This window comes from Streptomyces sp. NPDC104106, assembly GCF_055584345.1.
Window position 1 is genome coordinate 56353 of record NZ_JBVJMF010000010.1, and the last position, 55071, is coordinate 111423.

Here is a 55071-nt window from a genome sequence, read left to right on the forward strand (position 1 = left end):
GGCCCGCGGCCTGCAGGCCTGGTTCGCGCGCAGCGGCTCGGAGGAGATCGTCCACACGGACTGGCCGCTGCGGCCGGAGCTGCCGGCGGCTGCCTGAACACGTGAAAGACCGGCCCGCGTACGGACCGGTCTTCTCCGGGTGGGCGATACTGGGTTCGAACCAGTGACCTCTTCGGTGTGAACGAAGCGCTCTCCCACTGAGCTAATCGCCCGGGAACGCACTGAACAATACAGGCCCGGACGCCGACCTTTCAAACCGCTGCGAGACGCCTGACCAGTCCCCGCCGCCCGGCGGCCATCATCAGCCGGTGGTTGGCGCGGAAGACCGGCCGTCCCGGCACGGCCAGCCACCGCAGCAGGGGCTTGTTCACGCGCACCACCTGCTCGTACCGGGCGAGGGTGCCGGAGCCGCTGGCGGTGACCGTCCAGCGGGCCCAGCCGTCGATGTCGCCCGACATGGTGATCTGCAGGACCCCGGCGGCCGGGTCGCGGCACGTCTCGCGTGCGGTGAACGTCATGGCGTACGGCAGCGCGGACCGGACGGTGATGACGCCGGTGCGGTCGTCGAGCCGGGTCACCGCGCGCACCTGCGGCCACCAGCGCGGATAGTCCTCGGGCTGCTCCAGCACGGCGTAGACGGCCGCCGGCGGGGCGGGCAGGGACCACAGGCTGCAAAAGCGGTAGCGACGCCAGTCCATGGCAGGAGTCTGCCCGCCCGGGCGCCGCGGTCTTGAGTACGCGTACTCATGCGCCGTGCCGCACGGCGGGACAGACTCGTGAGGCGAGCGCCGCCGCCCGTGCGACGGCGCTCCCCCGGACCGGCTAGGGCATCCTGTCCCCGAGCAGTGCCAGGTTCTCGATCGCCGCGAGGCCGTAGAGCGCGGTGTCGTTGCTGGACACCCAGGCCGCCTCGCTGCCCGCGACCAGCGTGAGGGGTCCGGTCAGCTGCTCGGTCTTCCACGGCGAGGACTCGGTGTAGCCGTCGGAGCCGTAGAACTTGCTCCAGGCGCGCTTGGCGAGCGTCGCGTCACCTGTCTGTACGGCGGCGTAGGCGTCGAGGCGCGAGTGGCCCTGGAAGAGCAGCAGGGTGCCGAAGTCGGAGCCGTAGCGGGCCTTCTGTTCCGCCTTGGTGGCGTTGAAGTACCGGCAGTAGTCCAGGTAGGCCTCCTTGAACTTGGGCATGTCGACCAGGTGGATCAGCTCGGCGCACAGTTCGTTCAGGCCGAAGACGGCGGAGAGGTGGGACACCGAGACGACCGGCTTGTCGGCGACGGCGAACTTCCCCGTGTCGAGGTCGTACAGCCCGCTGCCCTGGACGAAGCCGTTGGGCTGGGCGGCGATGCCCTCCATCGTGGACAGCACGCGGGCCTTGGCCTTCTCCCACTTCGGGCCCTTGCGCTCCCACTCGGTCAGCCAGGCCGAGACCAGGCCGCTCCAGTCCGTGCCGAAGCCGATGGACAGGGCGTGCCGGTCGGGCGTGTAGGGACCGGTGCGGACCTTGCGCTGCGGGTCGAGGACGAGGAAGGTCTCGTCGGAGTCGACGTTGGCGTGCATGAGGTCGCCGACGCGTTCGTCGCCGGTGAGGAAGTAGTAGAAGCGGCGGTAGGTGGTGTTGGCGATGCGCTGCTGCTTGGCGCTGTCGCCGAAGTGCTGCACGCCGTGCCGGGTGCCGAGGCCGGCCCACTTGCCGAGGTGGTAGACGTCGACCTCGCCGGTGTGCCGGGTGAGCGCCTCGGCGAACCGGAAGAGGTCGGAGCGGCCGCTGCGCAGGTAGGCGTACCAGAGCCACAGGTCGGGTGACAGCTCGGAGTTGTCCCAGGCGTAGCCGCCGACGTCGTAGCGCCACTGGTGGCGCACGGTGTCGTAGGTGTGCATGAAGTCGCCGTAGTCCCAGAAGCCGTACCAACGGCGTTGCTCCACCTGGTCCTTGTAGTAGGCGAACAGGAAGTCGAGGTGGTCCTCGATCTTCGCCTTGGCGACGGTGGAGCGGTCCGGCTCGCAGAACAGGCCGCGGCCGAAGACCTCGGCCCTGACCAGCTGCCTGGGCGGGGCCGCGAGCTGCGGCAGCACCCGTACGGCCTGGACCTGCCCGGCGAGGGTGTCGGCGTCGGGCGTGGAGTCGTGGGCCCAGAAGAGGAGTTCCGAGGTCCGGGCGATGCCGTAGGGGGTGCCGAACTCGGGCTCGTAGTCCTCGTAGGTGATGTTGAGGCCTTCGAGCTGCTTGGCGTACGTGTCCTGGCCCATGCCGTCGTGGTAGAAGCGCAGGTCCATGGGCTGGGCCTCGGGCGACCAGAGCCAGAGGGTGACGGTGGCCTCGTCGGTGTGGGCGTCGCGGATGTCCAGCTGGGCGGGGAACTTCTCCCAGAAGTCCCTGAGGCCGAAGGAGAGTCCGCCGCTCACACCGCCGACGTAGCCGAAGCCGGAGGCCCGCTTGCCGCCGCCGGCGGCGATCCAGCCGTAGCCCTTGCGGGTGCGCTTGCGCAGGGTGAAGCCGTCGGCGGAGAGCTGGGCGAGGGTGTAGTCGCCCCAGTGCGGGATGTACTGCAGGCGGGTCGTCACCCGCTGGTCCCAGGTGGCGGGGTCGGGCAGCTTCCGGCCCGCGTACTGGGCGGCCTGCACGGCGGCGCCGGGGTCGCGGCGCAGCCCGGTGACGCCCTGGACGGCCTCGCGGAGCAGGCCGGTGCCCTCGCCGCCGAGGCGGATGTGCCGGTCGTACGCCGCGTCGCGCATCGGTACGGAGAAGCGCACGCCGAGGCCGCGGACGAAGTCGCCGGAGGCCTTGCCGGGCTCCTGGGTGCCGTCGTAGGTGATGGTGTGCACCATGCGGAAGGAGTCGGCGCCGGCGTAGAAGTACAGGCGGACGGAGAACGGCAGCCAACCTCGGCCGCCCTTGCGGTGTTTGCCGTCGATGCGGACCACCGCGCGGACCGGGCCGTCCTGTTCGACGGTCACCGCGTCGATGGCGCCGTCGAACCGCTCGGTCTTCACCGTGCCCTGGTCCTCGTCCTCGACCTCGGGCTGCCGGATGAGGACGAGCCGGCCGTTCCGGGCGATCTCGGTGGAGCCGCGGGTGACGGACTTGATCAGGGTGGCGCCGTCCTTGCCGATCTTCGCGGTGAGGACGCCGGTGGAGACGTCGATGGTGCCGCCGCTCTTGTCGACGGTGACCTTCCGGCCGGGGGCCGCGGGCGTGCCGGCGGTGAGCGTGAGCTTGCCGCTGCCTGAACTCACCGCGTGGGCGGTCCACTTGAGGGAGCCGTCGGGCCAGTAGGCGAGCGGCCAGGTCTGGACGGGGACGTCCTTGCCGCCTTGGTCGGTGAGCGCGAAGGTCTGGTCCTCCTGGTAGGCGCCCATGGGCCAGGGCACGCCGACGGTGGAGCCGGGCGCGGCGCCGAGACCGCCGTCCTCCAGCCAGTCGAGGGTGACGGGGTCGGCGCCCCCGGCTCTCGGCGCGGCCTCGGCGTCCTTGGCCCCGAGCGCCCAGCTGAACTGGGCGGCGGCTCCGGCGACGGCGGCCGCCCTGAGCAGGGACCTGCGGGGAATGGGAGACATGGTCTTCCTTCCAGAGTGACTAGTCAGGGGCATGACAGAGGACGCCGCGGCGCCCGGGGCACCGGCCCTGGCGCGGGTCAGCGGCCCCGGTACCGCTCCTCCACGGCGACGGCCGCCGCCGCGACGGCGCCCAGCACGGGGACCGCCAGGGGGGCGATGAGCAGGGCGGAGCAGCAGACGAGCACCGCTCCGCCGACGAGCAGGAAGGATCCGGCGGGATCGAGCACCGTACGGCGTCCGGCCGCGGCGAGCAGCGCCCGCCAGCTCTCCCCCGGCGCCCAGACGGCCGCCGCGCGCAGCCCGGCCACGGCGAGCCCCAGGAGCGCGAACAGTCCCACGGCACCGACCGGCGGCCCGCCGGGCAGCCCGGCCCGTACGGCCTGCACCTGGAGCCAGGCCAGGGCCGCCACGGCCCAGCCGGCCAGGCCGACCGCCCAGCCGCCGCGCAGCGCGGCCCGGAAGTCGGCGGCGAACTCCCGCCCGCCACCCGCCCGATGACCGGTACGGCGGCGCAGGTGCCGGGCGCCGGCGGCGAAGGCGGCCGGATAGGTGACGATCCCCAGCGAGGCCACCGCGATCCACACGCCGGTGAGCAGACACTCGGCGAACACGGCGAACCTCTCCGCGAAGACCGACTCCCCGCGCGGCTTCACCCGGGCCTGGGCCATGGCCCGCCTCACCCCTTCAGTCCGGAGGTCGCCATGCCGTCGACCAGATGGCGCTGGAAGGCCAGGAAGAACAGCAGCACGGGCAGCAGCGCGACCAGGGACATCGCGATCATCCCGCCGTAGTTGGCGGCGACGCCGTCGGAGTCGCGGAACATCATCAGGCCCAGCGAGACGGTGTACTTGCCGGGCTCGTTGAGGTAGATCAGCGGGCCCATGAAGTCGTTCCAGGCGTTGATGAAGGTGAAGATCGCGCTGGTGATGAGCGCGGGCCGGGACAGCGGCAGCACGATCGACCAGTAGATGCGCAGGTGCCCGCAGCCGTCGAGCCGGGCGGCCTCGTCCAGCTCCGGCGGCAGGTTCCGCATGAACTGCACCATGAGGAAGACGAAGAAGGCCTCCGTGGCGAGGTACTTGCCGATCAGCAGGGGGATGTAGGTGTTGACCCAGCCCAGCTTCTGGAACATCACGTACTGCGGGATCAGCAGCACGTGGTACGGCAGCAGCAGTGTGCCGATCATCAGCGAGAACAGCAGGTTGCGCCCGGCGAACCGGATGCGCGCGAAGGCGTACGCGGTCAGCGAGCAGGAGACGAGCACGCCGACGACGGCACCACCGGCGTAGAAGAGGGAGTTCTCGAAGAACGTCCAGATCCGCACGTCCGCGATGCCGTCGGAGAGGCCCTTGAAGTTGCTCAGGATCGGGTGGGACGGGAACAGCGTGAGGCTGTTGATGATGTCCTTGCCGGGCTTGAAGGAGGCACCGATCACCCAGATCACCGGGTAGAGGATCACGGCGAGGATCAGCAGGGCGCCGACGTGCCAGGCGAACGAGCCGGTACGGCGGCGGCTCAGCAGGGGCTGCTTGGTCGCGGTGTCGGTGGTCGCACTCATCGGGCGCCCTCCTCGTAGTGCACCCACTTCTTCTGGGACCAGGACAGGACGGCCGTCACCAGGGCCACGGCCAGCAGCAGCATCCAGGCCATGGCGGAGGCGAAGCCCATCTGGGCGTTCTTGAAGCCCTGCTGGTACAGGTAACAGGTGTAGACGAGCGTGGCGTCGGCCGGACCGCAGTAGGTGTTGGAGACGACGTAGGCCGAGCCGAAGATCTGGAAGGAGTGGATGGTCTCCAGCAGCACGTTGAAGAACAGGACCGGGGAGATCATCGGCAGGGTGATGTTCCAGAACTTGCGGAACGTCCCGGCGCCGTCCATCTCGGCGGCCTCGTACAGCTCCCTGGGTACCTGCTTGAGCCCGGCCAGGAAGATGACCATGGGCGCGCCGAACTGCCAGACCGTGAGGGCGACCAGGCAGTACAGCACCCAGTCGGCGTTGCCGACCCAGCCGCCGACGTGCCAGCCGAAGAAGGACTGGGTACGGTCCACGATCGCGCCGTCCGAGAACAGCGACCGCCAGACGAAGCCGACGGAGACGCTCGCGCCGATGAGCGAGGGGGCGTAGAAGGCGGCCCGGTAGAAGGCCTGGCCGCGCCTGCTCTGGGCGAGCAGGAGGGCCACGCCGAGGGCGAGCAGCAGCTTCAGCGGGGTGCCGATGATCACGTACTTCGCCGTGACCTCCACCGACTTCTGCCAGCGGGGGTCGTGGAACATCTCGGTGAAGTTGTCGAGCCCCACCCACTTCGGTGCGTTGAAGAGGTTGTAGTCGGTGAACGCGAAGTACAGCGAGGCGACCGTCGGGCCCGCGGTCAGCAGCAGGAAGCCCGCGATCCACGGGGACATGAAGAGGTAGCCGGCGAGGTTCTCCCGCCGGCGGCCGGGCCGCCCCGCGGGGGCGGAGGCGGCCGAACGCCCCTGGCGGGCGGCGGGCACGGAGTCCCTGACGAGCGTCACGGCACGTCCCGTCAGGCCTGGAACGCGGCGTCGGACTCGGTGAAGAACTGCTTCACCGCGTCGGAGACCTTCGTCTTGCCCTGGCCGAGGTCACCGCCGATGCGCAGGAAGGACGCCTCGACGGTGTCGGCCCCGGACGGGTGCGGGGTGATCGTGCCGAGGACACCGGCCTTGGCGGTGTCGACCTCGTACTGCGCGATCTCCTTGTTGGCCGGATCGGCCGGCTTGTACGCGCCGTACTGCTCGGTGCTCGCGAGGATGCCGCGGTCGTAGCCCATGATCGTGCCGACTTCCGGGTCGTGGCACATGAAGTCGATGAACTGGGCGACCTCCTTCGGATGGGAGGTGTGGGAGGACGCGCTGAGCATCAGGGAGGCGAGGTACTGGCCGGTGTGGCTGCCGTCCGTGGTCGGGATCGGGGCGAGGCCGTAGGTGCTGTTGCCCTCCGAGGAGTAGCGGACGGTGAAGTTGTCCCAGGTGAACTCGGAGGCGCCGTGGCCGGCGGAGAGGGAGGACTTGGGCTGGTCCTGGGCGACGACCTTCGGGTCGGTGACGATGCCGGCCTTGACGCGGCTGTAGCCGTCGGTCCACCACTCCGTCAGATCGGCCTGGTCGAACCCGAGTCCGTCCTTGGTGAAGAACGCCTTGCCGTTCTGGCGGAGGTAGAGGTCGTACAGGTACATGATGGTGAAGTAGCCGGTGTCGCCCGGGACCTTCGTCCGGTCGTGGACGGTCTTCAGGGCCTTGAAGTAGTCGTCCCAGGTCCATCCCGCGTGCGGCTCGACGCCCGCCTTCTGGAAGACCTTCTTGTCGATGACGAGCGCCATGGTGTTGGAGCCGACGGGAATTCCGAGCTGCTTTCCGTCGACCTCGCCGACCTTCGTGACGCCGTCGCGGAAGTGATCCAGGCTCAGGTTGCCTGCCTTCACCTGGGAGTTGAGGTCGAGCAGAATTCCACGCTTGTCGTACTTCCGGAGAAAACCGACGGCGTTCTGGAAAACATCCGGAGGATTTCCGCCGGCGGCCTGCGTCTGGAACTTCTCCCAGAAGGACGCGTATGTCTGGAAGTCGGTCTTGACCTTGATCTTCGGGTACTTCTTCTCGAAGAGCGCGATGGTCTGGTTGATCTTCTTCGCCCGCTCCTCGGCGCCCCACCAGGAGTAACGGATCGTCACCGCACCGCCCCCGGAACCGCTTCCGCCGCCACAGCCGGTCGTGGCGGCGAGCCCGAGCGCGGCCGCCGACGCCCCGGCCGCCTTCAGGATCGTACGCCTCTCAAGATTCCTGCTGGTTCCCACAGTCGGGCCCTCCCCGCAGCGTCGTTGCCGCCGTCATGAATCGTTTCAAGTAAGCGCTTGCTGGCACAAGGTACGGAGAGGCCAGGGGTGCGTCAATGATTCGGACAGGATTTCTTGCGGGCCGACACACGCACGACGACGGCCCACCGACGGTCGCCGCAGGTGGGGGCGGCGTGGTCGGCGGGCCGAACGAGAGCGGCGGGACGGGGCCGGCGGGTGTACGCGATCGGGCCGGTTCAGGCGGGGAGGGCGGCGAGCCAGTCGAGCAGGACGCGGTTCGTCTCCTCGGGGCGCTCCTGCTGGACGAAGTGGCCGCAGCCGTCGAGGATGTGCGAGCCGAGCAGGCCGGGCAGGGTCTTGGGGTACGCCTCGACCGCGTCCGCCAGCCAGGCGAGCGAGGCGTCCAGGGCGCCGCCGACGAACAGCGACGGCTGGGTGATCGGGGCGCCCGCCCAGCCGGCCAGGTCCTCCCAGTCCCGGTCCATGTTCCGGTAGCGGTTCAGCGCCCCGGTCAGCCCCGTCCGCTCGAACTCGCCGGCCAGGACGTCGAGGTCCCGCTCGTCGAGCCAGGCCGGCGGCGGACCGGCGGGGAAACGTTCACGCAGAGTGCCGCCAGGGCCGACGAAGTGGGGATCGGGGGCGCCGGGTGCGGGCATGGTCCCGGCGGACAGGGCCGCGTAGAAGCCCGCGAGCCAGCCGCGCACATCGGGCTCGATCTCGGACTCGGCCCGGCCGGGCCGCTGGAAGTACGAGACGTAGAACTCCCCCGGCGCCGCGGACTCCGCGCCGCGTCCGCTCCTCGTACGGCTGCCGTCTCCTTCGCTCCGCACACGGTGGCCGCCCCCGCCGGCTGGCTGGTTGCCGATGACGTCCCCGGCGCCGCTGCCACTGCCACCCCGGGCCTCATCCTCCGCGCGAGCGCCGCTGCCACTGCCACCCCAGGCCTCATCCTCCGCGCGAGCGCCGCTGTCGCCGCCGGCGCTGCCGGCGCCGCTCATGCGCGCGAAGACGTCGCTGGGGCGCGGGCCACCGGGCGGGGTGTACGGCACGCCCAGCATGGCCACGGCATGGAAGACATCAGGCCTGGTCAGGGCGGAGGTGGCGGCGATCGCCGCGCCCCAGTCGTGCCCGACGACCACCGCGGACTCCTCCCCCAGGGCCTCCACCACGGCGACGTTGTCGGCGACCAGGTCGAGCATCCGGTACGCGTCGACGGCCGCGGGCCTGGAGGAGCGGCCGTAGCCCCGGACGTCGACGGCCACGGCGCGGTAGCCGGCGGCGGCCAGCGCCGGCAACTGGTGACGCCAGGAGTACCAGGACTCCGGGAACCCGTGCACCAGCAGGACCAGCGGACCGTGCCCCTGCTCCACGAGATGGACGCGGCCGGCCGGCGAGGGCACCAGGCGGTGGGTCGGGGCGGAGCGGGGGAGCTGGGTCACGGCGGCTCCAGGAGGCTCGGAGTGGGCGGGTGAGGGCGAAACCCTTCACGACGTCTCGTCCGATCGTCCTGTGGACGGCCCGCCCCGCACGAGGTTGGTTGCCGGTTCGGCAACACGCGCCCGCCCGGCCGCCCGGCGCCTCGCCCCGCGCGCCGCCACGGCACCGGACGCGTGCGCAGACGACGACGGCCCACCTGCTGTTTCGCAGATGGGCCGTCGGTCCGGGTGGGCGATACTGGGTTCGAACCAGTGACCTCTTCGGTGTGAACGAAGCGCTCTCCCACTGAGCTAATCGCCCGGGCGCAGGAAGAACATTACCCCATGTCAGGGGGTGCGTCCGACCAAAGGGAGGGACAGCGGGCGCCGGGGCGGCTCACTCCGCGCCGATCTTCCAGGGCACGACGAGGCCGAACCTGCCCAGGTAGATCCCGGCCAGCGCGACGACGATCGACAGCCCGACAGCGGTCAGCGTGATGTTGCGGCAGCGCACCTTGGGGTCGAGGGCCCGCTGAGCGGCCTCGGTGACCTTGCGTTTCATCCAGCGGAGCACGAGCTGGGCCCAGACGAACTCGGTCGCCCAGATCGCCATGCCGCCGAAGATCACCACCCAGCCGGGTCCCGGCAGCGGGAGCATGACGATGCCGGTGACGACGACCGCGAGGCCGACCACGAAGACGCCGACCTGCCAGCCCACATGCAGGAGCCGGCGGGCCTTGACGAATTCGGGCGCGCGGGAGCCGAGGCCCGCTCCGGCCCCTCGGCCCGCCTCCTGCCAGCCGGCCCGCGTCCCGTCCGCCGCCGCGGCCTCGTCCCGCCCGTCACTCCCCGTATTCATACAGACAAACCCTACCGGAGTGAATCCCGTCACTGAAATGGTCGTAGGTCTGGTACGAGTTCTCGGCCGGAAGAGTTACGTAAAGACACGCAAAACCCTCAGAGGGGTTTACAACGGCACCGTAGGTGGCATGTCGATTTCGCCGACGTGCGAATCCCCGAGCGCACACTGAGCGAAAGGCCCTGGCGCTTATGAACACCACGGTCAGCTGCGAGCTGCACCTGCGCCTCGTTGTGTCGAGCGAGTCATCCCTGCCTGTCCCCGCAGGCCTGCGGTACGACACGGCCGACCCCTACGCCGTGCACGCCACCTTCCACACCGGAGCCGAGGAGACCGTCGAGTGGGTGTTCGCCCGCGACCTCCTCGCCGAGGGGCTTCATCGGCCCACCGGGACCGGCGACGTCCGCGTCTGGCCATCGCGCAGTCATGGCCAGGGCGTCGTCTGCATCGCCCTCAGCTCGCCGGAGGGAGAGGCCCTGCTCGAGGCCCCGGCGCGGGCCCTGGAGTCCTTCCTGAAGCGAACCGACGCCGCCGTGCCGCCCGGCACGGAACACCGGCACTTCGACCTGGATCAGGAGCTGTCGCACATCCTGGCGGAAAGCTAGGCCGCGGCCCCTTCGAGAGCAGCCCGGCGCCGTCCACTCGGGGAGACGGCTCGGGCCAGGACAACCGCATACGGCACAGCCCGGCGCCGTCACCGTGAGCGTTCACGGGGCGGCGTCGGCCTGTATCGGCCGCGCCGGGGCCGCGGGAGGGCGGGTGGTACGGGAACCCCGTGGGGCGCCGAGGCGTTGTCCCGGCAGTCCGAGTCGGGCGGAGCACGGTGCACGGGGCCCGGATGTCGCTACGATCGGCCAGCATCGGCGGGCGTCGCCCGACCCCCCAGGCCAGGGAGCGAAACGTGCTGATCACCCACGACACCCGGTGCGCCCTCGACACCGTGGTCGATCTGGTGAACACCGCGCCGGAGGACGACGCGGCGGAGGAGGGACTGCCCGACGTCCCGGCTCTTGCTGATTTCGTTCGAAAGCACCAAATCAGCGACGTCGGTGTGCTGTCGGAGTTCGATCTTCCGGCGGTGCGACGGGTGCGGGCGCGCTTCGCGGCCATCTTCGCCGCTCCGGACCCCCGGTCCGCCGCCGGGCTCATCAACGAACTGGTCGCCGCGGCCGGCACGACGCCGCGGCTGACGGACCACGACGGCTACGACTGGCATGTGCACTACTTCGCGCCCGGTGCCTCCGTGGCCGATCATCTCGCCGCGGACTGCGGGATGGCGCTCGCCTTCTTCGTGGTGGCCGGGGAGCAGGAGCGGCTTCGGCGCTGCGAGGCTCCGGACTGCCGGCGGGCCTTCGTCGATCTGTCCCGCAACCGCTCGCGCCGCTACTGCGACAGCCGCACCTGCGGAAACCGGCTGCACGTGGCCGCCTACCGCGCGCGGCGCAAGGAGGCGACGGGCTGAGGGGCCCGCCCGGCGCCGGGGCACTCACGCCAGGTGAGACGCTCGGCGGGGCCCGGCCGACGTCGGTCCCGGCGGGTGGCGCCGGGACGGACGCGTACGGCTCACAGCAACAGCAGGTCGTGCAGCGCAGCCATGAGGAGCAGACACCCGATCACCGCAAGGAAGATCATCAGCGGTGGCTGGGAGAGGGCGAAGAGGCACCCGCGCGGCTCGTCCTTCGGCGGCGCGGCCTCGCTCTGTTTCGTGTCCAGCATCTCGCGGCAGATCATGGCGCAGAAGAGACCCTGCGCGCGACGAAGATGCCACCTGTATGCGGGAGTTGCCGCATTCCGCACCGTCTCGTCCGACTTGCTTCCCTTCGTGAACGGATCGGGGCGCGATCATGACGCACTGTGCCATTCCGGCCGGACGGGCCGACGTGCCCTTATGCCGCCGGGGCCGTCATGCGGCCGTCATATGCCGTGCTTCTTCAGGATGGCCTCGATGTCGCTGAAGTCGTCGGCGGAGCCGGTGGCGCGGGGAGCGTCGGCGGAACGGGTCGCGCGCCGGTTCCCGGGGCCGAGGGAGGGCGCGGAGGCCGTAGGAGCCACGGCGTCCGTCCCGCTGCCGCGGGCCGCTCTGCGCTCGGCCCGGGTGGCGCCACCGCGCCGGCGCTCGACGGCGCGCGTGCCCGCGAAGAGCAGCCAGGCCGCGCCCAGCACCCCGAAGCCCGCCCAGGCGACGGGACTGAAGGCGGTGTCGGCGAGCCAGCCGACGACTCCGGTCATCACCAGGCCGACGGGCACCAGGGAGTAGGCCGCGATGCGGGCCGCCGCCAGGAAACGCTTGCGGTAGGCCGTGACCACCGCGATGCCCAGGCCCGCCGCGGACACGGCGGAGCAGACGGTCTCGGCAATCATCCGGTCCTCCTGGCGGGCTCGGTCGGGTGGGGCGGGACACCGCAGCGCGGTGCGACGCGGGCACACGGCGCGCCGGTCCGGCACGCTTCGTCCCCTCCATCCTGCACCGCCCCGTCCCCGCGAGGCCATGCCCCCGGCGGACATCAGGGACATCTCCGGGTCGTCTCCTCCTGGAGTGCCGTACCCGATGAACGGCCTCCGGGGCGTCGCGGTCCCGATTGGGTCGGCCGGGCCCGGCCTGGAAGACTGGCGGCATGAGCGACTCCTCCCCCGCACGCGCCGACGCCCTCGTTCTCGACGTCTGGTGCGAGCTTCAGTGCCCCGACTGCCGCACCGCCCTGGACGACGTCCGCGCCCTGCGCGCCCGCTACGGCGACCGGCTGGAGCTGCGGCTGCGGCACTTCCCGCTGGAGAAGCACAAGCACTCCTTCGCCGCCGCCCAGGCCGCCGAGGAGGCGCTGGCCCAGGATCAGGGCTGGCCCTACGTGGAGGCCGTGCTGGGCCGGGTCGAGGAGCTGGACCGTGAGGGAGAACCCTTCCTGGTCGACGTGGCCCGTGAACTCGGGCTGGACGCCGAGGAGTTCGACACCGCGCTGATCGACGGCCGGCACATCCTGATCGTGGACGCCGACCAGGCCGAGGGCAAGGCGATCGGGGTGACCGGCACTCCGACGTACGTCATCGGCGGCGAGCGCCTCGACGGCGGCAAGAGCCAGGAGGGCCTGCGCGAGCGCATCGAGGAGATCGCCGACCGGCTGCTGGGCGGCGAGCAGGCGTAGGCCAGCGCCCCGGCCTGTCCCCCGGCGGGATCCTCCGGCCCTCCGGCACGGTCCGCCCGTCCTACAGCAGCGTCTTGACGAGGGAGCGGGACGTCGTCACGTAGCCCAGCGACTCGTACAGCCGCTCCGCCGGGGTGTTGCCCGCGAACACGTTGAGGCCGAGGACCGGCCGGCCGGCCTCGATCGCCTGGCGCTCCGCCAGCAGCATGAGCGTACGGCCGTGCCCCCGGCCGCGGTGGGCGGCGTCGGCCTCGACGTCGTAGACGAACGCCTCGTCGTCGGTGAGCGCCAGCCACAGCGTGCCCACGCGGACCCCTTCGTGCTCCAGGACGCTGAAGAGCACGCCGTCGGTGGCGAACCCGTGCGGCAGCAGCCGCTCGTGGTCGCGGCGCGCCTTGGCGCGGGCCACCGATTCGGGGACCCCGCGCTCACGCCACGTGCGCGCGTACCGCTCGCTCTCATGCTCCCGCCAGGCCGCGAAGTCGGCCTCCGTCATGGGCCGCGCGGTGCTGCCCGCCGGCAGCTCGGGCGCAACGGTGCCGAGCGGCTTCGCCATGCGGCGGTTGCGCAGCGTGTAGCCGAGGGTGCCGAACAGGCGCAGGGCGATGTCCGCCGAGGCGGGGACGATGGTCTCGATCTGGGTGCAACCCCAGCCGCGTACCACCTCCTCCGCGGCCAGCGCGGCCACCGTGGCCCGGCCGCGCCGCCGGTCGGGCTCGGCGATCCACAGCTCATGGACGCTCGCCACCGAGTCGCCGAGGGTCGGCGAGGTACCGAGGTGGATCTCGCCGACGGGACGGCTGTTCACGCACACCTGGTAGCGGCGCGAGCGGGTGCCGTCGGGGTGCTGCTGGAGCGGCTCGATCGGCCGCAGGGTCGTCGTCATCACGGCTGTTCTACCCGCGCCCGACCGCCGAGTCAGCCGGTTTTCCGACGCTGCGGGCAAGGCGCCCCGGCTCAGGGGTCCAGGTCCTTCCCGGCCCGCTCCTCGAAGATCCGCATCGCCTCGGCGGTCACCGGACCGGGGGCGGCGGGCAGGGCGCGGTCGTCGACGCGGTGCACGGCCTGGATGTCGCGCAGGGTGGAGGTCAGGAAGATCTCGTCGGCACGCCGGAGGACGTCCAGCGGAAGGTCGGTCTCCTTCGCGCCCGTCCACTCGACCGCCAGGGCGCGTGTGATGCCGGGGAGGCAGCCGGAGGCGACCGGCGGGGTGTGGATCTCGCCGTCCAGGACCACGAAGACATTGGAGCCGGTGCCCTCGCAGAGCTGTCCGACCGTGTTGCCGAACAGCGCCTCGGAGGCGCCCTGTTCGTGGGCGCGGGCGAGCGCGACGACGTTCTCGGCGTACGAGGTGGTCTTCAGGCCGGCCAGGGCGCCGCGCTCATTGCGGGTCCAGGGGACCGTGACCACGGCGGTGGTGTCCGGGCGGCGGGTGGTCGGTCCGAGGGCGACCACGAGGGTCGGGCCGTGCTCGCCGCGGTCGGAGCCGAGCGGACCGTGGCCGCCGGTGTAGGTGATCCGCAGCCGGCCGAGCGGCATCGCATTGGCCTCCAGCACGGCCGCGCAGGCCGCGCGGATCTCGTCGTGGTCGGGGTCGGGCAGACCGAGGCCCCGGGCCGAGCGGGTCAGCCGGTCGAGGTGACGGGTGAGCGCGAAGGGCTTGCCGTCGGCCGCCTTCAGCGTCTCGAAGATACCGTCGCCGACGGTCAGTCCGTGGTCGAAGACGGAGACGCGGGCCGACTCCAGGTCCCGCAGCCCGCCGTCCAGCCAGATCCTCATGCGCGCACCCCTCCGCTCGCCTCGTACGTCCCCGACGCTACCGCGAGCAGCCGGGACGCCTTCAGTTCGGTCTCCCGCCACTCCGCCTCGGGGTCGGATCCCCAGGTGATGCCGGCGCCGGTGCCGAAACGCAAGCGCGCCGCCGCGCCGCCCGGTCGGTCGATCCAGAAGGTGCGGATGCCGACGGCCAGCTCGCCCGTGCCCCGGTCGGCGTCGACCCAGCCGATGCCGCCGCAGTACGGCCCGCGCGGGGCCGTCTCCAGGGCCTCGATGATCCGCAGGGCGCTCGACTTCGGCGCGCCGGTCACCGAGCCGGGCGGGAAGGCGGCGGCGAGGAGGTCCGGCCAGCCGGTGCCGTCGCGCAGCTCGCCGCGGACCGTGGAGACCAGGTGGACCAGCCCGGGATGCTTCTCGACGGCGCAGAGATCGGGGACGGTCACGCTGCCGGTCGCGCAGACGCGCCCGATGTCGTTGCGCACGAGGTCCACGATCATCACGTTCTCCGCGTAGTCCTTCTCCAGGAGGTCCGCCTCCGTGCGCCCGGTGCCCTTGATCGGCCCGGACTCCACGACCCGGCCGCGGCGGCGCAGGAACAGCTCGGGCGAGGCGGTGGCGATCTCCACGCCGTGCTCCGGCAGCCGGATCGTCCCGGCGTACGGCGCGGGGTTGCCGCGGGCCAGCACGGCGGTCAGGGCGTCCACGTCGGCGTCGGGGGCCACGGGCGCGCTGAGCACCCGGCAGAGGTTGGCCTGGTAGACCTCGCCGGCCGCGATGTGCTCGCGGATGCGGCGTACGCCGGCCGTGTAGGCCCCGTGGTCCAGGGAGGAGGTCCACTCGTGCGCGGCCGGGCCCCGCCAGCCGCCCGGCACCGGGGCGGGCACCGGCTCTTCGCGGACGTCCGCGAAGCGAGCGCAGGTCAGCCGGCCCTCGAAGTCCGCGCAGACAGCCCAGAAACCGCCGGAGTCCAGGGCGGACGGATCGCTGGTGACGTCCAGGAGGCCGGTGGCGACGCGGTCGCCGAAGCGGGCCAGAGCGGGGAGGCCGAGAGGGTGGTGAGGCACGTGATCGAGTCTAGGTCGGGTGTCCGACAGGTGGCTCCGGGATGTCCCCGAGGGGGCCCTGACCTCGTGCTCCAGGGGGTGCACCGCAGCACGCTGCGCAAACGCGTTTTTGTGCTGGCCCGGGAATCCGCTAGAGTTCAACACGTCGCCGGGACGTGGAAGCGGACCGAAACGACAAGCGGACGTAGCTCAGTTGGTAGAGCGCAACCTTGCCAAGGTTGAGGTCGCGAGTTCGAGCCTCGTCGTCCGCTCGAAGGAAGAAGGGGTCATCCCGATCCCCTACACTCCTGGTGGAGTGGCCGAGAGGCGAGGCAACGGCCTGCAAAGCCGTCTACACGGGTTCAAATCCCGTCTCCACCTCCAAGGACGATTAGCTCAGCGGGAGAGCGCTTCCCTGACACGGAAGAGGTCACTGGTTCAATCCCAGTATCGTCCACTGGATCTCCTCGGAGATCTTGCGGATCTTCTCGAAGATCCTCCCCGCGCGATTAGCTCAGCGGGAGAGCGCTTCCCTGACACGGAAGAGGTCACTGGTTCAATCCCAGTATCGCGCACTGACTGTGACTGCCTTGTCACAGCCCGCGGACGATTAGCTCAGCGGGAGAGCGCTTCCCTGACACGGAAGAGGTCACTGGTTCAATCCCAGTATCGTCCACACATCGAAAAGCCCCCGGCCGTCTCGTACGGCCGGGGGCTTCTTCGTGATCGCGACCGCACCGAGGCGGGCGGGTGGCAGGGGCGCATCGGCGCATGGCGTTTCGGACCATGCAGGGTTCGGCCCGACTCCTCGCCGGTCGGTCCTGCTTGGTCTTTCCGCGGGAGAGACTCCGTGTGGCCGCGGGCGGTTACGGCGCGGTTCGACGGTCAGGGCGCCAACTGATGCAGAGCATGCAGACATATGCGTTGATCAGCGCCTTCTCGACATCCTCCAGCGGACGGCATCTCCTGAGCGCTTTGACGGCCATCTGCGCGGTGAGCGCGCGGGCGGGACGTACAAGGGCGGTCCAGGGGTCGCCGGACGCGGGCACGGCCGGTCCGCGGGCGCGCCGGTAGGGGGCGAGGAAGCGAGCCCACGTCTCGGGCGGGAGAGGACCGCAGGCGTACCAGGCGGCCGACCGCGCGGGCGGCCCGGGCATCGATGCCGCCCCGCGCGCCCAGGCGGGAGGGGCGGCCCAGGCGGCCGGAACGGGAACGGCGGCTCGGTGGGGTACGGCGTGGGGAGCTGGGGGTTCGGGGGCTCAGCCCGCTCGGACAGCGGCATCGGAGGCCTGGGATTCCCGGCGGCTTCGGCGGGCGTGGGCTGGGGCGGTACGGCCTGGGACGCCGGGGGCGGGCTTTCCCGCCGGGCGCGGGCACCGGGGAGGCGGCTTCGAGGTCGCCAGTCCCTTGAGGGGCCGCGCGTGGAGGCAGGCCATGGGGGCGGGGCATGCGCGGTGCAGGCGAGCGAGGGGGGGTGGCGGCGGCTTCCCTGGGGGCCGCGTCGGGGTCCCCGGGGGTGCCGCAAGTCGGGGCCGGGGGCGTGCGCCTGCGCGCCAGTGGCGTGGTGGCCGTACGACGGTGGCGTCGGGGCGGTCGGCGAGCGGCGTGGGCGCAGCGGGGCAGGCACAGTCGGCCCCGCCCGGGTGCGCGCAGGCGACGGCCGCGAAGGATGGTCAAGGGGGCCTTGGGGATCGGGTATGCGGGTGTACGTACGGCGGATTCGGGGCGCGTCGCCCGCCCCCGCGGGCGGGGGTCACCGCCCGCCCTGGGCGCGTGCCCCCGCTCGAAGAGGTTCGGCGGGAGGTACGACTGCCCGCGGCCGCGCTCGGCGTACGACGGCTCGCGCGCTCGTGGACGCGCACACGGTGGCCCCGGAAAACGGCGCAATGCCGGCGCAGCTCCCCAGCTGCGCCGGCATTCGTGCCGTCCGCCGCACCCCCGTCCCCACGGGGTTTCCTGGATGGATGTCCCTGCCCGGACCGCTCTTCCGGGCCTGGGGTCGCCGCTCAGCGCCCCAGCATCGCACCCACGGACGACGCCTGTGTGGCCACCGTCTCCCAGCCGTCGAACACGAGCAGGAGCAGGGCCGCCAGGGGAAGGGCCATGAGCGTCGCCACCAGGGGGTGGCGGCGGCCCGTGCGGCGGGGAGCGAACGCGGTGCGTCGCGGTGCCGTGTGGGCCATGGTCCCTCTCCTGACCGTCTCGGTCGTCTCGGAGCGGCGGGTGTCTGACCTCGGGGGACGAGTGCTGCACCCGCCGCTTGTCCTCAAATCTAGGCGCGCGGCCCCCACCCGGCGTCATGCCCTCGTACCGATTGCCGGGCCTCCCGGAGGATGAGCCGTCACCGGGGGAGTACTCCCCAGGTTGGAGACGATGGTGGAGGTCTCGGGGTCTTCCCGGAGGGGACGTCCGCCGTATCCCCTCATTTCCGGAGCACCCGGCGGCGAATGGAGTGACTTCGATCACTCTGGTGACGGCCGGGAGAGCTGTCGCGTCCGGCCCGCCGGGCATCCGGCCGGTGATCTTCCGGCCGGCCCCCGGGGTCCGTACGACGGCCTCGCGGACCTGCTCCACCTGGCCTCTTGTTCCACCAACATCCCTGCCACCGAGCCTGGTTGGGGGCACCGACTGCCCAAGGGCACCGCGGTGCGTGGGGTGGTGACTCCTTTTCACCTGCGGGGTGCGGTCCACGCAATCCGTTCGGGCCCGAGGGCGCGGCCTCTGCGCGCCGACGGCCGTGGAAACGTAAGCTGTGCCACGTCACAGGGACCGGGCAGCGGGGATGAACATGGCGATGATGCGCCTGAGGCGCGAGGACCCGCGCGTCGTCGGCTCGTTCAGGCTTCACCGACGGCTCGGCGCGGGCGGGATGGGCGTGGTCTACCTCGGCTCCGACAAGAAGGGACAGCGGGTCGCGCTGAAGGTGATCCGGCCCGACCTCGCGGAGGACCAGGAGTTCCGGTCGCGGTTCGCCCGGGAGGTCTCGGCGGCCCGGCGCATCCGGGGCGGCTGTACGGCCCGGCTGGTCGCCGCCGATCTGGAGGCGGAGCGGCCCTGGTTCGCCACCCAGTACGTACCCGGCCCCTCACTGCACGACAAGGTCAACGACGAGGGCCCGCTCGGCGCGGCCGACGCCGCCGCGATCGGCGCGGCGCTGTCCGAGGGCCTGGTCGCGGTGCACGAGGCCGGGGTCGTCCACCGGGACCTGAAGCCCTCCAACATCCTGCTGTCCCCCAAGGGCCCGCGGATCATCGACTTCGGCATCGCCTGGGCCACCGGCGCCTCCACCCTCACCCACGTCGGCACGGCCGTCGGCTCCCCCGGCTTCCTCGCGCCCGAGCAGGTGCGCGGCGCGGCCGTCACCCCGGCGACCGACGTCTTCTCCCTGGGCGCGACCCTCGCCTACGCCTCCACCGGTGACTCGCCCTTCGGACACGGAAGTTCCGAGGTGATGCTGTACCGGGTGGTGCACGAGGAGCCGCAGCTGTACGGCGTACCCGACGCGCTCGCCCCGCTGGTGCGGGCCTGTCTGGCGAAGGACCCCGAGGAGCGGCCCAGCACCCTGCAGCTGTCGCTGCGGCTGAAGGAGATCGCCGCCCGTGAGGCACAGGGTCTGGACGTCGGCGTACGGCCGCCTGCCCCGCGCGCCGCGGAGGCGGACCGGCCCACGGGACGGCTCGTCGACACCTATCCCGAGCAGCAGCGCACCCAGCGGCGCCCCGCCCCCGGCACCCCGCTGCCGCGCGGCGGGGTCGCCTCGCGGAGCGCCGGCGTGCCGTCGCGGGGCGGGATTCCGCAGCGGAGCGGCAACGGCGGGCGCGCGGCGGGCGCCGGATCACGGCCCGGTACGGCCCGTGCGACACCGGCTCCGCGCGGTGGCGGTCCGCGTTCCAGCGGTGGCCGGCCCACTCCGCGCACCGGGCGGCCGGGGCAGCGTACGACGGGGACCGGACTGCGACCGGCCAATCCGCGGCTGCTGCGGCAGCGGCTGTTCGTGTTCGTCGTGGTGACGCTGCTCGTGGCGCTCGGGATCGCTCTGGCACAGGGATGCCAGGGCCCGGCGCGCGGGCTCGGCGGCACCGGCGTGCACCAGCAGCACGCCCAACAGCAACCGCAGCGACAGTAGCCTCCGCTACGGAGACGGCCGTCAGGACCGGGGGCGGCCGGTCGCCACGGCGTAGAAGGCCACCGCGGCGGCCGCGCCCACGTTGAGCGAGTCGACTCCGTGGGACATCGGGATGCGAACCCATTCGTCGGCGGCGACCAGAGCCTGGGTGGACAGCCCGTCGCCCTCGGCGCCCAGCATCAGGGCGACCCGGTCCATCGTGTGCGGAGCGGCCTCGTCGAGGGAGCGGGCCTTGTCGTCCGGGGTGAGCGCGAGCAGCGTGAAGCCGGCCTCGCGGACCGACTCCAGCCCCTTGGGCCAGGTCTCCAGCCGGGCGTACGGCACCGAGAAGACCGCGCCCATCGAGACCTTGACGCTCCGCCGGTACAACGGGTCGGCGCAGTCCGGCGACAGCAGGACGGCGTCCATGCCGAGCGCGGCCGCCGAGCGGAAGATGGCACCGATGTTGGTGTGGTCGTTGACCGACTCCATGACCACGACCCGGCGGGCGGAGCGCAGCAGTTCGCCGGCCGTGGGCAGCGGCTTGCGCTGCATGGAGGCGAGGGCGCCGCGGTGCACGTGGTAGCCGGTGACCTGTTCGGCGAGTTCGGGGCTCACGGCGTAGACCGGGGCGGGCAGTTCGTCGATGACATCGCGCATGACGTCGATCCACTTGGCCGAGAGCAGCATGGAGCGCATCTCGTAGCCGGCTTCCTTGGCCCGGCGGATGACCTTCTCGCCCTCGGCGATGAACAGGCCTTCGGCGGGCTCGCGCTTGCGGCGCAGTTCGACGTCGGTCAGCCCGGTGTAGTCGGCCAGACGCGGGTCGTCGGGGTCCTCGACGGTGATGAGATCGGCCACAGGGTGATACTGCCTTGTCCTGGGTGTGCTGCCAACGGCTGGGACGGTACGGGTTACCCCGGGTTACGCGTGATCAAGCCATGGGTCACGCGGTATCGAGCCATGGGGCGTGCCCGAGCGGGCCATGCGTCACGCGATCGGCTCCGGGCCGACCCGCACGACCTCGCCGACGACGATGACCGCCGGGGGCTTGACGTCCTCGGCGCGGACGGCCTCGGCGACCGTGGCGAGGGTGGCGTCGACGCGGCGCTGCGCGGCCGTCGTGCCCTCCTGGACCAGGGCCACGGGCGTGTCGGGGGACTTGCCGTGCGCGACGAGCGTCTCGGCGATCCTGCCGATCTTGTCGACGCCCATCAGGATCACGAGCGTGCCGGTGAGCTTGGCCAGCGAGGGCCAGTCGGCCAGGGAGCGCTCGTCGTCCGGGGCCACATGCCCGCTGACGACCGTGAACTCATGGGCGACGCCCCGGTGGGTGACCGGGATGCCTGCCGCGCCGGGCACCGAGATGGAGCTGGAGATGCCGGGGACGACCGTGCACGGGATGCCGGCCTCGGCGAGCGCCTGGACCTCCTCCATGCCCCGGCCGAAGACGTACGGGTCGCCGCCCTTGAGCCGGACGACCGACTTGCCCCGCTTGGCGTGCTCGATGAGCGCGTTGTTGATGGCCTCCTGGGCCATGAAGCGGCCGTACGGGATCTTCGCCGCGTCGATGACCTCGACGTGCGGCGGGAGTTCGGCGAGCAGGTCGCGCGGGCCGAGCCGGTCGGCGATCACGACGTCCGCCGCGGCGAGCAGGCGGCGCCCGCGGACCGTGATCAGGTCGGGGTCGCCGGGGCCGCCGCCGACGAGGGCGACGCCGGGGGTGCGGGTGCGGTGGTGGGGTGCCACCAGGGTGCCGTCGCGCAGCCCCTCGACCACCGCGTCGCGGATGGCGGCGGTGTGCCGGGGGTCGCGGCCGCGCGCGTCCGTGGTGAGGACGGCGACGGTGACGCCCTCGCTGTGCCCCGTCGCCGGGGTCCAGGCGGTGGCCTGGTCGGCGTCGTCGGAGCGGACGCACCAGACGCGGTTGCGCTCCGCTTCGGCGGACGCCCGCGCGTTGGCCTCGGAGTCGCTGGTGGCGATGAGGGCGTACCAGGCCCCGGCGAGGTCGCCGTCCTGGTACGGGCGCCGGATCCAGGTGATCTCACCCGTGTCCGCCATGGCCTCGACCGAGGGGGTCGCCCCGGGTGATACGACGACGACGTCCGCGCCGGCCGCGATGAGGGCCGGGAGGCGGCGCTGGGCCACCGTGCCGGCGCCGAGGACGACCACGCGGCGGCCGGAGAGACGGAGGCCTACGGGGTAGGCGGGGTGTTCGGCCATGGCGGTGGCTCCTCCGGTGGCTCGCGGTGGCGCTGACGTGCGGATTTTACGTGGGGGGCGGTGAAGGACGGCTGCGGTGTCCGAGGGCTGGGCAGTGCCGCCCGGCGCGGGCGCGTGCCACGAGGGGCCCGGCACCTCGGTCCCGGGCCCCTCGTGGTCGCCGCTACTTCTCGGTCACTCCCGCCGAGTCGAACGTCGCCACCTCGTGCATCGCCCGTGCCGTGCTCTGGACCAGCGGGAGGGCCAGCAGCGCGCCCGTGCCCTCGCCGAGGCGCAGGTCGAGGTCGACCAGCGGGCGCAGGCCCAGCTTGTTGAGCGCCGCCACATGGCCGGGCTCCGCGCTGCGGTGGCCGGCGATGCAGGCCGCGAGCACCTCGGGGGCGATGGCGCGGGCGACCAGGGCCGCGGCGCCGGCGCTGACGCCGTCCAGGATCACGGGCGTACGCAGCGAGGCGCCGCCGAGCAGGAGGCCGACCATGGCCGCGTGCTCGAAGCCGCCGACGGCCGCGAGGACCCCGAGCGGGTCGGCCGGGTCCGGCTGGTGGAGTTCCAGGGCGCGGCGGACGACCTCGGTCTTGCGGGCCAGCGTCTCGTCGTTGATGCCCGTGCCCCGGCCGGTGACCTCGGCCGGGTCGGCGCCGGTGAAGACGGAGATCAGCGCGGCGGACGCGGTGGTGTTGGCGATGCCCATCTCGCCCGTGAGCAGCGCCTTGTTGCCGGCCGCGACCAGGTCGCGGGCGGTCTCGATGCCCACCTCGATGGCCGCCCGGGCCTCCTCGCGGGTCATCGCGGGGCCGGTGGTCATGTCCGACGTACCGCCGCGGATCTTCCGGGGCAGCAGGCCGGGCGTCGCCGGCAGGTCGGCGGCGACGCCGACGTCCACGACGCACACCTCGGCACCCACCTGGGCGGCGAAGGCGTTGCAGACCGCTCCCCCGCCGAGGAAGTTGGCCACCATCTGGGCGGTGACCTCCTGCGGCCAGGGGGTGACGCCCTGGGCGTGCACGCCGTGGTCGCCCGCGAAGATGGCGACGGCGGCGGGCTCCGGGATCGGCGGCGGGCACTGCCGGGACAGCCCGGACAGCTGCGCGGAGATGATCTCCAGCATGCCGAGCGCGCCGGCCGGCTTGGTCATGCGCTTCTGGCGCTCCCAGGCCTCACCGAGGGCCTTGGCGTCGAGCGGGCGGATCTGTGCGACGGTCTCGGCAAGCAGGTCGTGGGGTTCCTCTCCGGGCAGGGCGCGGCGGCCGTACGTCTCCTCGTGCACCACCCAGGACAGGGGGCGTCGCTTGGACCAGCCGGCCTGCATCAGCTCGGGCTCGTCCGGGAACTCGTCGACGTACCCGACACACAGGTACGCGACGACCTCCAGGTGCTCGGGCAGGCCGAGCGCGCGGACCATCTCCCGCTCGTCGAAGAAGCTGACCCAGCCGACGCCGAGGCCTTCGGCGCGGGCGGCGAGCCAGAGGTTCTCCACCGCGAGCGCCGAGGAGTAGGGCGCCATCTGCGGTTGTGTGTGACGGCCGAGGGTGTGCCGGCCGCCGCGGGTGGGGTCGGCGGTGACGACGATGTTGACCGGCGTGTCGAGGATGGCCTCGATCTTCAGTTCCTTGAACTGCTTGGCCCGGCCCTTCGGCAGCGACTTGGCGTACGCCTCGCGCTGTCGCATCGCCAGTTCGTGCATCGTCCGCCGGGTCTCGGCGGAGCGGATGACGACGAAGTCCCAGGGCTGCGAGTGGCCCACGGAGGGCGCCGTGTGGGCGGCCTCCAGGACGCGCAGCAGCACCTCGTGCGGGATGGGGTCGCCGCGGAAGCCGTTGCGGATGTCGCGGCGCTCGCGCATCACCTTCAGGACGGCCTCGCGCTCGGCGTCGTCGTAGCCGGGCGCCGCCGGGCCGGTGGAACGTCGTTCTTCCGCCACTGCGGCCGTGCTCTCTTCATCCTGGTCGGCGGCCCTGGTCTGCAGGTCCTCGGCGTGCTGTACGACATCGGGGGCCGGCACGGCCGCGGGCTCGCCCTCGCGGGGGGCGGGCACCGTGGCCACCGGCTCCTGCGTGGCCTCCGTGGGGAGGATCAGGGGCTGCGGCGGGGTCGGCGCCAGGTGCGGGGTGGTGGGCACCTGGCCCTCGACCGGCACGAACTGCCCCAGCGGCTGCTCCGGATGCGGCTCCAGCGGCACCTGGGAGGGCAGCGGGTCGGCCTGCTCGGCGGCGGTGACCTGCTCCTCGACCGCTTCAGAGGGTGCGGTGGCGGCACCGGCGGGGCCGGTCGCGTCGGCAGGGGCGGCGGCCGGTGCCGGGACGGCGGACTGCGTCTGCGGGCCCGCGGGCGCGCCGGGATCGGTCACGGGAGCCCCTTCGGGAGCGGCGGGCTGCTGGACGGCGTCCTGGGCGGTCGGCTCGGACGGCGTCTGCGACGCGGCGGCGGCCTGGGCCTCCGGCGCGCTCGGCAGCGCTTCGGCGGCGGGCGCGGCAGGCGCGAGGGGCTCGGCCAGCTGGGGGCCCTGGGCCGGGGTGGCGGGGGCCTCGACGGCGGCGTCCTGCGCCGGGGTGGCCGCGAGGACGTCGGTCCCGGCCGTCTCCGCGGCGGCAGCCGGGGCAGCGGACTCGGGCGGGGCCGTCGCCTCGGGGGCGGGTACGGCTTCGGCGGCGGGCGTGAGCTTAGAGGCGCCGATCTGAGCGTCGGCGGGTTGAGGAGCGGCGCAGTGGACCTCGGCGGGCTGGACCTCGCCGGGCTGGACCTCGCCGGGCTGGACCTCGCCGGGCTGGACCTCGCCGGGCTGCGCAACGGCGGGAGCCCCCGCCGCGGGCACCTGCGGCTCCGCCACGCCGGGCTGGGCCTCCACGCCGTCGCCCTGAGGGGCGACGGGGATGGGCGCGGCCTGGTCGGTCACGGCGGCAGCCGGATCGGTCGTGACCGCGGCCGGACCGCCGTCGGCGGTGGCCGGATCGGCGGCGGCGGCAGCCGGGTCGGTGACAGGAGCGGACACATCGGCCACAGGGGCCGCCTGGTCGGCCACGGCGGCAGCCGGACCGGTGCCCGCGGCCGGAGTGGCCACGGGGACGGCCTGGTCGGTGACCGGGGCGGCCGGGTCCGGATGCTGCGCCGGGGTGGCCGGCTCCGCCTGGGCCGTGGCCGTCTGCGCGGCGGCCTCGGCGGAGGCGGCTCCCGGAGCGGCCTGGGCGGCGGCTTGCGACGCCCCCGGTGCGGATCCACCGTCGACGGCCTGGACCGCGCCTTCCACGCCGCCGACGTCCTGGGCGGCCAGCGCGACCGGCACTGCCTGCGCCTGGGCCTGGGCCGACGGCTCGCCCTCGCCCGGCTCGGCCGCGTCGGACGGCTGGACGGACTCGACGGGCCGCGCCGGTCCGGACGGCGGGGCGACGGTGCCGTCCGCGCCCGGTTCCGCCTGCGGTGCCTCGGACGGCGCGGCCGCGTCCGGCATCACAGGCGCCTGCGGCTCCTCGACGGCGACGGCGACCTGCTCGGCGGGGCCCACCGGAGTCTCGTCGGTCTCGTCCGGCTCCTCGGAGAGGGCGGGCGCGGCCTGCGTCACCGGGTGCCCCTCGGCCGCGGCCGCGTCGCCGCCGGGCATGGCCTGGCCGGCGGTCCCGGAGACAGGCTGGGTGGCGTTCTCCGCGCCCTGCTCAGGGGCGAGCGGTGCGACACCTTCCGGGGACGCCTCGGCGGGAGCCGCGTACACCCCGTCGTGGCCGTGCGCGGGCTGCACGCCGTCGTGGCCGTGCACCACCTGGACGGTGTCCGGCGCCGGCGCGGCCGCCTGGGCGGCGGTCTCCGGCGCGGCGGTCTCCGGGGTGCCGACGGCCTCCACCGGGGCCGCGGCGTCCGCCGCGGTCATGACCGGGTCAACCGTTTCGGCAACCGGGGCCTGTGCGTCGGCCCCGGCCGCGGGGCCGGGCACCGGCGCCGCGCCCCAGGGGGCGGCGCTCTGCGGGGCCATGTCACCCAGCGGCTGGGCGTCGAGGTACTCGGGGCCCGGCGCCGGGACCGGGGCGGGCTGGCGCACCGGCGCTCCGGCCGGACCGCGGTCGGCGAGGGAGCGGACCGGGCTGGCGGAGGCGTCGGGGATCGGCGGGCCGAGGTGCAGCGGGCGGCGCGGCGGCTGCGCGGCCTGCTGGTCCTGCGGCGCGGTGAGGACGGGGGACGGCGGCACCGGCCCGGGGGCCGGGCTCGGCAGCCGGACGCCGCTGAGGTCGACCGAGCCGCTGTCGCGGCCGGCCGTCTCGTGCGGGCCCGGCTCGTGGACGGCCTCGACGACCGGCTCCGGGGCGGGCGGCGCCACCTCGTTGCCCCACGCGCTCTGGGCACCGGGCAGCAGCAGCTCTTCGTCCTCGGCGGGTGCCTCGGCGAGGTAGGTGTACGCACCGTGCGCGGCAACGCCCGGCTGCTCCACCATGCCTGCGCTCTCCGGCTGTCCCTCGCCCGGGATCTGGCCGGTGTCGGTCATGCGTACCCCTCGCCCATCGGTTAGTGCTCTCCTACGACCAGCTCACCCGGAACGGCGCACCGACCGCCCGCAGTGAAGAACGAGCGTCCGTGCCCAGCGGCACGAACGACCCGCCGGAAAAGGCGACAAAGCCATTCAGTGGCATTGTCCCGGCCGTTGCGCCATCGCGACAGCATGATCCGCGACAGCCCGCTGTGGACTGCGCCACGTTGCGCGTCCTCCGGTTTCGCAGTACCACACCCACCCCAAAACGGGCGCGCTTTCCGGACATTGGCGAACGAAGTTCCGGGCCGCCGGTGCGGTACAACGATCGGCCAGCCTACCCCGCGCAGTACGACAACAGGATCACGGGGCGCGATGGAGAACACCGCTGAGCAGGAACACGACGTTCCGCTCGGTCTCGGTCCAGGCGCGGGTGTCGAGGGCGACGGACTGGAGCAGGGCGCACTCGACGCGGTAGCCGTGCTCGGTCAGGTCGCGGCCGACGAGTTCGGCCGCGTCGCGGGTCGCGGCGTGCGTGACGATGCGCTCCGGGCGCCGGTCGGCGACCGCCGAGACGACGGCCGCGCCTCCCCCGCCCACCCGTACGACATCGGGCTCGGGCAGGTCCTCCAGCACGTGCGGGGCGCTGCCGTGCACCACCTGGAGCTGGACCCCGAACCGGCGTGCGGCGTCGTCGGTGCGGGCGCAGGCGCCCGGGTCCCGGTCGACGGCGATGACGGCGGCTCCGGCGCGCGCGGCCTCGGTGGCGAACGCGCCGGAGCCGCAGCCGATGTCCCAGACGAGGTCGCCGACCCGGGGGCCGAGCCGGGCGAGTTGGGCGGCGCGCAACAGCTCCGTCTCGCCCTCGCCGAGACCGGCTCCGGTTCCGCCGCCGTAGGACTCGTCGGGCTGCACCCAGCCGCGCGGGCCGGTCCCCGGGTCGCGTCCGGCGATCCAGCCGCCGCCCTCCCCCGCGGCGCCTCGCGCGGCGGGCCCGCCGATGACGATGACGACGTTGGGGTCGCGCCAGGTGTGGTCGGCGGCCTTGTCCGAGGTGACGACGCTGACCCGCTCGTGCGCGGTGCCGAGTTCCTCGCAGATGACGAAGGTGCGGTGGACGCCGTCGAGCAGCAGGCCGAGTTCGGCGGGGCCGGCGCCGGGCGAGGTGAGGACGGCGACCTTGGTGTGGGCGCGGCAGACGTTCACGGCGCGGCGCAGGGTGCGGCGGTGGGCGACGACCACCTGGGCGTCGTCCCAGGGCATGGCCGCGCGGGCGAAGGCGGCGGCGACGGAGGAGACGGCGGGGACGACCTCGACCTCCAGGCCGTACTCCGGTGCGCGCAGGGTGCGTACGACGCCGAAGAAGCCGGGGTCGCCGTCGGCGAGCACCACGGCGGTGCCGCGGTGGGCGGCGATGCGGCGGGCGGCCAGCGCGACGCTGCCGAGGCGGATGCGTTCGGCGGCGGGCGGTACCTCGGGCAGGGCGAGATGGTGGCCCGCGCCCGCCACGAGCGTGGCGGCGCCGAGCGCGGCGCGTGCCGCGGCGGTCAGCGGCGAGCCGTCCCAGCCGATCACCGTCACCCGGTCGGCCATCGTCGTCAGTCTCCAGGTTTTCGCAGGTCGTCAGGGGTACGGGCCCATGGGTGGGCTGGTTGAGGGTACCCGGTGGAGCTGTCGGAAGCGCGCCGCGCCGGGACCCGTCCTCGGCCCGGCCGTCAGTTCCAGTCGGAGTAGGACGTGTAACCGCCGGTGTCGGCGAGCTGCTCGTCGGCGCCCTCCAGGTCCTCCGGGAGAAGGCTCCAGACGATGTAGTCGCTGCGGACGTCGGTCCAGGTGCCGTTCTCGGCACGGACGCGGACTATGCAGGCGTTGCGCAGGACGCCCTCGCTGATGCAGCCGATCTTCTGGGCGACCTGCTGGGCGGCGGCGTTGTCGGCGGCGGTGCGCAGTTCGACGCGCTCGAACCCCTGGTCCCCGAGGAGCCAGTGGGCGGTGGCGAGCGCGGCCTCGGAGGCGTAGCCCTCGCCACGGGCCCAGGGCGCGACGATGTACGACATCTCGGTGGAGCGCACGTGCCAGTCGGTCCTGGCGAGCTGGACGACGCCGACCAGGCGCTGGGTGAGGAACTCGGTGACGGCGAGGTCGAGGCCGCGGCCGGCGGTGCGTTCGGCGGGGGCGTACCGGGTGATCCAGTGGCGGGCCCGGTCCTCGCTGTACGGCTGCGGGACGCCGGTCCAGGCGCCGACCTGCTCGTCGTTCATCATCTCGGCCAGTGCGGGCGCGTCGTCCGGGTCGAGGGGACGCAGCACCAACCGCTCCGTGCTGATGGAGATGTTGGGGAAGGTGCTCGTCATGCGCCGCTCCGTAACCTTCGGAAGAACTCGAAAGACCGTCAGGGCCGTCAGGGCCTGCTGAACTGCCCAGCATGCAGCATGAGACCACCGAACCGCACGACGGGGTCCGCTCCCGCCGCGGCGCGGGAGCGGACCCCGTCGTGCGTCATGGCGCCGTGGACGGTCCGTCAGTTCTGGTCGACCGGCAGGACGGATCCCTTGTACCTGTCCTCGATGAACGCGCGCACCTCGGGCGAGACGAGCAGCTTGGCGAGCTTCTTGACCCGCGGGTCGTTCTCGTTGCCCTTCTTCACGGCGAGGAAGTTGGCGTACGGGTTGTTCTTCGCGGACTCCAGCAGGACGGCGTCCTTGGCGGGCTTCAGCCCGGCGGAGATGGCGTAGTTGCCGTTCACCACGGCCGCGTCCACGTCGTCCAGGGAGCGCGGGGTCTGGGCCGCCTCGACCTCCTTGAACTTCAGGCCCTTGGGGTTCTTGGCGATGTCCTCGGGGGTGGCCTCGCTGCCGGTGCCGGACTTGAGGGTGATGAGCCCGTTGTCGGCGAGCAGCTTCAGGGCGCGGCCCTCGTTGACGGCGTCGTTCGGGACGGCGACGGTCGCACCGCTCTTCAGCGCGTCGGCCTTCTTGACCTTGTGGGAGTACAGGCCGAGCGGCTCCAGGTGCACCGTGACGACGGGCACGATGTGGGTGCCGCGCTTCTTGTTGAAGTCGTCCAGGTACGGCTGGTTCTGGAAGTAGTTGGCGTCCACCGAGCCGTCCTCGGTCGCCGTGTTCGGCGTGATGTAGTCCGTGAACTCCTTGACCTGCAGGTCGAGTCCCGCCTTCTTCGCCAGGTTGTCCTTGACGAAGTTCAGGATCTCGGCGTGCGGGGTCGGGCTCGCGGCGACGACGAGCGGGCCGCTGTAGTCGTGGGAGGAGCCGGAGGAGCTGGAGGAGCCGCAGGCGGACAGCCCGAAGGTGAGGGCTCCGGCGGCGAGGACGGCGGTGGTGAGCTTGGCGGTGTTACGCACGAAAAGTGCCTTTCCTTAAGGGTGGTGCGACCCCGTCGTGGGTGGGCGGGGAGTCCGGGGGGAGGGTGCTCAGGCGACCGTGCCGACCTCGGCGGCGGGCTCCTGGTCCTTGCCGGCCGCGGGGGACTCCTCGGCCTTGAGCAGGCGGAGCCTGGGCGCGGGGCCGGAGCGGGCGCCCCGGCGGTGCAGCGAGCGGGCGGCGAAGTCGCCGGCGAACTGGATGACGGAGATGGCGACGGCGAGGATCGCGACGGTGATCCACATCATCTGCGTCTCGAAGCGCTGGTAGCCGTAGCGGACGGCGAGGTCGCCGAGGCCGCCGCCGCCGACCGTGCCGGCCATGGCGGAGTAGCCGATGAGGGCGATGACCGTGGTGGTGGTGCTGGCGATCAGGGACGGCAGGGCCTCGGGGACGAGGACCTTGCGGACGATCGTCCAGGTGTTGCCGCCCATCGACTGCACGGCCTCGACCAGGCCGTGGTCCACCTCGCGGACGGCCGTCTCGACCAGGCGGGCGAAGAAGGGGATGCCGCCGATGGCGAGCGGCACGATCGCGGCGGTCGTACCGATCGTGGTCCCGGTGACCCAGCGCGTGAAGCTCATCAGCGCGACCATCAGGATGATGAACGGCATGGACCGGCCGATGTTCACGATCTGGCCGATCACCTTGTTGGCGACGAGGTTCTGCAGCAGGCCGCCGCGGTCGGTGAGGACGAGGAGGACGCCGAGCGGGAGTCCGGCGACGACGGCGATCACGGTGGACCAGAAGACCATCGTGAAGGTGTCGTTACACGCCTGCTGCAGCAGCGGCTGCATCTCGGACCAGGTCACTTGGCACCATCCTTCACCAGCACGGGCTCCTGGCCCCGGCCCTCGTGGCCGATGACGTCGATCTGCAGGCCCTGCTCGCGCAGGAAGCCGACCGGCACCACGTTGTCCTCGTAGCGGCCGGGCAGTTCGATGCGCATCCGGCCGATCTGCAGGCCGCCGACGGTGTCGATGGCGGCGCCGAGGATCGAGATGTCGATGTTGTAGGTGCGCGAGAGCTGGGAGATGACCGGCTGGGTGGCGGCCTCGCCGTGGAAGGTGACGTCGAGGACGGTCCGGTCGGCGCCGGTGCGCTCGCCGCTCACCGGGAACAGCGCGGCGGCGAGCGTGGAGCCCGGGGTGGCCAGCAGCTCGCTGACGGTGCCGGACTCCACGATCCGGCCCTTCTCCATGAGGGCGGCGGAGTCGCAGATCGACTTCACGACGTCCATCTCGTGCGTGATGAGCAGGACGGTGAGGCCGAGCTGCCGGTTCAGGTCGCGCACCAGTTGGAGGATGGAGCGCGTGGTCTCAGGGTCGAGGGCGCTGGTGGCCTCGTCGGAGAGCAGCACCTTGGGGTCGCCGGCCAGGGCGCGGGCGATGCCGACGCGCTGCTTCTGGCCGCCGGAGAGCTGGGCGGGGTAGGCCTTGGCCTTGTCGGCGAGGCCGACGAGGTCGAGGAGTTCGAGCGCCTTGCGGGAGCGCTCCTTGCCGGACGTGCCGAGGATCTCCAGCGGCAGCTCGACGTTGTCCTGCACGGTGCGCGTGGACAGCAGGTTGAAGTGCTGGAAGACCATGCCGATGCGGCTGCGCGCCCGGCGCAGTTCCCGGCCCGCGCGCGGGCCGCGGCCGGCGAGGGCGGTGAGGTCCTGCCCGGCGACGGTCACGGTGCCGGAGGTGGGGCGCTCCAGCAGGTTGACGCAGCGGATGAGGGAGGACTTGCCGGCGCCGGACTGGCCGATGACGCCGTAGACCTCGCCTTCGCGAACGTGCAGATCGACGCCGTCGAGGGCGGTGATCTCACGGCCGCGGGAGCGGTAGACCTTGGTCAGGCCCGAGGTGGTGATCACAGGATTTCCGTCACTGTCGAGTGCGCGGGCGTGGGTGTGCCCGGGCACGGGTGCATACGGTTCTGGCACGGGGAGCGGGTGTGCGTCTCGTACGGACTGCGGCGTACGGACATGCCACGGCTCTCGCTTCGGGGCGCGAGGCTCAGCTGATGCGGGGGCCCTCTAGAAGGCGCACATTCGACACATCAGGCGACACATACAACGAGCACCGGGCGTCATGGTCGCCTCGGTCGCAGGGGTGCGGCAGCTCGTCGTGGTCATGCGATCAGTAAAGCAGACGGACGCTCCTGACCGGTGACCGCTGTCCGCATGGTGGACAGCGGCGGACAACGGCGTCCGCGACGTCAGCGGCGGACGGAGATCTCCACGCCCGCGTCGGTGACCAGTGCGGACAACGCCGACAGGTCCTCCACCACGAGGTCGGCGTCCAGCTGCCCGGCGCGATGGGTTGTGGTCAACGCCACGGTGGTCATCCCGGCCGCGCGGCCCGCCCGGAGTCCGGCCGGGGCGTCCTCGAAGACGACGCAGCGGGCGGGGTCGACGCCCAGCCGCCGGGCGGCGAGCAGGTAGGGCTCGGGGTCGGGCTTGCCGCGCGTGATGTCGTCGGCGGCGACCAGGGTCTTGGGCAGGATGCCGACGGCATCGAGGCGGGCCTCGGCCAGGCGCCGGGTGGCGGAGGTGACGACGGCCCAGAGTTCGGCCGGCAGGGACGCCAGGAGATCGCTCGTGCCGGGCAGGAGCCGTACGCCTCCGTTCGGCACGTCCTCCACCTCCAACTGCTCGACCCGGGCGACGGCTTCCGGCACGACGCGGGCGGGCAGCAGGTCGGCGACTATCTCGGCGGCGGGCCGCCCGTGCAGCTCCACGCGCCGGAGTTCCTCGGCCGTGATCCCGTACTCCCGGGCCCACCGTGACCAGCAGCGCTCGACGGAGTCGAGGGAGGAGACGAGGGTGCCGTCGTTGTCGAAGAGGAGGGCCTGCGCGTGGATCGTCATACCCGGAACCCTACGGTGTGGTCTAGACCCTGCGGACTGAGGCGGGGTCGGCGGCCGGGGCCCGTTTCGGCCGTAATAAGGTCTCCGCATGCTCAATGCCCTGACGCTGGTGACCGGGATCACCGCGCTGCTGCTCGCCGCGTGGTGCGGCTGGGCCGCGTACCGCGACCAGCCGGCCAAGGACTGGCACTTCATCGGCATGGCCGTGGTGTCGCTCCTGGCCGTGATCCAGCTGGTGATCGGGATCGTGCAGCTGGCGCGGGGCCAGAAGCCGGACCAGGGCACGACGATCTTCGTGGCGTATCTGCTGGGCGCGTTCGCGTGTGTGCCGGCGGCGGGGATGATGTCGCTGGCCGAGCGGACCCGCTGGGGCTCGGTGACGGCGGCCGCCGGCGGTGTGGTGCTCGCCGTGCTGGAGGTGCGGCTCTATGACATCTGGGGAGGCTGACGTGACGGCGGCAGAGGAGAAACCGGCCCGGCTGATCAGCGGGCCGGGCATGCTGCTCGTCTGGTTCTACGGCGTGATGGTGGTCGGCGCGGTGTCGCGGTCGGTCTTCCAGATCGCGACGGACTTCCATCGGGCACCGCTGGCGTACTCGCTGTCGGCCGTCGCGGGCCTGGTGTACGGCTTCATCACCTACACGCTGATCCGGGGCGGCGAGACCGCCCGCAAGGCGGCGCTGGTGTGCTGCGCCGCCGAGCTCGCGGGTGTGCTTCTCGTCGGTACGTGGACCGTGGCCGACTCCTCGGCCTTCCCGGACGCCACCGTCTGGTCGGACTACGGGATGGGGTACGTCTTCATTCCCGTACTGCTGCCGATCTCCGCGATGTACTGGCTGCGGAAGTCGCGCGACACCGTCACGCCGTAGCGACGTACGTGCCCGCCTGCTTCTCCAGGATGATCAGCTCCACGCCGTCGGCACCCCTGGAGCGGCCCACGGTCTCGTAGCCGGAGCGGCGGTAGAGCCGGAGGTTGCCCTCGCTGCGGTGGCCGGTGAAGAGGCGGAACTTCCGCGCGCCCCGCTCCTGCACCAATGCCGCTTCAGCCGTGCGCAGCAGCCGCGCGCCGATGCCGTGGCCCTGGAGGCGGGGGTGGACGCAGAGCGTGCCGATGGCGGCGGCGCCGTCCTCGGTGACCTTGCCGCGCACGGAGCCGACCACCTCGTCGCCGAGCCGGGCGACGAAGACGCAGTCGGAGGCGACTTCCTGCCGGACGGAGTCCAGCGTCTGGACCAGCGGGTCGATGCGGTAGTTGCCGTACAGCGCCGCCTCGCTCTGGAAGCACAGGTACTGGAGCCTGAAGATCTGCTCCGCGTCCTGCTCGGTCGCCACCGAGATGGTCACGCTCATGCCCATGTGCGCACGCCTCCCGCTCACCTGATCACCTGTCGCTCTCACTCCTATCCCCGTGCTTCGCGCGCCGCAACCTCCGGGGTGAGCAAACGCCGTAGACATCCCAGACATCTGGAGCGTTCCGGGCCAAGACTGCCCTGTGAGATACCCAACTCCCCCGCGATCTCCCGGTATGTCGGGTCCTTCGAGGACAGCAGCGCCTCGATCAGCCGGGGGCAGCGGCCGGGCAGCCGGCGGACCGCCTCGCGCAGGGCGCGGTGCCGGGCGGCGGCGACCGCGAGCTGCTCGGGGCCGGCGCGGGTGTCGTCGGCCGGCTCGATGTCGTACGGGCGTTCGAGACGGGTGGTGCGGCGGCTGCGGCGGGCCTCGGCGCGGACGGCCTTGCGCAGCCAGCCCTCGGGGTCCGGGGGCGGCCCGTCGCGCTGCAGCCTCTCCAGCAGCCGGACCCAGACGGCCTGCTCCAGGTCGCCGGGCTCGCTCCCGGCCGCATATGCCTCGGCCGAGGCCTCGGCGGTGAGCAGCGGGCGCAGGGCCGCCACCAAGTCGTGCGTCATATGCGGAACGACGCGCCGCCCCGGGAGCAGGTTTCCGGGGCGGCGCGGAGTCAGCCCGAACGAGGCGCGGCCGGTCGAACGGTTGACGACGGCTCAGCCCGCTCGGCCGGCCAGGTGGTCGGCCCGGGCGAGCAGGGCGGTGTCGGCGTTGTCGGTGAAGACGCCGTCGATGCCGGTCGCGAAGTACGTACGGAACGCCCCGAAGGAGTCTCCGTAGGCGTCGGCCGCGCCGCCCCTGCGGTACTCGGCCGGCAGGAACGGGTTCTCGTTGCGCATGGTGTAGGGGTGCAGGACCAGGCCCACCTTGTGCGCGTCGCGGACGAGCGTGGTCGGCTCGCCCAGGGTGCCGTCCGCCTTCTTCGGGATGACCAGGTCCAGGGTCGGGCCGATGCCCTGGGCGTAACCGGCGATCTCGCGCAGCCCCTTGGGAGTGATGAGATCGGCGACCGTGCGCGGGTCACCCGCCTCGACGAAGTCGTAGGGGCGGCTGTCGGCGGAGGAGAGCAGCACGACGAGCGGGTTGTCGACCAGCTGGTTGAGCTTCTGGATGCTGGTGGGCTCGAAGGACTGCAGGATGACCGGCGAGTTCCGGCCGTCCTTGCCGTACTTGGCGAGCAGCTTCGCCACCCGCTCCTCCAGGCCGAGACCGAGCCCCCGGAAGTAGGTGGGGTGCTTGGTCTCGGGGTAGATCCAGACCTGCCTGCCGCGCTTGCGGGTCTGCTCGTCCTGCCACTTCAGGACCTCTTCGAACGTGGGGATCTCCCACCGCCCGTTGTAGAGGGTGTTGTGCGGACGGTTGGCCGGGACGCGCTCCACCGCGCGCAGGGTCTTCAGCTCGGCGAGCGTGAAGTCCTCGGTGAACCAGCCGGTGGTGGCGACTCCGTCGAGCACCTTGGTGGTCCTGCGGCCGGCGAACTCGGGATGGTCGGCGACGTCCGTGGTGCCGCCGATCTCCGGCTCGTGCCGGCAGACGAGATGGCCGTCCTTGGTGGGCACCAGGTCACCGGCCTCGACCACGTCGGCGCCGAGGTCGAGAGCCAGGTCGTACGAGCCGAAGGTGTGCTCGGGCCGGTAGCCGCTGGCGCCGCGGTGACCGATGACCGCGGGCTTCGGCAGGCTCTTCAGGCCCCGGCCCGCGGGCACGGCGGTCCGGGCCTGCGCCGCGCCCGCCGGCCCCGGCAGTCCGAGGACCGCTCCGCCCGCGCCGAACACCGCCGCGCCGAGGAGCGCCCGCCGTCCGGTGCCCTGTGTCTGCTCGTTCGTCTGCTCGCCGCCCATCAGCGTCTCCTGCCGTCCGCGTCCATGTCTTCTGAGCTCTTCGAAGTCGGGGCGATCGTAGGGTCGTACACGTGACCGAAGGGGGGCCTGTGCCGGAACAGCGGGGTGACGCCGTGTGTCCTGTGCGGTCTGTTGTGTCAACACTTCGTAAGACCTGAGCGAACCGGGCGTCCCCGATGTGCGTTCGGCGGGGGGCCGCGAGTAATGTCCTCACCTGCACAGACTCATAACGCCCCTCGACATCGGAGGACCCGTTGTCCCGCTTCCGGCTCATCAAGGCAGTGCTCGGACCGATCATGCGCCTGATGTTCCGCCCACAGGTGGAGGGCGTGGAGCACATCCCGGGGGACGGCCCGGTGATCCTGGCGGGCAATCACCTCACGTTCATCGACTCGATCGTGCTGCCGCTGGTCACCAAGCGGCAGGTGCACTTCATCGGCAAGGACGAGTACGTCACCGGCAAGGGTGTCAAGGGCCGGCTCATGGCGTGGTTCTTCACCGGCGTCGGCATGATCCCGGTGGACCGTGACGGGGCCAACGGCGGTGTGGCCGCGCTGATGACCGGACGGCGGATCCTGGAGGAGGGACGGATCTTCGGGATCTACCCCGAGGGCACCCGTTCGCCCGACGGCCGGCTCTACCGCGGGCGCACCGGCATCGCGCGGCTGACGCTGATGACCGGTGCGCCGGTGGTGCCGTTCGCCATGATCGGCACGGACAAGCTGCAGCCGGGGGGCCGGGGGATTCCGCGGCCCGGCAAGGTGACCGTTCGTTTCGGTGAGGCGATGGAGTTCTCGCGGTACGACGGGATGGACCGAGACCGCTATGTGCTGCGGGCGGTGACCGATTCCGTGATGGCCGAGGTCATGCGGTTGGGCGGGCAGGAGTACGTGGACATGTACGCGACGAAGGCGAAGGCCGCCTAGCGCCGCCGGCGGTACGGTCGGCCCAGCCCGGCGCCCCTTCGGGGCGCTCCCCTCACCCGGAGCTTTCCAGTTTCTGGTTCTTCAGCAAGAACCATGCCGCCACCGCCGTTCCGAGCAGGACCGCCGCTCCCGCGCCCGAGGCCAGGTGGAGGCCGTGGACGAAGGATTCGCGAGCCGCTGCCAGCATCTGCTGGGCCGGGTGCGAAGGCATCTTCGTCGCTGCCTCCACCGCCGCGCCCAGTGACTCGTGGGCCTGGGGCGGAGTTCCCGCGGGGCCGGTGAAGTCGCGGTAGACGCCCGTCACGATCGAGCCGAGCAGGGCGATGCCCAGGGCCGCGCCCAGTTCGTACGCCGTCTCGGAGACCGCGGAGGCTGCGCCCGCCTGCTCCTTGGGCACGCTGGAGAGGATGACGTCGGCCGTCACGGTGAAGGAGAAGCCGGCGCCGACACCGACGACCAGCAGCGCCGCGCCGAGGACCGGGTAGCCCGTGGACGCGCCCAGTGTCGTCAGCGCGGCGAGGGCGAGGCCCACCGCGGCGAGGCCGCCGGAGACCACGGCCCGTACCGAGAAGCGGCGGGCGGCACGGCCCGCCATCAGACCGGCCACCACCGCGCCGACGGCGGCGGGCAGTTCGGCGAGACCCGCCTCGAACGGGCGCCTGCCCTGGACGAGTTGCAGGTACTGGGAGAGGAAGAACACCAGGCCGGACATGCCGAGCACGGTCAGCAGGTCGGCGAGGACCGCCCCGCTGAAGCCGCGGCTCCTGAAGAGCCGCATGTCCAGCAGCGGGACCGGCATGGTGAGCTGGCGGCGGACGAAGCCGCACAGCGCGGCGGCGCCCAGCAGGCCGGCGGCGAGGGTGGGCCAGGTCGCGCCGTGCGTGGCCGCCTCCTTGACCGCGTACACGACGCCGATCATGCCGACCAGCGACAGCAGGACACTGGTCAGGTCCCAGGGGCCGGGGTTCGGGTTGCGGGACTCGGGCAGCGTGCGGATGCCGACGAGGACCAGCACCGCCATCACCGGGAGGTTGATGAGGAAGACCGAGCCCCACCAGAAGTGTTCGAGGAGGAATCCGCCCGCGATCGGGCCGACGGCCGTGCCGGCGGAGGCGGTCGCGCCCCAGACGCCGACGGCGAGGCTGCGCTCGCGCGGGTCGTGGAAGAGGTTGCGGATCAGGGCGAGGGTGGCGGGCATCAGGGTCGCGCCCGCGACGCCGAGCAGAGCCCGCGCCAGGATCATCAACTCCGGCGTCGCGGCATAGGCGTTGAGCACCGATACGGCGCCGAACGCCGTGGCGCCGCCGAGCAGGATCCGCTTGCGGCCGATGCGGTCGCCGAGGCTGCCCATGGAGACCAGCAGACCGGCGATGACGAAGGAGTAGACGTCGCCGATCCACAGCAGCTGGGTGCCGGAGGGGCCCAGGTCTTCGCTGATGTAGGGGGTCGCGAGGCCGAGGACGGTGGCGTCGACGGCCACCAGCAGCACGGCCAGGACGAGGACGCAGAGCGCGAGCCAGCGGCCCGGACGCTTCTCCGTCTCCGCCGCGCGGGCCGGCTGCACGGTGCTGGTCATGGTTCCTCTCTTCGTACGGCGCCGCCGAGCAGCAGCTCGGCGACCATGGTCGGAAAGTCCCGGGCGGCCACGCGGCCGTCCAGGATGGCCCAGGCGCAGGAGGCGGTCAGCCCGTACAGCGCCTCGGTGAGCCAGACCGGGGTGAGGTCGATGCGGAACTCGCCGGAGCGCTGCCCGCGCTGGAAGACCGCGCCGACACGGGCGTCCAGACGCTGCCAGCCGTCGTTCTGCCGCTCGCCCTCCCACAGCTGGCTCTCGCCGTAGAGGAAGGCCAGCAGTCCGGCGGCGGGCTGGATCTCGCGCACCAGTCTGCGGACGGCCTCGCTCGCGGACCCTTCGTCCAGCCGGGCGCGGTCCACGGCCGCCTCGCACTCCGCGATGCCGAGCGCCTCCAGCGCCCGCACGAGCGCGTCGCGCCCGGCGAAGTGGCGGTGCAGCGTGGCCCGGCTGATCCCGGCCGCCTTGGCGACCTCGTCCATGGTCGCGGTGGACTTGCGGGTCAGCAGGGCGGCTGCGCTGCGCAGCACGTGGTCACGATCCAGGGCCATGAGACAACAGTAGCCCATGTGAGACATCTCTGTCTCATACAGGGCATGCGTGGCTCATAGTCGCCGGTCAGCGGGGTGTGGGACGGGGGAGATCAGTGCCAGGGCAGCCGTCCGCGCCGCTCCCAGTAGGCGCCCGGCTCCTCGGCGAGCGTGGCGAGGCGGGCCAGCTGGTCCGCGTCGAGGTCGACGGCGGGGGCGTGCAGGTTGGAGAGGAGCTGCGGGACGGTCGCGGCACCGGAGAGGACGACGCCCGCCCAGGGCTGGCACAGGATCCAGGCGAGCGCCACGGCGTCGCAGCCGAGGGAGGTCTCCTCGGCGACGGCCCGCAGCGCCTCGGGCGCGTGGGGCGCGGCGAGCCGGCCGTTGGCCATGCCCTCCTTGACGATCACGGTGAGCCCGGCGTCGTGGGCCTCGGCGAGGGCGGGCGCGGCCGAGGTCTCCAGGGCGTTGTACGTCGACTGCACGGTGCGGAAGAGGGGCTCGCCGCCGACGGTGATCTCCAGGGCCGCGCGGATGGCGTCGGCCTGGGCGGGGCCGCTGGTGGAGAAGCCGACGGTGAGGCCGCCCGCGGCGGCCTCGGCGAGCCGGGCGTGCAGGTCCTTGTCGGTGAGGGCCGGGCTGTCCGGGGTCACCGAGTGGATCTGGTAGAGGTCGAGCCGCCCGCCGAGCAGCGCGTCGGTCTCGCCGCGCTGGCGCTCGTACGTCGCGAGGCCGTGGTCCTTGACCTCGTGCGTCTCGGCCCTCGCCGACCAGTCGGCGGTGTAGCTGTAGCCCCACTTGCTGCCGACGACCACGTCGTCGAGGCCGGGGTGGGCGTTCAGCCAGTCGGCGAGGAACTCCTCGGAGCGGCCGTAGGAGCGGGCCACGTCGACGTAGCGGACGCCCTGGGCGTAGGCCGCGTCCAGGAGTTCATGGGTGCGCTCGCGCAGGGCGTCGACGCTGCGGTCCTCCCCGAGGTCCTCGTCCCGGCCCAGGTTGATGTAGCCGGGGCGGCCGACGGCGGCCAGGCCCAGGCCGATGTGGCAGGTCGGGGTGGTGGCGGTGGCGAGGCGGGAGAAGGGCATCGCGGGTTCCGTTCGGTCGGCTCCGGTACGGCTTTCGACCAACGTAACCCGCGATGGCGCCCCACTCGGGGAGCGGGGCGCCTCGGAACCACTGCCCGGGCGCCGAGTGCCCGGGCAGGCAACGTTCGCCCCGTCGCGACGCCCGGCACGCTCCCCCGCTGCGCGGGAGGTGCCCCCACTCGCCGCACCGGCCGAAAGCCCAAGCACGCCCAGTACGAGGACTTCCGGCCGGCACACCGACAGCACGCACCGGACGCCGCTCCCTGACGGGCAAACGTCACCTGCCCGGGCGCTAGCTCTGCTTCTTGGCGTCCGCCCACCGGTGCTGCTGTGCGACGTCCGCCTTGACCTCGGCGAGCTGCACCGCGACCGCGCTCGGCGCCGTACCGCCGCGCCCGTTGCGGGACGCGAGGGCGCCCGGGACGTTGAGCACGCCGCGCACCTCCGGGGTGAGATGCGCGGAGATCTTCGCGAACTGCTCGTCCGTGAGGTCGTCCAGCTCCTTGCCCTCGGCCTCGGCGACCTTCACGCACTCCCCCGCGACCTCGTGCGCCACGCGGAACGGCACGCCCTGCTTGACCAGCCACTCGGCGATGTCGGTGGCGAGCGAGAAGCCGGCCGGGGCCAGCTCCTCCATGCGCTCGCGGTTGACGGCGAGGGTGGCGATCATGCCGGTGAAGGCGGGCAGCAGCACCTCCAGCTGGTCGCAGGAGTCGAAGACCGGCTCCTTGTCCTCCTGCAGGTCGCGGTTGTACGCCAGCGGGAGCGCCTTCAGCGTCGCCATCAGGCCGGTCAGGTTGCCGATCAGGCGGCCGGACTTGCCGCGCGCCAGCTCCGCGATGTCCGGGTTCTTCTTCTGCGGCATGATCGAGGAGCCGGTGGAGAACGCGTCGTGCAGGGTCACGAAGGAGAACTCCTTCGTGTTCCAGATGATGATCTCCTCGGCGATCCGGGAGAGGTTCACGCCGATCATCGCGGTGATGAAGGCGAACTCGGCGACGAAGTCACGGGAGGCCGTGCCGTCGATGGAGTTGCCGACGCTGCCGTGCTCGAAGCCGAGGTCCTGCGCGACCGCCTCCGGGTCCAGGCCCAGGGAGGAACCGGCGAGGGCGCCGGAGCCGTACGGCGACACGGCCGTGCGCTCGTCCCACTGGCGCAGCCGCTCGGCGTCCCGGGACAGGGACTGCACGTGGGCGAGGACGTGGTGGGCGAAGAGCACCGGCTGGGCGTGCTGGAGGTGGGTGCGGCCCGGCATCGCGACGTCCGGGTGGGCCTCGGCGAGGCCGATCAGGGCGTCCTGGAGGTCGGCGATCAGGGCGCCGATCGTCCGGGCGTGGTCCCTGAGGTACATCCGGAAGAGGGTCGCCACCTGGTCGTTGCGCGACCGGCCGGCGCGCAGCTTGCCGCCGAGGTCCGGGCCGAGGCGCTCCAGCAGCCCGCGTTCCAGGGCGGTGTGCACGTCCTCGTCGGCGATGGTGCCCGTGAACGCGCCGGAGGCGACGTCGGCCTCCAGCTGGTCGAGCCCGGCGATCATCCGCTCCAGTTCGTCCTCGGTGAGGAGGCCCGCCTTGTTCAGGACGCGCGCGTGGGCACGCGAGCCGGCGATGTCGTAGGGCGCGAGCCGCCAGTCGAAGTGGACGGACGCGGACAGCTTCGCCAGGGCCTCGGCGGGACCGTCGGCGAAACGGCCGCCCCAGAGCCGTACGTCACCGCTGTTGCTGCTCACTTGCGCTGCTCCTAGGGAAGTGGGTCGGTTGTGCGGGTCCTGCGTCAGGCTATGCCCGCAGATCACGCCGGGCGGCGATCTTCGAGGACAGGCCGTGGATGTCGATGAAGCCCTTGGCCGCGGCCTGGTCGAAGGTGTCGCCGGTGTCGTAGGTGGCGAGGCCGAAGTCGTACAGGGACGACTCGGAGCGGCGGCCGGTGACGACGGCTCGTCCGCCGTGCAGGGTCATCCGGATGTCGCCGGTGACGTGCTGGTTCGCCTCGTCGACGAAGCCGTCCAGGGCACGCTTGAGCGGGGAGAACCACTGGCCGTCGTAGACCAGTTCGCCCCAGCGCTGCTCCACCTGGCGCTTGTAACGGGCGAGTTCGCGCTCGACGGTGACGTTCTCCAGCTCCTGGTGGGCGGTGGTCAGGGCGATCGCGCCCGGCGCCTCGTACACCTCACGGGACTTGATGCCGACGAGGCGGTCCTCGACCATGTCGATCCGGCCGACGCCCTGGGCGCCGGCGCGCGCGTTGAGCCGCTGGATCGCCTCGAGGACGGTGACGGGCTCGCCGTCGATCGCGACCGGGGCGCCCGCCTGGAACGTGATGACCACCTCGTCGGCCTCGCGGGGCTCCGCCGGGTCGGCGGTGTACGCGTAGACGTCCTCGATCGGGGCGTTCCAGATGTCCTCCAGGAAGCCCGTCTCGACGGCGCGTCCGAAGACGTTCTGGTCGATGGAGTACGGGGACTTCCTGGTGGTGGGGATCGGGAGCTGCTCGGCCTCGCAGAAGGCGATCGCCTTGTCCCGGGTCATGGCGTAGTCGCGCACCGGGGCGACGCACGTCAGATCGGGGGCGAGGGCGGCGATGCCGGCCTCGAAGCGGACCTGGTCGTTGCCCTTGCCGGTGCAGCCGTGGGCGACGGTGGTGGCGCCGTGCTTGCGCGCGGCGGCGACGAGGTGCTTGACGATCAGCGGCCGGGAGAGCGCCGAGACCAGCGGGTAGCGGTCCATGTAGAGGGCGTTGGCCTTGATCGCCGGGAGGCAGTACTCGTCGGCGAACTCGTGCTCGGCGCCTGCGACTTCGGCCTCGACGGCCCCGCAGGCGAGGGCGCGCTTGCGGACGACGTCCAGGTCCTCGCCGCCCTGGCCGACGTCCACCGCGAGGGCGATGACCTCGGCGCCCGCCTCCTCGGCGATCCAGCCGATGGCGACGGAGGTGTCCAGGCCGCCCGAACAGGCGAGTACGACGCGCTCGGCCACGGGCCTCTCCTCACACTGCGCTCTTGTTGTGCATGAGTATGCAGAGGTGCGCATGTTTCGTCAATTCGCGGAGGGATTGAACAGCGGCAACCGCTTTCTCGTACTCCCCTCCGAACGCAGGCGCCGCGTCCCCCGCCGAACCCACTCCTGACCAAGTGAGGCATCCGCATGTCCAGGGCTCTTCCGAAGTACAACAAGCGCCGCGTGGCCCTCATCGGCGGCGCCGCCGCCGTGGTGCTGTCCGGTGCGGTGATCGCCGGCTCGGCCCTCGCCGGGACGCCCGGCAAGAGCGACGGCACGACGAACGCGCGCACGCTGGCGGCGAGCCCCGGCACGATCACCTGCCCGGACGTCGCCTCCAAGCTCCCGGCCGTCCCCGCCTCCGCCCAGGCCGAGGTCACCCGCAACCTCACCCTCCTGCAAAGCCAGATCCAGGAAGCCAACACCCGACTGCAGAACACCGTCGGACAAGGCGGCCCCAACTTCGTCAACAACGCCATCCTCGGCCCCCTCAAGGACAAGCGCGTCTCCACCATCGACCGCATCGCCACCGCCATCGGCCGCAAGGGAACCAAGCCCACCGGCCTCGACTCCCTCGCCGCCTGCACCCTGAACGGCAGCGGCGCGAACGCCGGGGGCGGGAACGCGGGTGGCGCGAACGCCGGAGGCGCAAACGCGGGTGGCGCGAACGCCGGCGGCGGCACCGCGTCGGGCGGCGCGGCGAAGCAGCAGGCGGGCGGCGGCACCGGAGCCGGGACCATCACCTGCCCGGACGTCGCCTCCAAGCTCCCGGCCGTCCCCGCCTCCGCCCAGGCCGAGGTCACCCGCAACCTCACCCTCCTGCAAAGCCAGATCCAGGAAGCCAACACCCGACTGCAGAACACCGTCGGACAAGGCGGCCCCAACTTCGTCAACAACGCCATCCTCGGCCCCCTCAAGGACAAGCGCGTCTCCACCATCGACCGCATCGCCACCGCCATCGGCCGCAAGGGAACCAAGCCCACCGGCCTCGACTCCCTCGCCGCCTGCACCCTGACCAAGTGAGGTAGCAGGCCCCGGGGCCGCCCCGACAAACGCCGGCCGGGGCGGCCCCGGCATGTCCGTTCCGGCAATTCCTTAGACAGTCGAAGGAGTTTCGCCGATAATCGTCGGACATGGGAAAGACATATGAGCGCATCGACGGCCGGCTCCGGAGGTTCATCGAGGAGCAGCCCCTGTTCTTCACCGCGACCGCCCCGCTCTCCGGCGACGGCACGGTCAATCTCTCGCCCAAGGGCCTCAAGGGCTCGTTCGCCGTGCTCGACGAACGGTCCGTGGCCTACCTGGACTTCGCCGGGTCCAACGCCGAGACCATCGCCCACCTGCGGGAGAACGGGCGGATCACCCTGATGTGGTGCGCCTTCCAGGGCCCGCCGAACATCGTGCGCGTCCACGGCCGGGGCGAACCGGTCTTCCGCGACGACCCGCGCTTCACGGAGCTGCTCGCGCACTTCCCCGGCATCGACCCGACCCCCCACGGACTGCGCGCGATCATCGTCGTCCACGCGGAGCTGGTGCGGGACACCTGCGGCTACGCCGTCCCCTTCATGGCGTACGAACAGGACCGCGACCTGCACGAGAAGCGCTTCGCGCGCGAGGACGACGCGTCCTTGAGCCTGTACTTCGAGAAGAAGGAACACGTGGCGAGCAGCCTGGACGGACTACCCGGGCTGCCGTTGCCGCTCCCCCCGTCTACCGTCTGAGCCATGCGCCCCGGTGTCCTGCTCGCCCTCGTGCCCGCCTGCTCACTCGCCCTGCTCGGCGCCGCGCCGGGGCCCGGACCCGCACCGGGATCCGGGCCGCTGCCCGCGCGGATGGCGGACACGGGCGGCGGCACCCAGCTGGTCACCGCCGAGGCGCCGGGCACCGGCGCCACGTCCGGGACGCTCACCTGGTGGGACCTGCGGGACGGCCAGTGGGTGCGGGCGGGCTCGGCGCCGGCCCGCTTCGGGGCGAACGGCCTGGCGGACGGCGCCACCCGCACGCAGGGGACGAACACGACACCGACCGGGCTGTTCGACCTCCCCTTCGGCTTCGGGATCCAGCCGGCGCCGAGCGGCACGCGCGTCACGTACCGCCCGGTGAAGGACAGCTCCTGGTGGTGCCAGGACAACGACTCGTCGTCGTACAACCGGTGGGTGGACCCGCTGCCGGCCGACTGCCGCGCCGCCGAGTCCGAGCATCTGATCACCTACGCGGAGCAGTACGCGTACGGACTCGTCATCGGCTTCAACTACGACCGGCCGGTGCGCGGACGCGGCGCCGGCATCTTCCTGCACGTCAACGGCAAGGGCGCCACGGCCGGGTGCGTGTCGGTGCCGAAGGACGCCATGCGCCGCGTTCTGCGGTGGGCCGAGCCCGGGAAGGCTCCGCACGTCGCCATCGGGACGGCCGGCGGGGCCACCGCGCTGACCCGGTACTGACGCACCGCGCGTCCCTCACATCGGCAGGGTCACCCGGAACGTCGTCGCTCCGGGCCGGCTCTCCAGCCCGACGCTTCCGCCGTGCGCCTCCGCCACCGCCGCCACGATCGACAGGCCCAGCCCCGCTCCCCCGCCGAAGGCGCCCGGGCGGCGGCGGTGTTCGGCCCGCGTGAAGCGTTCGAAGACGCCCGGCTGGACGTCCTCGGGGACGCCGGGGCCGTCGTCGTGGACGCGGAGGACGGCGGTGTCGTCCTCCTGTTCCAGGAGGACCGTCACCTTGGTACCCGCGGGGGTGTGCAGCCGGGCGTTGGCCAGCAGGTTGGCCAGCACCTGGTGGAGGCGGTGGGCGTCACCGGGGACCGTGACCGGCTCCTCCGGCAGGTCCATGGACCAGCCGTGGTCGGGGCCCGCCGCGCGGGCGTCCGTGACCGCGTCCAGGACCAGGTGCGTCAGGTCCACCGGCTGCCGCTCCAGCGGACGGCCCGCGTCCAGGCGGGCCAGCAGGAGCAGGTCGTCGACCATCTCGCCCATCCGGGAGGACTCCGCCTTGATGCGTTCCAGGGCCCGGGTGATCTCCGGCGGCACCGGACCGGGGTGCAGCAGGGCCAGTTCGGCATGGCCGCGGACCGAGGCGACCGGGGTGCGCAGCTCATGGCTGGCGTCGGCGGCGAACCGGCGCAGCCGCTCCTCGCTCGCGTGCCGCTTGGTCAGGGCGTCCTCGACGTGCCGGAGCATGCGGTTGAACGCCGCGGCCACCCGGCCGACCTCGCTGCGCGGGTCGTGGTCGGGGGCGCGCGGCGGCAGCACCACCTCGCCGGTGGCCAGCGGCAGCTCGCTGACCCGGGTGGCGGTCGCGGCGACCCGGCTCAGCGGGCGCAGCGACCAGCGGACCCACAGCGCCCCGGCCACGCCGACGGCGGCCAGGGCCAGCCCGAAGACGACCACCGCGACCGCTTCGAGGCGTTGGACCGCCGCGCGCACCGGCTCCATCGGCAGCCCGGTGATCAGTACGTCGCCGTCCCGGCCGCGCCAGGCCATCATCCGGTAGTCCCGCAGGTGGGACAGGCACACGGTGTGGCCGCGGCCGTCCACCGGGATCCCGGCCAGGGCCGCGCGGTCGTGGGCGGTCAGAGTGACACCGAGATCCTGCCCCGCCCGGGACGGGACGACCGCCGCGCTGGTGACCCGTCCGGACAGCATGCGGGCGCCGAACGTCTCGGCGGCCTGGCGGCGGGTGTCGCCGTGCTCGTCACCGTCGTGGTCCGACGGTTTGTACGTGCCGTGCTCCAGGCTCTGCGGGAAGGCCGGGCCGGCCTGCTGGATCTGCTGGTCGAGCCGGCGGGTGAGGAAGCCGTTCAGCTCGACGACGGCCGCCACGCCGACCGCGGCGCAGCTGATCGCGAGCAGCACCACCAGCCCGGCGGTGAGCCGGGCGCGCAGGGTGCGGGGCCGCGGCAGCCGGGACAGGCGTGCGCGGGGGCCCGGGCGACTCACCTGGTCACCGGCTTCAGGACGTAGCCCGCCCCGCGCACGGTGTGGATCATGGGCTCGCGGCCCGCGTCGACCTTCTTGCGCAGGTACGAGATGTACAGCTCGACCACGTGGGCCCGGCCGCCGAAGTCGTAGGACCAGACCCGGTCGAGGATCTGGGCCTTGCTGAGCACGCGGCGCGGGTTGCGCATGAGGAAGCGGAGGAGTTCGAACTCGGTCGGCGACAGTTCGATCAGCTCACCGCCCCGGCTCACCTCGCGGGCCTCCTCGTCCATCACCAGGTCGCCGACGACCAGCCGCGGCCCGTCCTCCTGCTGGCGGGCCATGCCGGCGCGGCGCAGCAGTCCGCGCAGCCGGGCGACGACCTCCTCCAGGCTGAACGGCTTGGTGACGTAGTCGTCGCCGCCCGCGGTGATGCCGGCGATCCGGTCCTCCACCGCGTCGCGCGCCGTGAGGAAGAGCACACAGACGTCGGGCTTCACCTCGTGCAGTCCGCGCAGCACGGTGAAGCCGTCGGTGTCGGGGAGCATCACGTCGAGGACGACGGCGTCGGGCAGCAGCTCGCGGGCGGTGCTGAGGGCCGAGGCGCCGTCGCCGGCCGCGCGCACCTCCCAGCCCTCGTAGCGCAGGGCGCCGGTGAGCACCTCGGCGAGGTCCGGGTCGTCGTCGACGACGAGGACGCGCAGCGGGGTGCCGTCGGGGCGGGTGAGGGCCGGACGGCCGGAGCGGGTGGAGCGGGTGGAGCGGGTCGTGTTCATCGCGTCTCCAGCATCGCCCCTGGCGGCGGGTGTGGTGTACCGCGTCCGCTCTGAGTTCCCTGTGAGTGCGCTCACCGCCACGGCGGCGCCGCACTGAACGCCGGATGAGAAAGCTCTCTGAGTCCGCTCTCAAAAGCCCAGGTCACAGGCTCGCTCAGAGGTGGCTCAGAGATTTGCCCGGCACAGTTGCCGGGGCAAGACGGACGAAAGGGCGTGGAACCTATGACCACGGTGGATGCGCGGCGGGCGGCACCGCCCGTGCCCGTGACCGCACGGCGCACCCCCGCGGGCCCCGTGCTCGCCGTGCTGTGGGCCGGCGCGGCGGGCGCGTTGGCGCTGTGGTGGACCGGCACCGGAGCGGTGGTCGGCACGGCCGGCTGGCTGACCGGCGCCGGGCGGCTCGCCGGACTGCTGTGCGGGTACGCCTGCGCGGTGCTGGTCGGTCTGATGGCGCGGGTGCCGCTGCTGGAGACCCGGGTCGGCTCGGACCGGGTGGCCCGCTGGCACGCGATGGCCGGCCGGTACACGGTCAGCCTGCTCGTCGCGCACATCGTGCTGGTCCTCGCCGGGTACGCCGCCCAGGACCACGCCTCGCTGTGGCACGAGACGGTCACCGTCGTGCTGGACTACCCGGACATGCTGAAGACCACCGCCGGCACGGCGATCCTCTTCGCGGTCGGCATCACCTCGGCCCGGGCCGTGCGCCGCCGGACGAGCCACGAGTTCTGGTACTACGTCCACCTGCTCACCTACGCGGCCGTCTTCCTGGCCTTCTTCCACCAGCTGTCGCTGGGCAACGAGTTCCACGGCAAGCCGCTGGCGACCGCCCTGTGGTACGCGCTGTACCTCGGTGTCGCGGCCCTGGTCCTGTGGTTCCGGATCCTGGCCCCCGTCCGCCTCAACCGGCGCCACCGGCTGCGGGTGGACTCGGTCCACCAGGAGGCGCCGGGCGTCCACTCGGTCGTCGTACGCGGCCGGCATCTCGATGAACTCGGCGCGCGGCCGGGGCAGTTCTTCCGCTGGCGGTTCCTCGGCGAGGGCATGGCCTGGACGTCGACGCCGTACTCCCTGTCGGCGCCGCCGCGCGCGGACCTGATGCGCATCACCGTCAAGGCCCTCGGCGACCACAGCGGCGCCGTCGCCCTGCTGAAGCCCGGCACCCGGGTGTGGGCGGAGGGCCCGTACGGGGCGATGACCGCCGACCGGGCCACCAGCCACCACTCCCTGCTGATCGCCGCCGGGGTCGGGGTCACCCCGCTGCGCGCGCTGTTCGAGACGCTGCCCGGCGAGGTCACCCTGCTGTACCGGGCGCGCGGCGCCGAGGACCTGGCGCTGGGCGGCGAGCTGGAGGCGATCGCCCGCTGGCGCGGCGCGCAGGTGCTGTACGCCCTGAACGGGCCCGGCGGTCGGCGTCCGGACATCTCGGCCGAGTCGCTGCGCGCGACGTTCCCCGGGATCGCCGGGCATGACGTGTACCTCTGCGGTCCGCACGGCTTCGCGCAGGACATGTACGAGGCGCTGCGGGCGGCCGGGGTGCCGGACCGCCGTATCCATCACGAGTCGTTCGAGCTGTGAGGCAGCCGCTGTGCACGCGTTGAAGAAGAACCGTCCGCTCCGCCGCATCGTGCTGGCCAGTGCCGCCACCGTCTCCGGGATGGTGATGCTGCTGTCGCTGAAGCCGCACACGAGTCCCACGCTGATCACGGCGAACGCCGGCCGGCCCGCCGTGTCGAGCAGTGCGGACCCGGCGGCGGGTTCCGGCGGCGCCTCGGGATCCGGCGGCACCTCCGGATCCGGCAGCGGCTCCACCGGCTCCGCCAAGGGCACCAGGACCGTCACCGGTGACACGGTGCAGACCCGCTGGGGTCCGGTCCAGGTCCGGGTGACGATCACGGGCGGCAGGATCACGGACGTGACGGCCGTGCAGTACCCGCAGGACAATCCGCGCGACCAGGAGATCAACAGCTACGCGCTGCCCCAGCTGCGGCGGGAGGCGCTGGCCGCGCAGAGCGCGAACATCGACATGGTGTCGGGCGCCTCGTACACGAGCACCGGCTACAAGCAGTCCCTCCAGTCCGCGCTGGACTCGGCGGGCCACTGAGGGCGCCGGTGAACGGCGAGCGCGCGCGGCACGTATCTGTGGGCCAGGGGCCGACTCCCCCGAGTCCCCACGGAGGAAGAACCGTGACCACCACGCTCGCCGGCGGCCGTGCCGCCCGCCGACAGACGATGCGCCGCATCCGCCCGCGCCGCTCCCCGGCCGTCCCGCTGCTGCTCGCCCTCTGGGCGGGCGCGGCGGCGGTGCTGTGGCTGTGGTGGCACAACACGCCGTCCGTCGCCGACGACACCAGCCGCATCCTGAACGCGGGCCGCATCACCGGCCTGCTCGCGGGCTACCTGATGGCGCTGGTCGTCCTCCAGATGGCGCGCGTGCCGGCGCTGGAGCGGCGGGTCGGCTCGGACCGCGTGGCCCGCTGGCACGCGATGAGCGGCCGCTACACGCTCTGCCTGATCGTCGCGCACGTCTTCCTCACGATGTGGGGGTACGCGCGCCAGGCGGGGAAGTCGCTGAGCTATCTCGTCCAGCAGACGATCGACTCCATCGACCAGCTGCCCGACATCGGCAAGGCCGCCATCGGCACGGGTCTGTTCGTGCTCATCGGGCTGACGTCGATCGGCCCGGTGCGCCGCCGGATGCCGTACGACACCTGGTACCACGTCCATCTGCTGACGTACGCGGCGGTGTTCCTGACGTTCTGGCACCAGATCACCACCGGCAACGACTTCGCGGTCCAGCCCATGGCCAAGACCTTCTGGTACGGCCTGTACGGCGCGGTCACCGCGCTGGTCGTCTGGTACCGGATCATCACCCCGGTCCGGCTGAACCTGCGGCACCGGATGCGGGTGGAGGCGGTGATCGAGGAGACCCCGGGCATCGTGTCGGTGCTGATCGGCGGGCGCAGGCTGCACCGGATGGGCGCGGAGGCGGGCCAGTTCTTCCGCTGGCGCTTCCTCGCGCCGGGCATGCGCTTCAGCTCCCACCCGTACTCCCTGTCGGCCGCGCCCCGCCCGGACATGCTGCGGATCACCGTGAAGGCGATCGGCGACCACAGCGCCCGGCTGCGCGAGCTGACGCCCGGCACCCGGGTGTGGGCCGAGGGCCCGTACGGCGCGATGACCGCGCAGCGCCGCAGCCGGGGCAAGGTGCTGCTGGTCGCGGGCGGGGTCGGGATCACGCCGATGCGGGCGCTGTTCGAGACGCTGCCGGGCGCGGCCGGGGACATCACGCTGCTCTACCGGGCCAACACCACCCAGGACCTGGCCCTGTGGGACGAGCTGGCGGCGATCGCCGACGAGCGCGGCGCGCGCCTGATGTACGCGGTGAACAGCCCGGACGGGGAGCGGCCGGACATCTCCGCGGAGAACCTGCAGCGGAAGATCCCGGACATCGACCGGCACGACGTCTTCATGTGCGGCCCGCCCGGGTTCGCGCAGTCGGTGTACGAGGCACTGCGCGGCGCGGGGGTCCCCGCCCGCCGCATCCACCACGAGTCCTTCGAGATGTGAGCGGGAGCCACGGACAGATGAGGAAGAGCCACCCGGTCCGGCGGGTCGTCCTGGCCACCGCCGCGACGGTCTCCGGTGTCGTACTGCTGCTGTCGCTGAAGCCGTCGTCGGATCCGGCGTCGGCCGCGGCGGGGGCGCCGCAGCAGGGCGTGGGCGCGCAGGCGCCGGCGCAGGGCGGTACCCGGCCGGCCGGTGCGGCCACCGGCACGGTGACGGGGGACGCGACGCCGACGCAGTACGGCACCGTCCAGGTGCGGCTGACCGTCGCGGGCGGCAGGATCACCGGGGCGGAGGCGGTCCAGGCCCCCAAGGGCGGGCTCAGCGACCAGAAGACCGCGCTGGCCGTGCCGAAGCTGAACAAGGAGGCCGTGGCGGCGCAGAGCGCGCGGATCGACACCGTGTCCGGGGCGACGTACACGAGCGACGGGTACAAGAAGTCGCTCCAGTCGGCGCTGGACAGGATGAAGAAGTCCGCCGGCGCCTCCCAGGGGTCCGGCGGGTCCGGCGCCTCCGGTTCCTCCGGCGGATCCTCGTCGTCCGGTGCCGCGCGGGCCCGTACGGTCACCGGGAAGGTCGCGCAGACCCAGTACGGCCCGGTACAGGTGCGGATCACGGTCAGCGGTGGGAGGATCACGCAGGCGTCGGCGGTACAGGCGCCCCAGGGCGGCCTGAGCGACCAGAAGACGGCGATGGCGGTGCCGAAGCTGAACCAGGAGGCGGTCGTGGCCGGGACGGCGCACATCGACGCGGTGTCCGGCGCCACCTACACCAGCACCGGCTACAAGCAGTCGCTGCAGTCGGCGCTGGACCAGGCCGGTGGCTGAGGCGATGGCCGAGGCTCCCGCCGCGGTGCGGCACGCGGAGGAGGTCATGGGGACGGTCTTCTCCTTCGACGTCCGCGGCGGGGAACCCGATGCGGTGCACACGGCTCTGGCGCGGGCGGTCGCGGGCCTGCACCGGGTGGACGCGCTCTTCTCCACCTACCGCGAGGACAGCGAGGTCTCACGGCTGGCCCGGGGCGAGCTGACGTCCGCCGGCCTCTCCCCCGAGGTGAGAGGGGTACTGGACCTCGCGGCCGAGGCGGAACGGGTGAGCGAGGGCTGGTTCAGCCCGCGCTACCAGGGCTCGGTGGACCCCACCGGCATCGTCAAGGGCTGGTCCGCCGAGCGGGCGGCGCGGCTGCTGGCGGAGGTGGAGGGGGTGTGCGGGGTCAGCGTGAACGGCGGTGGGGACGTACAGCTGCTCGGCGCTCCGGAGCCGCACCGGCCGTGGCGGGTCGGAGTGGCCGACCCGCTGCGCCCGGGCGGCCTGGCGGCGGTGATCTCGACGGCCGGGGTGGCGGAGCTGTCGGTCGCGACGTCCGGCACGGCGGAGCGGGGCGCGCACATCGTGGACCCGCGCACCGGCAGGCCGGCGGTCACGGACCTGGTGGCGGTGACGGTCGTGGGCCCCCGCCTGACCTGGGTCGACTGCTGGGCCACGGCCGCCTTCGCGATGGGTTCCCGGGCCGGTCTGGCCTGGTTGGAGTCCCTGCCGGACGTGGAGGCCCTGCTGATCACGGCGGGCGACGAGGTGCGGTGCACCGGAGGGCTGGCGGCGAGGCTGGGCTGACCGCCGGCGGCAGCCCACCCCCTAGTGGCCGTTCTGCGCCAGCCTCAGCAGGTGGTCCGCCAACGCCTGGCCCCCCGTCGGGTTCCGGCTGATCAGCAGCAAGGTGTCGTCACCCGCGATCGTCCCCAGGATGTCGTGCAGCTCGGCCTGGTCGATGGCCGAGGCCAGGAACTGGGCGGCCCCCGGAGGGGTCCGCAGGACCACGAGGTTGGCCGAGGCCTCCGCGGAGATCAGCAGCTCCTGGGACAGGCGCCGCATCCGCTCCTCCTTCGCCGACTCGCCCAGCGGAGCGCGCGGGGTGCGGAAGCCGCCCTCGCTCGGCACCGCGTAGATCAGGTCGCCGTCGGTGTTGCGGATCTTCACCGCGTTCAGCTCGTCGAGGTCCCGGGAGAGCGTCGCCTGGGTGACGCTCAGCCCGTCGTCGGCGAGCAGCTTGGCCAGCTGGCTCTGCGAGCGCACCGGCTGCCGGTTGAGGATGTCCACGATCCGGCGGTGCCGTGCGGTGCGGGTCTGCGGTACGGCGGGCCCGGCGCCCGCCGCCTGCTCGTGGTCCTGCGCCTGGCTCATCGTCGTCTCATTCTCCGGATCGTCCGTCCCCGTCCACCGGGTTCGCTGCGTCGAGGATGCCGGGCAGCGCCTGGAGCAGCGCACCCACCTCGTCGTCGCGGAGGTTCAACGGCGGCATGAGCCGTACGACGTCGGGGGCGGGCGCGTTCACCAGGAACCCGGCCTCCTGGGCCGCCTGCTGCACCTGCTGCGCGCGCGGCCCGGTGAGCACGATACCCAGCAGCAGACCGGCACCCCGAACATAATCGATCAACGGGTGGTCCAGCGCCTCGATTCCCTCGCGCAGGGCCGCGCTCTGCCGCTTGACGTTCTCCAGCAGGCCCTGGTCGGCGATGGTGTCGAGGACGGCGAGCCCGGCGGCGCAGGCGACGGGGTTGCCGCCGAAGGTCGTGCCGTGCTGGCCGGGGCGCAGCTGTTCGGCGGCCCGGCCGAAGGCCACCGTGGCGGCGAGCGGCAGTCCGCCGCCGAGCTGCTTGGCCAGCGTGACGACGTCGGGCAGGACGCCCTCGTGGGCCTGGTACTCGAACCAGGTGCCGGTGCGGCCGATGCCGGTCTGCACCTCGTCGAGGACCAGCAGGGCGCCGGTGGCGGCGGTGATCGCGCGGGCGGCCTTCAGATAGCCGGCCGGGGGGACGACCACGCCGTTCTCGCCCTGGATCGGCTCGATGATCACGAGGGCCGTCTCCTCGGTGACCGCGGCGGCGAGCGCCTGCGCGTCGCCGTACGGGACGTGGGTGACGTCGCCGGGCAGCGGCCGGAACGCGTCCTGCTTGGCGGGCTGGCCGGTGAGCGCGAGGGCGCCCATCGTGCGGCCGTGGAAGCCGCCGGTGGTGGCCACCATGTGGGTGCGCCCGGTCAGCCGGCCGATCTTGAAGGCGGCCTCGTTGGCCTCCGCGCCGGAGTTGCAGAAGAAGACCCTGCCCTCCCGGCCGAAGAGCGTCAGGAGCCGTTCGGCGAGGGCGACGGTCGGCTCGGCCACGAAGAAGTTGGAGATGTGGCCGAGCGAGGCGATCTGCCGGCTCACGGCCTGGACGATCGCCGGGTGGGCGTGGCCGAGGGCGTTGGTCGCGATGCCGCCGACGAAGTCGTAGTACGCGCGGCCCTCGGCGTCCCACACCTTCAGGCCCTCGCCCCGCACGAGGGGCAGCCGCGGGGTGCCGTAGTTGTTCATGAGCGCGCCCTGCCAGCGCCCGGTCAGCTCGGCGTTGCCGGTGTGGCCGGCGTTACCCGTGTTGCTGGTGTTGTCCGTCATGACTGCTCCCCCTCGGCTTCGTCGGGCACGACCATCGTGCCGATGCCCTCGTCGGTGAAGATCTCCAGCAGGATCGAGTGCTGGACCCGGCCGTCGATGACCCGGGCGGTCCGCACGCCGCCTCGCACGGCGTGCAGGCAGCCCTCCATCTTCGGCACCATGCCAGAGCTCAACTCCGGCAGCAGCTTCTCCAGTTGAGAAGCGGTGAGGCGGCTGATCACCTCGTCGGAGTTCGGCCAGTCCTCGTAGAGGCCCTCGACGTCGGTGAGGACCATGAGGGTTTCGGCGCCCAGAGCAGCAGCGAGTGCCGCAGCCGCCGTATCAGCATTGACGTTGTAGACATGTCCGTCGTCCTGGGAGCGGGCGATCGACGAGACGACCGGGATGCGGCCGTCGGCGAGCAGCGCCTCGATCGCGCCGGTGTCGATGTCGGTGATCTCGCCGACCCGGCCGATGTCGACCAGTTCGCCGTCGATCTCGGGGG

The 55071-nt window shown here is 72.5% G+C and carries 52 protein-coding genes and 7 tRNA genes (2 of these 59 cut by a window edge); 21 read left to right on the forward strand and 38 right to left on the reverse strand.

All coding sequences use genetic code 11. From position 1 onward, the window contains the following. On the forward strand, nucleotides 1-97 hold the 3' portion of the coding sequence (locus ACZ60X_RS23610; protein ID WP_469601746.1) for an exonuclease domain-containing protein. It extends 629 nt beyond the left edge of the window; only the last 97 of its 726 coding nucleotides appear in the window; its start codon lies off the left edge, out of view; it ends in the stop codon at nucleotides 95-97. A gap of 43 nt (nucleotides 98-140) precedes the next feature. Here the strand turns inward: ACZ60X_RS23610 and ACZ60X_RS23615 are convergent. From ACZ60X_RS23615 to ACZ60X_RS23660, 10 genes are all read right to left on the reverse strand, one after another. Beyond that, a tRNA-Val gene (locus tag ACZ60X_RS23615) sits at nucleotides 141-212 on the reverse strand. Between the two features lie 39 nt (nucleotides 213-251). Beyond that, a complete protein-coding gene (locus ACZ60X_RS23620; RefSeq protein WP_469601749.1) occupies nucleotides 252-698 on the reverse strand; it encodes an SRPBCC family protein in 447 nt (148 codons plus the stop codon). A 124-nt stretch (nucleotides 699-822) separates the two neighbouring features. Beyond that, nucleotides 823-3552 (reverse strand): exo-rhamnogalacturonan lyase family protein, encoded by a 2730-nt coding sequence (locus ACZ60X_RS23625; protein ID WP_469601753.1) that lies wholly within the window; start codon nucleotides 3550-3552, stop codon nucleotides 823-825. Nucleotides 3553-3629: 77 nt separating this feature from the next. Then, nucleotides 3630-4220 (reverse strand): hypothetical protein, encoded by a 591-nt coding sequence (locus ACZ60X_RS23630; RefSeq protein WP_469601756.1) that lies wholly within the window; start codon nucleotides 4218-4220, stop codon nucleotides 3630-3632. Nucleotides 4221-4228: 8 nt separating this feature from the next. Next, the gene (locus ACZ60X_RS23635) at nucleotides 4229-5110 is read right to left on the reverse strand and encodes a carbohydrate ABC transporter permease (protein ID WP_469601759.1); all 882 of its coding nucleotides are present in this window, start codon (nucleotides 5108-5110) and stop codon (nucleotides 4229-4231) included. After that, nucleotides 5107-6066 carry a carbohydrate ABC transporter permease gene (locus ACZ60X_RS23640; RefSeq protein WP_469601762.1) on the reverse strand — a complete coding sequence of 320 codons (960 nt, stop codon included), beginning with the start codon at nucleotides 6064-6066 and terminating at the stop codon, nucleotides 5107-5109. Before ACZ60X_RS23640 ends, ACZ60X_RS23635 begins: the two co-directional genes overlap by 4 nt. Before the next feature lie 11 nt (nucleotides 6067-6077). Further along, entirely contained in the window at nucleotides 6078-7364 is a 1287-nt protein-coding gene (locus tag ACZ60X_RS23645; protein ID WP_469601763.1) for an ABC transporter substrate-binding protein, read from the reverse strand. Between the two features lie 236 nt (nucleotides 7365-7600). Next, on the reverse strand, nucleotides 7601-8803 hold the full coding sequence (locus ACZ60X_RS23650; protein ID WP_469601764.1) for an alpha/beta fold hydrolase: 1203 nt from the start codon (nucleotides 8801-8803) through the stop codon (nucleotides 7601-7603). Between the two features lie 226 nt (nucleotides 8804-9029). Then, nucleotides 9030-9101 (reverse strand) — tRNA-Val (locus ACZ60X_RS23655). A gap of 75 nt (nucleotides 9102-9176) precedes the next feature. After that, on the reverse strand, nucleotides 9177-9638 hold the full coding sequence (locus ACZ60X_RS23660) for a TIGR02611 family protein (RefSeq protein WP_469601766.1): 462 nt from the start codon (nucleotides 9636-9638) through the stop codon (nucleotides 9177-9179). A 191-nt stretch (nucleotides 9639-9829) separates the two neighbouring features. Between ACZ60X_RS23660 and ACZ60X_RS23665 the strand changes: the two genes are divergently transcribed. Both ACZ60X_RS23665 and ACZ60X_RS23670 read left to right on the forward strand, forming a co-directional pair. Then, nucleotides 9830-10243 carry an SsgA family sporulation/cell division regulator gene (locus tag ACZ60X_RS23665; protein WP_004002642.1) on the forward strand — a complete coding sequence of 138 codons (414 nt, stop codon included), beginning with the start codon at nucleotides 9830-9832 and terminating at the stop codon, nucleotides 10241-10243. 296 nt (nucleotides 10244-10539) lie between these two features. After that, nucleotides 10540-11100 carry a CGNR zinc finger domain-containing protein gene (locus tag ACZ60X_RS23670; RefSeq protein WP_469601769.1) on the forward strand — a complete coding sequence of 187 codons (561 nt, stop codon included), beginning with the start codon at nucleotides 10540-10542 and terminating at the stop codon, nucleotides 11098-11100. Nucleotides 11101-11201: 101 nt separating this feature from the next. On the opposite strand, the gene ACZ60X_RS23675 is transcribed toward ACZ60X_RS23670, so the two are convergent. Further along, on the reverse strand, nucleotides 11202-11354 hold the full coding sequence (locus ACZ60X_RS23675) for a hypothetical protein (RefSeq protein WP_358903611.1): 153 nt from the start codon (nucleotides 11352-11354) through the stop codon (nucleotides 11202-11204). 198 nt (nucleotides 11355-11552) lie between these two features. Then, nucleotides 11553-11999, reverse strand: a complete 447-nt coding sequence (locus ACZ60X_RS23680) for a hypothetical protein (protein ID WP_469601774.1) — start codon at nucleotides 11997-11999, stop codon at nucleotides 11553-11555. 254 nt (nucleotides 12000-12253) lie between these two features. Between ACZ60X_RS23680 and ACZ60X_RS23685 the strand changes: the two genes are divergently transcribed. After that, nucleotides 12254-12778 carry a DsbA family protein gene (locus ACZ60X_RS23685; RefSeq protein ID WP_469601777.1) on the forward strand — a complete coding sequence of 175 codons (525 nt, stop codon included), beginning with the start codon at nucleotides 12254-12256 and terminating at the stop codon, nucleotides 12776-12778. A gap of 61 nt (nucleotides 12779-12839) precedes the next feature. Here the strand turns inward: ACZ60X_RS23685 and ACZ60X_RS23690 are convergent, their stop codons facing one another. From ACZ60X_RS23690 to ACZ60X_RS23700, 3 genes are all read right to left on the reverse strand, one after another. After that, nucleotides 12840-13664 (reverse strand): GNAT family N-acetyltransferase, encoded by an 825-nt coding sequence (locus tag ACZ60X_RS23690; RefSeq protein WP_469601780.1) that lies wholly within the window; start codon nucleotides 13662-13664, stop codon nucleotides 12840-12842. Between the two features lie 71 nt (nucleotides 13665-13735). Next, entirely contained in the window at nucleotides 13736-14557 is an 822-nt protein-coding gene (locus ACZ60X_RS23695; RefSeq protein ID WP_469601783.1) for an aminotransferase class IV, read from the reverse strand. Continuing rightward, nucleotides 14554-15618, reverse strand: coding sequence for a chorismate-binding protein (locus tag ACZ60X_RS23700; RefSeq protein WP_469601786.1), 1065 nt, complete (start codon nucleotides 15616-15618; stop codon nucleotides 14554-14556). Before ACZ60X_RS23700 ends, ACZ60X_RS23695 begins: the two co-directional genes overlap by 4 nt. 178 nt (nucleotides 15619-15796) lie before the next feature. On the opposite strand from ACZ60X_RS23700, the gene ACZ60X_RS23705 reads away from it, so the two are divergent. From ACZ60X_RS23705 to ACZ60X_RS23725, 5 genes are all read left to right on the forward strand, one after another. After that, nucleotides 15797-15869, forward strand: a tRNA-Gly gene (locus tag ACZ60X_RS23705). A gap of 38 nt (nucleotides 15870-15907) precedes the next feature. Next, nucleotides 15908-15981 (forward strand) — tRNA-Cys (locus ACZ60X_RS23710). A gap of 1 nt (nucleotide 15982) precedes the next feature. Beyond that, nucleotides 15983-16054: transfer RNA gene (locus tag ACZ60X_RS23715), tRNA-Val, on the forward strand. 46 nt (nucleotides 16055-16100) lie between these two features. Further along, nucleotides 16101-16172, forward strand: a tRNA-Val gene (locus ACZ60X_RS23720). A gap of 29 nt (nucleotides 16173-16201) precedes the next feature. Beyond that, nucleotides 16202-16273: transfer RNA gene (locus tag ACZ60X_RS23725), tRNA-Val, on the forward strand. Nucleotides 16274-17603: 1330 nt separating this feature from the next. Here ACZ60X_RS23725 and ACZ60X_RS23730 read toward each other — a convergent pair. Continuing rightward, nucleotides 17604-17780 carry a hypothetical protein gene (locus tag ACZ60X_RS23730; protein ID WP_014671580.1) on the reverse strand — a complete coding sequence of 59 codons (177 nt, stop codon included), beginning with the start codon at nucleotides 17778-17780 and terminating at the stop codon, nucleotides 17604-17606. Nucleotides 17781-18379: 599 nt separating this feature from the next. On the opposite strand from ACZ60X_RS23730, the gene ACZ60X_RS23735 reads away from it, so the two are divergent. Continuing rightward, complete coding sequence (locus tag ACZ60X_RS23735) at nucleotides 18380-19723, forward strand: serine/threonine-protein kinase (protein ID WP_469601790.1); 1344 nt, start codon at nucleotides 18380-18382, stop codon at nucleotides 19721-19723. Nucleotides 19724-19744: 21 nt separating this feature from the next. Here ACZ60X_RS23735 and ACZ60X_RS23740 read toward each other — a convergent pair whose 3' ends face one another. The 9 genes from ACZ60X_RS23740 to ACZ60X_RS23780 form a co-directional block, all read right to left on the reverse strand. Next, nucleotides 19745-20563 carry a TrmH family RNA methyltransferase gene (locus ACZ60X_RS23740; protein ID WP_469601794.1) on the reverse strand — a complete coding sequence of 273 codons (819 nt, stop codon included), beginning with the start codon at nucleotides 20561-20563 and terminating at the stop codon, nucleotides 19745-19747. Between the two features lie 129 nt (nucleotides 20564-20692). Continuing rightward, a complete protein-coding gene (gene cobA / locus ACZ60X_RS23745; RefSeq protein ID WP_469601796.1) occupies nucleotides 20693-21925 on the reverse strand; it encodes a uroporphyrinogen-III C-methyltransferase in 1233 nt (410 codons plus the stop codon). Between the two features lie 163 nt (nucleotides 21926-22088). Next, the gene (gene cobT / locus ACZ60X_RS23750; protein WP_469601798.1) at nucleotides 22089-26393 is read right to left on the reverse strand and encodes a nicotinate-nucleotide--dimethylbenzimidazole phosphoribosyltransferase; all 4305 of its coding nucleotides are present in this window, start codon (nucleotides 26391-26393) and stop codon (nucleotides 22089-22091) included. 345 nt (nucleotides 26394-26738) lie between these two features. Continuing rightward, complete coding sequence (cbiE, locus tag ACZ60X_RS23755; RefSeq protein ID WP_469601803.1) at nucleotides 26739-27968, reverse strand: precorrin-6y C5,15-methyltransferase (decarboxylating) subunit CbiE; 1230 nt, start codon at nucleotides 27966-27968, stop codon at nucleotides 26739-26741. A gap of 122 nt (nucleotides 27969-28090) precedes the next feature. Continuing rightward, nucleotides 28091-28729 carry a GNAT family N-acetyltransferase gene (locus tag ACZ60X_RS23760; RefSeq protein ID WP_469601809.1) on the reverse strand — a complete coding sequence of 213 codons (639 nt, stop codon included), beginning with the start codon at nucleotides 28727-28729 and terminating at the stop codon, nucleotides 28091-28093. A 167-nt stretch (nucleotides 28730-28896) separates the two neighbouring features. Beyond that, on the reverse strand, nucleotides 28897-29736 hold the full coding sequence (locus ACZ60X_RS23765; protein ID WP_469601811.1) for a MetQ/NlpA family ABC transporter substrate-binding protein: 840 nt from the start codon (nucleotides 29734-29736) through the stop codon (nucleotides 28897-28899). A gap of 69 nt (nucleotides 29737-29805) precedes the next feature. Next, entirely contained in the window at nucleotides 29806-30567 is a 762-nt protein-coding gene (locus ACZ60X_RS23770) for a methionine ABC transporter permease (RefSeq protein ID WP_469601814.1), read from the reverse strand. Beyond that, entirely contained in the window at nucleotides 30564-31613 is a 1050-nt protein-coding gene (locus ACZ60X_RS23775) for a methionine ABC transporter ATP-binding protein (protein ID WP_469601816.1), read from the reverse strand. Before ACZ60X_RS23775 ends, ACZ60X_RS23770 begins: the two co-directional genes overlap by 4 nt. Nucleotides 31614-31957: 344 nt before the next feature. Then, nucleotides 31958-32608 carry an HAD family hydrolase gene (locus tag ACZ60X_RS23780; protein WP_469601819.1) on the reverse strand — a complete coding sequence of 217 codons (651 nt, stop codon included), beginning with the start codon at nucleotides 32606-32608 and terminating at the stop codon, nucleotides 31958-31960. Between the two features lie 88 nt (nucleotides 32609-32696). Here ACZ60X_RS23780 and ACZ60X_RS23785 point away from each other — a divergent pair, with 88 nt between their 5' ends. Both ACZ60X_RS23785 and ACZ60X_RS23790 read left to right on the forward strand, forming a co-directional pair. Beyond that, on the forward strand, nucleotides 32697-33056 hold the full coding sequence (locus ACZ60X_RS23785; RefSeq protein WP_469601821.1) for a hypothetical protein: 360 nt from the start codon (nucleotides 32697-32699) through the stop codon (nucleotides 33054-33056). Continuing rightward, complete coding sequence (locus tag ACZ60X_RS23790; RefSeq protein WP_469601824.1) at nucleotides 33037-33477, forward strand: hypothetical protein; 441 nt, start codon at nucleotides 33037-33039, stop codon at nucleotides 33475-33477. The genes ACZ60X_RS23785 and ACZ60X_RS23790 overlap by 20 nt, the downstream gene beginning before the upstream one ends. On the opposite strand, the gene ACZ60X_RS23795 is transcribed toward ACZ60X_RS23790, so the two are convergent. The 3 genes from ACZ60X_RS23795 to ACZ60X_RS23805 all read right to left on the reverse strand — a co-directional run bounded on the left by ACZ60X_RS23795 (nucleotide 33467) and on the right by ACZ60X_RS23805 (nucleotide 35793). Next, nucleotides 33467-33964 (reverse strand): GNAT family N-acetyltransferase, encoded by a 498-nt coding sequence (locus tag ACZ60X_RS23795; RefSeq protein WP_469602385.1) that lies wholly within the window; start codon nucleotides 33962-33964, stop codon nucleotides 33467-33469. The genes ACZ60X_RS23790 and ACZ60X_RS23795 overlap by 11 nt on opposite strands. A 44-nt stretch (nucleotides 33965-34008) precedes the next feature. Beyond that, nucleotides 34009-34515: an RNA polymerase sigma factor gene (locus ACZ60X_RS23800; protein ID WP_469601826.1), complete on the reverse strand. Its 507-nt coding sequence runs from the start codon at nucleotides 34513-34515 to the stop codon at nucleotides 34009-34011. Between the two features lie 93 nt (nucleotides 34516-34608). Further along, on the reverse strand, nucleotides 34609-35793 hold the full coding sequence (locus ACZ60X_RS23805; protein WP_469601829.1) for a glycerophosphodiester phosphodiesterase: 1185 nt from the start codon (nucleotides 35791-35793) through the stop codon (nucleotides 34609-34611). 254 nt (nucleotides 35794-36047) lie between these two features. On the opposite strand from ACZ60X_RS23805, the gene ACZ60X_RS23810 reads away from it, so the two are divergent. Continuing rightward, nucleotides 36048-36719, forward strand: coding sequence for a lysophospholipid acyltransferase family protein (locus tag ACZ60X_RS23810; RefSeq protein WP_469601831.1), 672 nt, complete (start codon nucleotides 36048-36050; stop codon nucleotides 36717-36719). 52 nt (nucleotides 36720-36771) lie between these two features. Here the strand turns inward: ACZ60X_RS23810 and ACZ60X_RS23815 are convergent, their stop codons facing one another. The 5 genes from ACZ60X_RS23815 to ACZ60X_RS23835 all read right to left on the reverse strand — a co-directional run bounded on the left by ACZ60X_RS23815 (nucleotide 36772) and on the right by ACZ60X_RS23835 (nucleotide 42879). Continuing rightward, nucleotides 36772-38295, reverse strand: a complete 1524-nt coding sequence (locus ACZ60X_RS23815; RefSeq protein ID WP_469601834.1) for an MFS transporter — start codon at nucleotides 38293-38295, stop codon at nucleotides 36772-36774. Beyond that, nucleotides 38292-38843 (reverse strand): TetR/AcrR family transcriptional regulator, encoded by a 552-nt coding sequence (locus tag ACZ60X_RS23820; RefSeq protein WP_469601837.1) that lies wholly within the window; start codon nucleotides 38841-38843, stop codon nucleotides 38292-38294. Before ACZ60X_RS23820 ends, ACZ60X_RS23815 begins: the two co-directional genes overlap by 4 nt. Nucleotides 38844-38935: 92 nt before the next feature. Further along, a complete protein-coding gene (locus ACZ60X_RS23825; protein WP_469601839.1) occupies nucleotides 38936-39907 on the reverse strand; it encodes an aldo/keto reductase in 972 nt (323 codons plus the stop codon). A gap of 292 nt (nucleotides 39908-40199) precedes the next feature. Next, complete coding sequence (gene argH / locus ACZ60X_RS23830; protein WP_469601842.1) at nucleotides 40200-41633, reverse strand: argininosuccinate lyase; 1434 nt, start codon at nucleotides 41631-41633, stop codon at nucleotides 40200-40202. Nucleotides 41634-41682: 49 nt separating this feature from the next. Beyond that, on the reverse strand, nucleotides 41683-42879 hold the full coding sequence (locus ACZ60X_RS23835) for an argininosuccinate synthase (RefSeq protein ID WP_469601846.1): 1197 nt from the start codon (nucleotides 42877-42879) through the stop codon (nucleotides 41683-41685). 168 nt (nucleotides 42880-43047) lie between these two features. On the opposite strand from ACZ60X_RS23835, the gene ACZ60X_RS23840 reads away from it, so the two are divergent. From ACZ60X_RS23840 to ACZ60X_RS23850, 3 genes are all read left to right on the forward strand, one after another. Then, the gene (locus ACZ60X_RS23840) at nucleotides 43048-43923 is read left to right on the forward strand and encodes a hypothetical protein (RefSeq protein ID WP_469601849.1); all 876 of its coding nucleotides are present in this window, start codon (nucleotides 43048-43050) and stop codon (nucleotides 43921-43923) included. A gap of 110 nt (nucleotides 43924-44033) precedes the next feature. Further along, entirely contained in the window at nucleotides 44034-44621 is a 588-nt protein-coding gene (locus tag ACZ60X_RS23845) for a pyridoxamine 5'-phosphate oxidase family protein (protein ID WP_469601852.1), read from the forward strand. Between the two features lie 3 nt (nucleotides 44622-44624). After that, the gene (locus tag ACZ60X_RS23850; protein ID WP_469601856.1) at nucleotides 44625-45341 is read left to right on the forward strand and encodes a L,D-transpeptidase family protein; all 717 of its coding nucleotides are present in this window, start codon (nucleotides 44625-44627) and stop codon (nucleotides 45339-45341) included. A 15-nt stretch (nucleotides 45342-45356) separates the two neighbouring features. Here the strand turns inward: ACZ60X_RS23850 and ACZ60X_RS23855 are convergent, their stop codons facing one another. Both ACZ60X_RS23855 and ACZ60X_RS23860 read right to left on the reverse strand, forming a co-directional pair. Next, entirely contained in the window at nucleotides 45357-46835 is a 1479-nt protein-coding gene (locus tag ACZ60X_RS23855) for a sensor histidine kinase (protein WP_469601859.1), read from the reverse strand. Next, on the reverse strand, nucleotides 46832-47590 hold the full coding sequence (locus tag ACZ60X_RS23860; protein WP_469601862.1) for a response regulator transcription factor: 759 nt from the start codon (nucleotides 47588-47590) through the stop codon (nucleotides 46832-46834). Before ACZ60X_RS23860 ends, ACZ60X_RS23855 begins: the two co-directional genes overlap by 4 nt. Nucleotides 47591-47812: 222 nt before the next feature. Between ACZ60X_RS23860 and ACZ60X_RS23865 the strand changes: the two genes are divergently transcribed. From ACZ60X_RS23865 to ACZ60X_RS23885, 5 genes are all read left to right on the forward strand, one after another. Beyond that, nucleotides 47813-49165 carry a ferredoxin reductase family protein gene (locus tag ACZ60X_RS23865; RefSeq protein ID WP_469601865.1) on the forward strand — a complete coding sequence of 451 codons (1353 nt, stop codon included), beginning with the start codon at nucleotides 47813-47815 and terminating at the stop codon, nucleotides 49163-49165. Between the two features lie 10 nt (nucleotides 49166-49175). Continuing rightward, nucleotides 49176-49691, forward strand: coding sequence for an FMN-binding protein (locus tag ACZ60X_RS23870; RefSeq protein ID WP_469601867.1), 516 nt, complete (start codon nucleotides 49176-49178; stop codon nucleotides 49689-49691). A gap of 83 nt (nucleotides 49692-49774) precedes the next feature. After that, entirely contained in the window at nucleotides 49775-51157 is a 1383-nt protein-coding gene (locus ACZ60X_RS23875; RefSeq protein ID WP_469601870.1) for a ferredoxin reductase family protein, read from the forward strand. Between the two features lie 17 nt (nucleotides 51158-51174). Further along, nucleotides 51175-51981 carry an FMN-binding protein gene (locus ACZ60X_RS23880; RefSeq protein ID WP_469601872.1) on the forward strand — a complete coding sequence of 269 codons (807 nt, stop codon included), beginning with the start codon at nucleotides 51175-51177 and terminating at the stop codon, nucleotides 51979-51981. A 46-nt stretch (nucleotides 51982-52027) separates the two neighbouring features. Continuing rightward, nucleotides 52028-52768, forward strand: coding sequence for an FAD:protein FMN transferase (locus ACZ60X_RS23885; RefSeq protein WP_469602388.1), 741 nt, complete (start codon nucleotides 52028-52030; stop codon nucleotides 52766-52768). A 21-nt stretch (nucleotides 52769-52789) separates the two neighbouring features. Here ACZ60X_RS23885 and ACZ60X_RS23890 read toward each other — a convergent pair whose 3' ends face one another. The 3 genes in view from ACZ60X_RS23890 to argB are tightly spaced (at most 7 nt apart) and all read right to left on the reverse strand, a layout consistent with a single transcriptional unit that may run on beyond the window. Further along, nucleotides 52790-53335, reverse strand: coding sequence for an arginine repressor (locus ACZ60X_RS23890; protein WP_393740518.1), 546 nt, complete (start codon nucleotides 53333-53335; stop codon nucleotides 52790-52792). 7 nt (nucleotides 53336-53342) lie between these two features. After that, a complete protein-coding gene (locus tag ACZ60X_RS23895) occupies nucleotides 53343-54587 on the reverse strand; it encodes an acetylornithine transaminase (RefSeq protein ID WP_469601876.1) in 1245 nt (414 codons plus the stop codon). Beyond that, a protein-coding gene (argB, locus tag ACZ60X_RS23900; protein WP_469601879.1) for an acetylglutamate kinase crosses the window boundary here: on the reverse strand, nucleotides 54584-55071 show its 3' portion. The gene runs 421 nt beyond the window's last position; the window shows 488 of its 909 coding nt (coding positions 422-909); the start codon falls outside the window, past its right edge; it ends in the stop codon at nucleotides 54584-54586. The genes ACZ60X_RS23895 and argB overlap by 4 nt, the downstream gene beginning before the upstream one ends.

What these genes read in the sequence shown, in the direction of transcription:
- ACZ60X_RS23620 (WP_469601749.1), bottom strand. Translation starts at nt 698, where the DNA reads ATGGACTGGCGTCGCTACCGCTTTTGCAGCCTGTGGTCCCTGCCCGCC.
- ACZ60X_RS23625 (WP_469601753.1), bottom strand. Translation starts at nt 3,552, where the DNA reads ATGTCTCCCATTCCCCGCAGGTCCCTGCTCAGGGCGGCCGCCGTCGCC.
- ACZ60X_RS23630 (WP_469601756.1), bottom strand. Translation starts at nt 4,220, where the DNA reads ATGGCCCAGGCCCGGGTGAAGCCGCGCGGGGAGTCGGTCTTCGCGGAG.
- ACZ60X_RS23635 (WP_469601759.1), bottom strand. Translation starts at nt 5,110, where the DNA reads ATGAGTGCGACCACCGACACCGCGACCAAGCAGCCCCTGCTGAGCCGC.
- ACZ60X_RS23660 (WP_469601766.1), bottom strand. Translation starts at nt 9,638, where the DNA reads ATGAATACGGGGAGTGACGGGCGGGACGAGGCCGCGGCGGCGGACGGG.
- ACZ60X_RS23665 (WP_004002642.1), top strand. Translation starts at nt 9,830, where the DNA reads ATGAACACCACGGTCAGCTGCGAGCTGCACCTGCGCCTCGTTGTGTCG.
- ACZ60X_RS23675 (WP_358903611.1), bottom strand. Translation starts at nt 11,354, where the DNA reads ATGCTGGACACGAAACAGAGCGAGGCCGCGCCGCCGAAGGACGAGCCG.
- ACZ60X_RS23680 (WP_469601774.1), bottom strand. Translation starts at nt 11,999, where the DNA reads ATGATTGCCGAGACCGTCTGCTCCGCCGTGTCCGCGGCGGGCCTGGGC.
- ACZ60X_RS23685 (WP_469601777.1), top strand. Translation starts at nt 12,254, where the DNA reads ATGAGCGACTCCTCCCCCGCACGCGCCGACGCCCTCGTTCTCGACGTC.
- ACZ60X_RS23690 (WP_469601780.1), bottom strand. Translation starts at nt 13,664, where the DNA reads ATGACGACGACCCTGCGGCCGATCGAGCCGCTCCAGCAGCACCCCGAC.
- ACZ60X_RS23695 (WP_469601783.1), bottom strand. Translation starts at nt 14,557, where the DNA reads ATGAGGATCTGGCTGGACGGCGGGCTGCGGGACCTGGAGTCGGCCCGC.
- ACZ60X_RS23730 (WP_014671580.1), bottom strand. Translation starts at nt 17,780, where the DNA reads ATGGCCCACACGGCACCGCGACGCACCGCGTTCGCTCCCCGCCGCACG.
- ACZ60X_RS23735 (WP_469601790.1), top strand. Translation starts at nt 18,380, where the DNA reads ATGAACATGGCGATGATGCGCCTGAGGCGCGAGGACCCGCGCGTCGTC.
- cobA (WP_469601796.1), bottom strand. Translation starts at nt 21,925, where the DNA reads ATGGCCGAACACCCCGCCTACCCCGTAGGCCTCCGTCTCTCCGGCCGC.
- cobT (WP_469601798.1), bottom strand. Translation starts at nt 26,393, where the DNA reads ATGACCGACACCGGCCAGATCCCGGGCGAGGGACAGCCGGAGAGCGCA.
- cbiE (WP_469601803.1), bottom strand. Translation starts at nt 27,968, where the DNA reads ATGGCCGACCGGGTGACGGTGATCGGCTGGGACGGCTCGCCGCTGACC.
- ACZ60X_RS23760 (WP_469601809.1), bottom strand. Translation starts at nt 28,729, where the DNA reads ATGACGAGCACCTTCCCCAACATCTCCATCAGCACGGAGCGGTTGGTG.
- ACZ60X_RS23780 (WP_469601819.1), bottom strand. Translation starts at nt 32,608, where the DNA reads ATGACGATCCACGCGCAGGCCCTCCTCTTCGACAACGACGGCACCCTC.
- ACZ60X_RS23785 (WP_469601821.1), top strand. Translation starts at nt 32,697, where the DNA reads ATGCTCAATGCCCTGACGCTGGTGACCGGGATCACCGCGCTGCTGCTC.
- ACZ60X_RS23790 (WP_469601824.1), top strand. Translation starts at nt 33,037, where the DNA reads ATGACATCTGGGGAGGCTGACGTGACGGCGGCAGAGGAGAAACCGGCC.
- ACZ60X_RS23795 (WP_469602385.1), bottom strand. Translation starts at nt 33,964, where the DNA reads ATGGGCATGAGCGTGACCATCTCGGTGGCGACCGAGCAGGACGCGGAG.
- ACZ60X_RS23800 (WP_469601826.1), bottom strand. Translation starts at nt 34,515, where the DNA reads ATGACGCACGACTTGGTGGCGGCCCTGCGCCCGCTGCTCACCGCCGAG.
- ACZ60X_RS23805 (WP_469601829.1), bottom strand. Translation starts at nt 35,793, where the DNA reads ATGGGCGGCGAGCAGACGAACGAGCAGACACAGGGCACCGGACGGCGG.
- ACZ60X_RS23815 (WP_469601834.1), bottom strand. Translation starts at nt 38,295, where the DNA reads ATGACCAGCACCGTGCAGCCGGCCCGCGCGGCGGAGACGGAGAAGCGT.
- ACZ60X_RS23820 (WP_469601837.1), bottom strand. Translation starts at nt 38,843, where the DNA reads ATGGCCCTGGATCGTGACCACGTGCTGCGCAGCGCAGCCGCCCTGCTG.
- ACZ60X_RS23825 (WP_469601839.1), bottom strand. Translation starts at nt 39,907, where the DNA reads ATGCCCTTCTCCCGCCTCGCCACCGCCACCACCCCGACCTGCCACATC.
- ACZ60X_RS23840 (WP_469601849.1), top strand. Translation starts at nt 43,048, where the DNA reads ATGTCCAGGGCTCTTCCGAAGTACAACAAGCGCCGCGTGGCCCTCATC.
- ACZ60X_RS23845 (WP_469601852.1), top strand. Translation starts at nt 44,034, where the DNA reads ATGGGAAAGACATATGAGCGCATCGACGGCCGGCTCCGGAGGTTCATC.
- ACZ60X_RS23850 (WP_469601856.1), top strand. Translation starts at nt 44,625, where the DNA reads ATGCGCCCCGGTGTCCTGCTCGCCCTCGTGCCCGCCTGCTCACTCGCC.
- ACZ60X_RS23860 (WP_469601862.1), bottom strand. Translation starts at nt 47,590, where the DNA reads ATGAACACGACCCGCTCCACCCGCTCCACCCGCTCCGGCCGTCCGGCC.
- ACZ60X_RS23865 (WP_469601865.1), top strand. Translation starts at nt 47,813, where the DNA reads ATGACCACGGTGGATGCGCGGCGGGCGGCACCGCCCGTGCCCGTGACC.
- ACZ60X_RS23880 (WP_469601872.1), top strand. Translation starts at nt 51,175, where the DNA reads ATGAGGAAGAGCCACCCGGTCCGGCGGGTCGTCCTGGCCACCGCCGCG.
- ACZ60X_RS23885 (WP_469602388.1), top strand. Translation starts at nt 52,028, where the DNA reads ATGGGGACGGTCTTCTCCTTCGACGTCCGCGGCGGGGAACCCGATGCG.
- ACZ60X_RS23890 (WP_393740518.1), bottom strand. Translation starts at nt 53,335, where the DNA reads ATGAGCCAGGCGCAGGACCACGAGCAGGCGGCGGGCGCCGGGCCCGCC.
- ACZ60X_RS23895 (WP_469601876.1), bottom strand. Translation starts at nt 54,587, where the DNA reads ATGACGGACAACACCAGCAACACGGGTAACGCCGGCCACACCGGCAAC.